This window comes from Streptomyces sp. NPDC024555, assembly GCF_055559335.1.
In genome coordinates this window covers 57672-114447 of sequence record NZ_JBVHKV010000016.1, presented here as the reverse complement: position 1 = coordinate 114447, position 56776 = coordinate 57672, and the positions used below count along the sequence as shown (strand labels likewise).

Genomic DNA, 56776 nt, shown 5'->3' with positions numbered 1-56776 from the left:
CGTACTCCAGGAAGGAGCCCTGCATTTCGTCGACGACGTCGATGTCGAGGATCTTCTCCTCGAAGTCGTCCGGCGGCGGGGTCTTCGTGCTGCGGCGGGCCATCGCTGCTGCGACTCCTTCACGGATTCTGATCGGGCAACCTCAGGTTCCCTCGGGTTTCCTCAGGTTCTGACGCGCACCATTGTGGACCGCCCCACTGACAACGTGGACCTCGACCCGTCCCAAAGCACGTTCTCCGTCCGCCCCGAGGCGGTGGTGACCCTCTTTCCCGCGAACTTTCGCGGTACGGGAACTTCGCCAGGTGTCGGTGCGCTTGCTTACAGTGGCAGGTCTCGCAGTAAAACCAGTATCGCGATCGAAGGGACGTACATGCCCATGGGTCACACGGCCACAGCCCAGGCCGGCTCCGGCGGCTTGACAGCGACCGAGCACCGTCTGGCCAACGGCCTGCGCGTGGTGCTCTCCGAGGACCATCTGACCCCGGTCGCCGCGGTGTGCCTCTGGTACGACGTCGGCTCGCGCCACGAGGTCGAGGGACGCACCGGACTGGCTCACCTCTTCGAGCACCTGATGTTCCAGGGCTCCGGACAGGTGAAGGGGAACGGACACTTCGAACTCGTGCAGGGCGCCGGCGGCTCCCTCAACGGAACCACGAGCTTCGAGCGCACCAACTACTTCGAGACGATGCCGGCGCACCAGCTGGAGCTGGCCCTGTGGCTCGAGGCCGACCGAATGGGCTCGCTGCTCGCCGCGCTCGACGAGGAGTCCATGGAGAACCAGCGCGACGTCGTCAAGAACGAGCGCCGCCAGCGCTACGACAACGTTCCGTACGGCACCGCGTTCGAGCGGCTGACCGCCCTCGCCTACCCGGAGGGCCACCCGTACCACCACACCCCGATCGGCTCGATGGCCGACCTGGACGCCGCGACGCTGGAGGACGCCCGGACGTTCTTCCGTACGTACTACGCGCCGAACAACGCGGTGCTCTCGGTAGTCGGCGACATCGACCCCGAGCAGACCCTCGCCTGGATCGAGAAGTACTTCGGATCGATCCCCTCGCACGACGGCAAGCGGCCGCCGCGCGACGGCGCGCTGCCCGAGACCATCGGCGGCGAGCTGCGCGAGGAGGTCCGCGAGGAGGTCCCGGCGAGGGCCCTGATGGCCGCCTACCGGCTGCCCCACGACGGCACCCGGGAGTGCGACGCCGCGGACCTCGCGCTGACCGTGCTCGGCGGCGGCGAGTCGTCCCGGCTGCACAACCGCCTGGTCCGCCGCGACCGGACGGCCGTCGCCGCCGGATTCGGGCTGCTGCGCCTCGCGGGCGCGCCCTCGCTCGGCTGGCTGGACGTCAAGACGTCCGGCGGCGTCGAGGTGGCGCAGATCGAGACCGCGGTCGACGAGGAGCTGGCGCGGTTCGCCGAGGAGGGCCCCACCCCCGAGGAAATGGAACGTGCGCAGGCCCAGTTGGAGCGCGAGTGGCTGGACCGCCTCGGCACCGTCGCGGGCCGCGCGGACGAACTGTGCCGGTACGCGGTGCTGTTCGGCGACCCCCAGCTCGCCCTGACCGCCGTGCACCGGGTCCTCGACGTCACGGCCGACGAGGTCAAGGCGGCCGCCAGGGCCCAGCTGCGGCCCGACAACCGGGCGGTCCTGGTCTACGAGCCGGTCGAACCGGCCGACGAGGCGGACGCCGACACCGACACCGACGCGCACGAGGGGGCGGACCAGTGACCGACGCTGCCGCGACTGGAGTTTCGATGCAGTACCACCCGCAGCCCGCCCCGGGCGCGGCCAAGCCCTGGGCCTTCCCCGCCCCCGAGCGCGGCGCGCTGCCCAACGGGCTCACGGTGCTGCGCTGCCACCGCCCCGGACAGCAGGTCGTCGCCGTCGAGATCTTCCTCGACGCCCCGCTGGACGCCGAGCCCGCGGGCCTGGACGGCGTCGCCACGATCATGGCGCGGGCCCTGTCGGAGGGCACCGACAAGCGCAGCGCCGAGGAGTTCGCGGCCGAGCTGGAGCGGTGCGGCGCCACCCTGGACGCCCACGCGGACCACCCCGGCCTCCGGGTCTCCCTGGAGGTCCCGGCCTCCCGGCTGCCCAAGGCGCTCGGGCTGGTCGCCGAGGCGCTGCGCGCCCCAGCCTTCGCCGACAGCGAGATCGAGCGCCTGGTGGGCAACCGCCTGGACGAGATCCCGCACGAGCAGGCGAACCCCGCCCGGCGGGCCGCCAAGCAGCTCTCCAAGGAGCTCTTCCCGGCCACGGCCCGGATGTCCCGGCCGCGCCAGGGCACCGAGGAGACCGTGTCCCGGATCGACTCCGCGGCCGTGCGCGCCTTCTACGACGCCCATGTCCGCCCGTCCACCGCCACCGCCGTGGTCGTCGGTGACCTGACGGACATCGACCTGGACGCGCTGCTCGCCGACACCCTCGGCGACTGGTCGGGCAACACCGTCGAGCCCCGCCCGGCCCCGCCGATCACCGCCGACGACACCGGCCGCGTGGTGATCGTGGACCGTCCGGGCGCGGTGCAGACGCAGCTGCTGATCGGCCGGATCGGCGCCGACCGCCACGACAGCGTCTGGCCCGCGCAGGTGCTCGGCACCTACTGCCTCGGCGGCACGCTGACCTCCCGGCTCGACCGGGTGCTGCGCGAGGAGAAGGGCTACACCTACGGCGTGCGCGCCTTCGCCCAGGTGCTGCGCTCCTCGGCCCCCGACTCGGCCTCCGGGGCGACGGGTGCCTCGATGCTCGCCATCAGCGGTTCGGTCGACACGGAATCCACCGGTCCGGCGCTGGACGACCTGTGGAAGGTGCTGCGCACGCTGGCCGCCGAGGGGCTGACGGACGCCGAGCGCGAGACGGCCGTGCAGAACCTCGTCGGGGTCGCCCCGCTGAAGTTCGAGACGGCGGCCTCCGTCGCCGGGACCCTCGCCGACCAGGTCGAGCAGCATCTGCCGGACGACTACCAGGCGACGCTGTACGCCCGGCTCGCCGAGACCGGCACGGTGGAGGCGACCGCCGCCGTCGTGAACGCGTTCCCGGGGGACCGTCTCGTCACGGTCCTGGTGGGGGACGCCTCGCAGATCGCCGAGCCCGTCCGGGCCCTGGGCATCGGAGAGGTGTCGGTCGTCACGGGCTGAGGGCCGGCCGGCCCGGTCGCGTCGTCGACGGACGCGTCCGGAGGGAACGGGACCGAGGGATGGACCGCACGGAGAACACTCCGTGCGGTCCATCCCTTTTGTCTGTTTTGGGGTGGAAGGTGGCTGTTCGCCCTGTGGGATGTGCGACAAATCCGGCTGTCCGTTTGGTCCGCCTCCGTGCCGCCGCTTAGCGTCGGCTCCGCTGTCCGCACCCGTATGCCGCATCCGTGACGTACCGGGCAGCCATCGCCGAGTCCCCCTCAGGCGCGAGCCGGGGGAGCCGGGGACCCACGCAGTCCCTGGGGTGAATCGGACGCCCATGCCCCGGACCGGGGTCACGGCATCCGTAGGAGACCTTCCTGCTCCGAACCCGTCAGCTAACCCGGTAGGCGAGAAGGAAGGAAAGGACCAGCCACTCCATGGCGTTCACCCGTGCCACCGGGAAGCATCGTGCCCCGGGCCGTCTGACCCGCGCCGGTGCGAAGGCCGTCGGCATCGCGACCCTGGCCACCACCGGAGTCGTCGGCGCACTGGCCTCCCCGTCCGTCGCCGCCGACGCCGAGACCCCGTCCGCCGCCGACACCGGCCTCACCCAGGTCATCGCCATCGAGCAGGACCTCGCCGACCGCGTCGGCGCCCAGGCCGAGGCGCAGCAGCACCAGGCCGACGCCGCCGCGAAGAAGAAGGCGAAGGCCGAGGCGGCCGCCAGGAAGAAGGCCGAGGCGAAGAAGAAGGCCGAGCTCCGGGCGGAGGCGAAGAGGAAGGCCCGCGCCGCCGCCGAGGCCCGCGCCGCCGACGCCGAGGAGGCCCGCGAGAGCGCCGCCCGCGCCGCCCGTTCCGCCGAGCGCGCCCGCCTCGGCGCGTACCGGCTCCCCGTCGCCGGGACGTACGTCTCCACCGGCTACAAGTCGAGCGGTTCCCTCTGGTCCTCCGGCAGCCACTCCGGCATCGACTTCCACGCCGCCTCCGGCAGCTCCGTCGTCGCCGTCGGCGCCGGCACGGTCGTCGAGGCCGGCTGGGGCGGGGCGTACGGCAACAACATCGTGCTGCGGATGACGGACGGCACGTACACCCAGTACGGCCACCTGTCCTCGATCGGTGTGTCCGTCGGCCAGAGCGTCGCCGCCGGGCAGCGGATCGGACTCTCCGGCTCCACCGGCAACTCGACCGGTCCTCATCTCCACTTCGAGGCGCGCACCACGCCCTCGTACGGCTCCGACACGGACCCGATCGCCTACCTCCGCGCCCACGGCGTCTCCCTCTGAGACCCGCGACGCCCCGAAGGCCCCGGCACGCACCGCCGGGGCCTTCGGCGTGTCCGGGGGAGGCATGGGACACCCGCGCGCGACTCGTCCCGGGGCCAAAAGATATTCATGAATGAACGCCCGGCATCGGAAATGCGTCCGCATTGCAATAGAGTCACGGGACAGGTGTCGATCGGCCGCGATCCGCGGGGACGAGGGCGGGGGTTCGGACATGCGTATTCCAGCGCATTCGGTATGCACGGCCATTCGTGAAGACATTGTGTCGGGTGTCTTCGAACGCGGCAGCCGGCTCACCGAGGAGGTGCTGGCGCGACGGTACGGGGTCTCCCGCGTGCCGGTGCGCGAGGCGCTGCGCACCCTGGAGTCCGAGGGGTTCGTGGTCACCCGCAGACATGCCGGAGCCTGTGTCGCCGAACCCACCGAGCAGGAGGCCGTCGACCTCCTGGAGATGCGGACGCTGCTGGAGCCGCTGGGGGCGGCCCGTGCCGCGCGGCGCCGCACCGAGGCGCATCTGAAGGTGCTCCGGGGCCTGGTCAGGCTCGGTCAGGAGCGGGCCAGGCGCGGCGAGGGCGAGGATCTGCGGTCCCTGGGCGCCTGGTTCCACGAGACGCTCGCCCAGGCCTCCGGCAGTCCGGGCCTCATCGCTCTGCTCACCCAGCTCCGCCACAAGATCGCCTGGATGTACACGGCCGACCCGCCGTCCCGGCCGGGCGACGTCTGGGCCGAGTACGGGGCCATCGTGGACGCCGTGGCGCGCGGCGACGCCGAACGGGCCAGGGCCCTCACCGCCCAGCAGGCCGAGCGGGCCGGGGCCGCGCACCGGCTGCGCCGTTCCGCCCCCGCGGGGAAGGTGAGGAATGCGCAACATCCCGTACACACCCCGAGCGGCCGTTCGTAATGAAGGCGCCGTATACAAAGAGGAGCGGAATTCGAGGGGGCCTTTTCTGCTGCCCTGAATTCGGTTTTCTTTCCAGGGGTGCCGTTATTCGTGCCGAAGGTCGTCGCCGATTCGTCCGGCGGTGACGCGGCGCCCCGGAAAGCGAAAACCGCGCCGCCCCGGTCGGGGGGTGGCGCGGTTTCGGCGCGGAGTGCTCCGGCGGGTGCGGCCGGTCCGGGTCAGACGGTCTCGGGGAGCTCGTCCAGGCCCTCGGCGACCAGCTTGGAGAGGCGGTCCAGAGCGGCGTCGGCGTTCTCCGCGTCGGACGCCAGGACGATCTCCTCGCCGCCCTGCGCGCCGAGGCCGAGCACGGCGAGCATCGAGGCGGCGTTGACCGGGTTGCCGTCGGCCTTGGCGATCGTCACGGGGACGCCGGAGGCCGTGGCGGCACGGACGAAGATGGAAGCGGGGCGGGCGTGCAGGCCCTCGGCCCAACCGACGTTGACGCGGCGCTCAGCCATGGTTCTGCCCTTCACGAATCAATAGTTGTCTAGACCAGTCTCTCATGCAGTGCGCGGTGCTCCGGCCGGACCGCGCCGCGCGCCCTCGCGGGTGCGCCACCGCCGCCCGGCCACCCCAGACTGCCCCGGCCCCGTGCCCCACGCGACCGGTGGCGGCGCCGTAGGCTTTGCCCATGCAGCCCTCTCCGGAGCAGAGTCCGCATCACGCCTACCCCGATCACTGGGAGGCGGACGTGGTGCTCCGCGACGGTGGCACCGCCCGGATCAGGCCCATCACCACGGACGACGCCGAGCGGCTGGTCAGCTTCTACGAGCAGGTCTCCGACGAGTCGAAGTACTACCGGTTCTTCGCGCCCTACCCCCGGCTCTCCGCCAAGGACGTCCACCGCTTCACCCATCACGACTACGTCGACCGGGTGGGCCTCGCGGTCACGGTGGGCGGCGAGTTCATCGCCACCGTCCGCTACGACCGGATCGACGCGACCGGACGCCCCGCCTCCGCCCCCGCCGACGAGGCCGAGGTGGCCTTCCTCGTCCAGGACGCGCACCAGGGCCGCGGAGTCGCCTCCACCCTCCTCGAACACATCGCGGCCGTCGCCCGCGAACGCGGCATCCGGCGCTTCGCCGCCGAGGTGCTGCCCGCCAACACCAAGATGATCAAGGTGTTCCGGGACGCCGGCTACACCCAGCAACGCAGCTTCGAGGACGGCTCCGTCCACCTCACCCTGGACCTCGAACCCACCGCCGAGTCCCTGGCCGTGCAGCGCGCCCGTGAACAGCGCGCCGAGGCCCGCTCCGTGCAGCGGCTCCTCGCCCCCGGCTCCGTCGCCGTCATCGGCGCCGGACGCAACCCGGGCGGCGTCGGACGCACCGTCCTGCGCAACCTCCTGGCCGCCGGGTTCACCGGCCGCGTCCACGCCGTGAACCACGCCTTCGCCCCCGGCCAGGACAGCCTCGACGGCGTGCCCGCCCACCGCTCCCTCGGCGAGATCGGCGAACCGGTCGACCTCGCGGTGGTCGCCGTCCCCGCCGACCGCGTCCCCGAAGCCGTCGCCGACTGCGGCGAGCACGGCGTCCAGGGCCTCGTCGTCCTCTCCGCCGGATACGCCGAGTGGGGCGCCGAGGGCCGCGAGCGCCAGCGCGAACTGGTGCGCCAGGCCCGTTCGTACGGCATGCGGATCATCGGCCCCAACGCCTTCGGCATCATCAACAACTCCGAGGCCGTCCGGCTCAACGCCTCCCTCGCACCCGAGCGGCCCGCGTCCGGCCGCATCGGCCTGTTCACCCAGTCCGGCGCGATCGGCATCGCCCTGCTGTCCGGTCTCTACCGGCGCGGCGCGGGGCTCTCCACCTTCATCTCGGCCGGCAACCGGGCCGACATCTCGGGCAACGACTTCCTGCAGTACTGGTACGAGGACCCGGACACCGACGTCGCCCTGCTGTACCTGGAATCGCTCGGCAACCCCCGCAAGTTCACCCGCCTCGCCCGGCGGACCGCCGCCGTGAAGCCCGTCGTCGTGGTCAAGGGCGCCCGGCACAGCGGCTCCACCCCGCCCGGCCACGCCGTCCCGGTCAGCCGGATCCCGGACGCCACGGTCTCCGCGCTGATGCGGCAGGCCGGCGTGATCCGCGTCGACACGGTCACGGAGATGGTCGACGCCGGGCTGCTCCTGGCCGACCAGCCGCTCCCCGCGGGCGGGCGCGTCGCCATCCTCGGCAACTCGGAGTCGCTCGGGCTCCTCACGTACGACGCCTGCCTGGCGGAGGGGCTGCGTCCCCGGCCGCCCGTCGACCTCACCACGGCGGCGACGCCGCAGGACTTCCGCGACGCGCTGTCGGCGGCCCTGGCCGACGGCGGCTGCGACGCGGTCGTGGTGACGGCGATCCCGTGGGTGGGCGAGGACGGGGAGGCGGAGTCCGGCGACGGGGAGGTGCTGGCGACCGCCCTGCACGCGGCGGCCGCCGCGGGTCCGGCGAAGCCGGTCGCCGTGGTGCACGTGGAGATCGGCGGTCTGGCGGAGGCCCTGGCCGCCGCGACCAGCACGGTCGCCCAGCAGCGCCCCCAGCCCGCCGCCCCGCGCCCGGCGCCCGCGACCGGCACGGACACGACGACCCGCGCCGCGACGCCGGCCGGCGCCGCACCCGCCGCCTCCGCGACGGCGGCCTCCGCACCCGCCGCCCCCGCGTCCGCGACGGCCGCCGACCCCGGGGCCGCCGCCGGAACGCCCCGGGCCGCCGGCCGGATCCCCGCGTACCCCGCCGCCGAGCGGGCGGTGCGGGCGCTCGCGGAGGCCGTGCGGTACGCGCAGTGGCGGCGGCAGGCGGCCCTGCCGGGCAAGGTGCCCGAATTCCTCGACGACACCATCGACGAACCGGCCGCCGCCGCGCTCATCGACACCCTGCTGGGCCAGGACCCCGACCCCCGGGGCAAGCCGCTGGACCACGACGAGGCCCGCGCGCTCCTGGCCTGCTACGGCATCACCGTCCGGCCGACGCTGCCCGCGCCCGGCCCCGAGGAGGCGGTCGCCGCGGCGGCCCGGCTCGGCTACCCGGTGGCGCTGAAGACCACCGCCCCCCATCTGCGCCACCGCGCCGACCTCGGCGGGGTCCGCCTCGACCTCGCGGGCGAGACCGCGCTGCGCAGGGCGTACGGCGAGCTGACCGATCTGCTCGGCACCCCCGCCGAACTGCGTCCGGTCGTCCAGTCCATGGCCCCGCGCGGTGTGGACACGGTCGTCCGCGCCACCATCGACCCGGCCGCCGGCGCCGTCCTCTCGTTCGGTCTGGCGGGCGCCCCGTCCGAACTCCTCGGCGACACCGCGCACCGGCTGGTCCCCGCCACCGACCGCGACGCCGCCGAGCTGATCCGGTCCATCCGGGCCGCCCCCGTCCTCTTCGGCTGGCGCGGTTCCGCCCCGGTGGACACCGCCGCGCTGGAGGAACTGCTGCTGCGGGTCTCCCGACTGGTCGACGAGCACCCCGAGGTCGTCTCCGTCGCGCTGGAGCCGGTCGTCGTCGCCCCGCACGGCCTCACCGTCCTCGGCGCGAGCGTCCGGCTCTCCCCTCCGCCGCCCCGTACCGATCTGGGCCCGCGCAGGCTCTCCAACTACTGACACGTGGCCCCCGGGGCCCCGCCCCCCGGGGCCGTCACGGGCGTCCCCGGCAGCCATCGGTCCGCCGTAGGATGGTGTCCATGGCTAAGACCGGTACGACGACCCAGGGGCTGCGCGCGGCGATCGAGCGCAGCGGCTACTACCCGGCCCTCGTGGCCGAGGCGGTGGAGGCCGCCGTGGGCGGTGAGCCGGTCGCCTCGTACCTGGTGCACCAGGAGACGACGTTCGACTCCAACGAGGTGCGCCGGCACGTCACGGTCCTGGTGCTCACGGACACCCGCTTCATCGTCAGCCACACCGACGAGCAGAACGCGGACACCAGCTCCCCCTCGCCGTACGCCACCACCTCCACGGAGTCGGTCAAGCTCGACCGGATCTCCTCGGTCGTGGTCAGCCGCGTCGTCGCAAACCCCGAGAAGTACGTCGCGGGCACCCTGCCCCGCGAGGTCGTCCTGACCATCGGCTGGGGCGCGGTCTCCCGGATCGATCTGGAGCCCGCCGCCTGCGGCGACCCCAACTGCGAGGCCGACCACGGCTACACCGGCAGCTCCACCGCCGACGATCTGAGCCTGCGGGTCAGCGAGGCCGGCGACGGCCCGGACACCGTGCGCCAGACGCTCGCCTTCGCCCAGGCGCTCTCCGAGGCCACCGCCGCGACGGCGGCCGGCCGCTGATGGCCCAGCCGGCCTGGCAGGACCCCGTCCTGCTGTCCGTCGACAGCGCCCCCGTGCCGGAGTACGGCGGCGGATCGCTCGCCGATCTGCTGCCCACGCTCGTCGCGGGCCAGGAGGTCCCCGGGTTCACCGCCGCGATCCCCGAGCTGACCCCCGCCGACCGGAACTGCGTGTTCCTGATCGACGGCCTCGGCTGGGAGCAGATCGGGGCCCACCCGGACGAGGCCCCCTTCCTGCACTCCCTGCTGCCCAGCTCGCGCGGCGGCACCGGCCGCCCGATCACCGCGGGCTTCCCGGCCACCACCGCGACCTCGCTCGCCTCCGTCGGCACCGGTCTGCCGCCGGGCGAGCACGGTCTGCCCGGATACACGGCGCGCAACCCGGAGACCGGCGAGCTGATGAACCAGCTCCGCTGGAAGCCGTGGACCCCGCCCAAGGCCTGGCAGCCCTACCCGACGGTCTTCCAGCTCGCCGACGCCGCCGGTGTGCGCACGGCCCAGGTCTCCGCCCCCGCCTTCGAGCAGACCCCGCTGACCAAGGTCGCGCTCAGCGGCGGCTCCTTCCTCGGCCGGCTCGCCGGCGAGGAGCGGATGGACGTCGCCGCCCAGCGGCTCGCCGCCGGGGACCGCTCGCTCGTCTACACCTACTACAGCGAGGTCGACGGCGCGGGACACCGCTTCGGAGTGGACTCCGACGCCTGGCGCGGACAGCTGATGTACGTGGACGGGCTGGCCCGGCGCCTGGCCGAGCAGCTGCCGCCGCGCTCCGCGCTCTACATCACCGCCGACCACGGCATGATCGACATCCCGTTCGACGAGCACTCCCGGATCGACTTCGACGAGGACTGGGAGCTGCGCGCGGGCGTCGCGCTCCTCGGCGGCGAGGGCCGTGCCCGTCATGCGTACGCCGTCCCGGGCGCGGAGGCCGATGTGCTGACCGTCTGGCGCGAGGTGCTCGGCGAGCAGTTCTGGGTGGCGAGCCGCGAGGAGGCCGTCGCCGCGGGCTGGTTCGGTCCGCGCGTCGACGAGCGGGTCCTCGGCCGGATCGGCGACGTGGTGGCGGCGGCCCGGGACGACGTGGTGATCACCGCTTCCGTCAACGAGCCGCACGAGTCCGCGATGGTCGGCATGCACGGCTCCATGACCCCCGTCGAGCAGTTCGTCCCCCTGCTCGAAGTACGCTCGTAGACTGCCGTCCGGCCCCTTCCCCCCTCCCGAAAGGTCATAGCCCCCTCATGCCCGAGCTTGTGTTCTTCTCCGGAACGATGGACTGCGGAAAGAGCACGCTGGCCCTCCAGATCGGGCACAACCGCTCGGCCCGCGGGCTCCAGGGCGTGATCTTCACCCGGGACGACCGGGCGGGGCAGGGGAAGCTCTCCTCCCGGCTGGGCCTGGTCACCGAGGCCGTCGAGGCGGCCGAGGGCATGGACCTGTACGCCCACCTCGTCGACCAGCTCTCCCGCGGCGGCAGGGCCGACTACGTGATCGTCGACGAGGCGCAGTTCCTCGCCCCGGAGCAGATCGACCAACTGGCCCGTGTCGTGGACGATCTGGGCCTCGACGTCTTCGCCTTCGGCATCACCACGGACTTCCGCACCCGGCTCTTCCCCGGCTCCCAGCGGCTGATCGAGCTGGCCGACCGGATAGAGGCGCTCCAGGTGGAGGCGCTGTGCTGGTGCGGCGCCCGCGCCACCCACAACGCCCGCACCGTCGGCGGCCGGATGGTCGTCGAGGGTGCCCAGGTCGTGGTCGGCGACGTCAACCGCCCGGCCGAGGACATCGGGTACGAGGTGCTGTGCCGCAGCCACCACCGCCGCCGGATGACCAGCGCGTCGGCCCGCGCGGGCGCGCTGTCACCGGATGTGCTGCCGGTCAATACCCCCTGAATCCACCGGACTTCCCCGGGGATTGGGCCGATCACCCGCGACGGTGCGGGAGTTGCCCTATGTTGCTTGCGTGAAACCGCTGACCTCCCAGGACCCGGCCCGCATCGGCCCGTACCGACTGATCGCCCGGCTGGGCGAGGGAGGCATGGGCCTGGTCTATCTCGGCAGGTCGGACGCCGGACGGACCGTGGCGGTCAAGGTCGTCCAGGCGGAGTACGCGGGGAACCAGGAGTTCCGCAGGCGTTTCGCCCGCGAGGTGACCGCCGCGCGGCGGGTCGGCGGCGAGTGGACCGCCGAGGTGCTGGACGCCGATCCGGAGGCCGAGGTCCCGTGGGTGGCCACGCGGTACGTTCCCGGGCCCGATCTGAGCACCGTCGTCGGCAAGGACTACGGGCCGCTGCCCGAGCACTCGGTCCTGGTCCTGGCCAACCGGCTGGCCCTGGCCCTGCGGGCGGTGCACGAGGCGGGGCTCATCCACCGCGACCTCAAGCCGTCGAACGTCCTCGTCACCGTCGACGGGCCCCGCGTCATCGACTTCGGCATCGCGCGGGCCATGGACAGCCTCGCCGGGGACAGCCTGCACACCCGCACCGGCATGCTGATCGGCTCCCCGGGCTTCATGTCCCCCGAACAGGTCCGCGGCCGGGAACTCACCCCGGCGAGCGATGTCTTCTGCCTCGGCGCGGTCCTCGTCCACGCGGCCACCGGACGGCTGCTCTTCGGCGCCGCCGACACCGGTCTGCCCGCCCATCTGTTCAAGATCGCCGAGGACGAGCCGGATCTCACCGGAGTGCCCGCCTCCCTCCTCGGTCTCGTACGCGCCTGTCTGGCGAAGGACCCGGCCGCGCGGCCCACCCCGCAGGAGATCGCCGACCGGACCGCACAGGAGTCCCCGGAGGAGTGGCTGCCCGGCGCGGTCCTGGCCCAGCTCGGACGGCATGCGGCCGGGCTCCTCGACTTCGCCCCGGAACGGCCCGCGGACACCCCGGCCCCGCAGCCGGTCCCGCTGGTGCAGGACGCCCCGGCCCCGCGGCCCGTCCCGCTCGTGAAGGACGCCGCACCGCAGCGGGTGCCCTCGCCGCCCGCCCACGCCCCGACCGTCCCCGCGCCGTTCGGCACGCCGCAGGGGTTCGGGCCGCCGACGTACCCGGTCCACGGCTTCGGCGTCCCCGCCGCCCCGCCCGGCGACGCGGCACCGCCGGACCCCCGCCGCTGGTGGGGGCTGGTGGTGATCACCCTGGCCCAGCTGCTGGTCCTGTTCGACCTCACGTCCTTCAACCTGGCGGCCCCGGCCGTCCAGGCCGATCTGGGCATGCGCACCGACGGACTCAGCCCGCTCTACCTCGCGTACACGCTCGCCTTCGGCGGTCTGCTGCTGGTGGGCGGGTACCTCGCCGACCGCGTCGGACGCCGGCGCACCTTCGTCATCGGGCTGGCCGGCTGCGCGGTCGCCTCGACACTCGGCTGGCTCACCGGCGCCGAGGAACCGCTGATCCTCGCCCGGCTCCTCCAGGGGGCGTCCGCCGCGCTGCTGATCCCGTCGGCGCTGGCCCTGGTCACGAGCGGATTCACCGATACGAGGGAACGCCACCGCGCCGTCGGGGTCTACGCCGCGACCGCCGCGGGCGGTTCGGCCCTCGGCGTCTTCGCCGGGGGATGGATCATCGAATTCATGAGCTGGCGCGTCTGCCTGCTCGCGGTCGCCCTGCTGGCCGTCGTCACCCTGCTCGCCGCGCTCGCCCTGGTCCACGAACGCCCCGAACCCCCGACGGCCCCGATGGACACCGGCGGAATCCTGCTCGGCACCGCCGCCCTCGCCGCCCTCGGCTACGGACTCGCCCAGGCGGACACCCACGGCTGGACCGACCCGCTGATCGTGGCCGCCCTGACGTCGGGCGGGGCGCTGCTCATCACGTACCTGGTGTGGCAGGCCGGACGGACCGACACCCGCCCCGAGGCCTCCCCGGCCACCGGACTCGACCGGGCCGGCTCCTTCCTCACCCTGGCCCTGGCCGGCTGGGGAACACTGGCGGCCCTCTCGGCAGGCCAGTACTACCTGCTCGGCGTCGTCGGGTTCAGCCCCTCCACGGCCGGCGCCGCCTTCCTGCCGCTGACCGTCGGCGCCGTCATCGGCGCGACGCAGGTGGCCGCCCGGCTGATGCCCCGGGTCGCCCCCCGGGTCTTGATCATCGGCGGTCTGCTCACCACCGCGCTCGGCCTGGTCCTGATGACCCGGCTCGGCGGCGGCGGTGGCTACGCCGACGTCCTGCCCGCGCTCGTCCTCGTCGGGTTCGGCGGCGGACTCGGCCTCATGCCGCTCCTCGCCACCGCGACGGCCGCCGGCGGCCCCGGGCTGTCGGGCGTACGCGCCGGGACGGTCACCGCGGGCCAGGACCTGGGCTCCGGACTCGGCAGCGCGCTGACCGCGACGGTGCTCGCCACCGGGATGGGCCGGGTGACCTCGCCGGACGGGGTGGCGACGGCCGTTCTGCACGCCTACACCACGGGTCTGTGGTGGGCCGTCGGCGCGGTGCTGCTCGCCTGTCTGACCGCCGGGCTGATGATCGGCGCCCCGGCGGCGCGGCCCGGAGCACAGGCCCCGGGCCGCTGATCCCGCGGTTCAGCGGTGTTCCGACCGCACGATCGTGAAGACCGCGCCCTCCGGGTCGGCCACCGTGGCCACCCGGCCCGCGGACCCGTCCCGCGGCTGCTGGAGGACATGGCCGCCCAGCTCCACCACGCGCCGCGCGGCCTCGTCGGTGTCCGCGACCTCGAAGTACGTCATCCAGTGCGGGCCCCGGTCCCGGGGAAGGGCGTTGCCGACCCCGTGCAGCGAGGCCACCGGGCGCCCGCCCAGGTGCAGGGTCTGGTAGTCGAAGTCGGCCGAGACGACCGCCTCGGTCTCGTAGCCGAAGACCGTCTGGTAGAACTTCGCGACCGTCGACGTCTCCCGGGTGACCAGTTCGTTCCACACAGGGGTGCCGGGTGCCCCGGTCTGCGCCGTACCGGCGTGGGAACCGGCCTGCCAGATCCCGAAGACGGCCCCGCACGGATCGGACGCCACCGCCATCCGGCCCGCCTCGCCGGCGTCCAGCGGACCCACCCCCACCGTGCCGCCGCAGGACCGGATCGCCTCGGCCGTGGCATCGGCGTCGTCGGTGGCCAGATAGGTCGTCCAGGCGATCGGCAGGTGCCGGTCGGGCGAGAGCAGTCCCAGCCCCGCCACCTCCTTGCCGTCGCTCAGCGCCCGGACGTACGGGCCGAGCTGCTCGGGCCCGGGGCCGTACTCCCAGCCGAAGAGTTCGGCGTAGAAGGTCTGGGTGGTGTGCAGGCCGTGCACGATCAGACTGACCCAGCAGGGCGTTCCCGGTGTCCGTCGGGCGGCAGCCTCGGTCATCGTCACTCTCTCCTCCGACCATCGTGGTGGCCGTACGGGGGGATCGGGGCCGGCGCGCCGTTGTGCGGTACGGGATGTGTACGCCCCGTGAAGATGCTCGCACCACCGGACGCGTGATGCGCCCCGGCCGCGCCGCCGTCACCGCGATCTCGACGGAGGAGATCCGGATTCGGGCGGTGGAGCCGTTTCGGCGTGGTTACGGGCGGGCCGGTCGCTGCGCGAGGATGGCCGGTATGAAGCCCATCATCTCCGCATCCGCATGTGCGAGCGAGTCGGCGGGGCCACGTCCGCCGGTGCTCCTGGACGTACGTTGGCAGCTGGGCGGGCCGCACGGCCTGCCCGACTACGAGGCCGGTCATCTGCCCGGCGCGGTCTTCGTCGACCTGGACGCCGAACTCGCCGGTCCGGCCGGTGACGGCGGACGCCATCCGCTGCCCGATCCGGAGGCGTTCGGCGCGGTGATGCGACGCGCGGGCGTCCGCCGGGACAGTGCCGTGATCGTGTACGACGGCGGGCTCGGCTGGGCCGCGGCCCGTGCCTGGTGGCTGCTGCGCTGGACGGGGCACCGGAACGTCCGGGTGCTGGACGGCGGGCTCGCCGCCTGGACCGGCGAGCTGTCCAAGGAGACCCCGGAGCCCGTCGAGGGCGACTTCGTGCCCGTACCGGGCTCCATGCCGCTGCTGGACGCGGACGGCGCGGCGGCGCTCGCCCGTTCCGGTCTGCTGCTCGACGCCCGCGCCGCCGAGCGGTACCGGGGCGATGTGGAGCCGATCGACCGGGTGGGCGGCCACATCCCGGGCGCGGTCTCCGCGCCCACCACGGAGAACACCGGCGCCGACGGACGCTTCCTGGACGCGGACGCCCTGGACGCCCGGTTCCGCGCCGTGGGTGCCGAGGGGGACGGTACGGAGATCGGTGTCTACTGCGGCTCCGGGGTCTCCGGCGCCCATGAGGTGCTGGCCCTGGAGATCACCGGCCGCCCGAGCGCGCTCTATGCCGGCTCCTGGTCGCAGTGGTCGGCCGACGAGTCCCGCCCGGTCGCCACGGGTCCCGACCCCCAGTAGGGGAGCGCCGGAACCGTACCGGGCGGCACGGTTCCGCGCGGGCAGCCGACAAAGGCCCGTACGCCGCTGCGTACGGGCCCTCGTCATGCTGCGGTCACCCGGTCCCTCAGTCCTGCTTCTTGCGGCGCGTGCCGAAGACGATCTCGTCCCAGCTCGGCACCGCGGCCCGGCGGCCCGGACGGACCCCGTCGGCCTCGGCCTGCCGGTCGGTCGTCCCGGTGAGCCGGTCGCGGTGACCGGCGACCGCACGCGGCATCAGCACGTCCGCGTACGCGGCGCCCGCGCCGGCGGACGCGGCGGGCGGTTCCTCCGCCTCGGGCTCCTGCACGGGGGCCGGTTCGAGGGCGGGCGGCTCGGGCGGAGCCGGGCGCTCGGGGACGACCATGTCGCCGCGGAAGCTGGGCACCGCCTCCAGCAGGCTGGTCAGCGAGTCCCGCTCGCTCGCGGTGACCCCGCCGATGCGCTCCTCCGGCTCCGGGGGAGGCGGCGGAGCGGGGCGCTCCATCTGGCGGTCCAGGGCGCGGTCCAGCGGCCGGTCGCGGGGCAGCCGGGCGATCCGGGGGACGAACGGGAAGCTGGGCTCGGGCGCGGCGACGTCGTCCGTCTCGCCGATCAGCGAACGGGCCTCGTCGTCCACGGCCTGGACGAGCCGGCGCGGCGGGTCGTAGGTCCAGCTCGCCGAGTGCGGTTCGCCGGCGACCCGGTACACCAGCAGGACCTCCCAGGTGCCGTCGTCACGGCGCCAGGAGTCCCACTGGACGGTTTCCTTGTCGGCGCCGCGCAGCAGGAGTCGTTCCTGCACCGCCTCGCCGAGCTGGGGGCCGGTGTTCTCGCCGGGACGGCGCACGGGAGTCTTCCGGGCGCGCTCGGCCATGAAGGCGCGCTCCGCGAGCACGGGGCCCTCGAAGCGGCGGACACGGTCGACCGGGATCCCGGCGAACTGGGCGACCTCCTCCGCGGAGGCGCCGGCTCGTATCCGGGCCTGGATGTCGCGGGGCCGGAGGTGGCTCTCCACCTCGATCTCGATCTGGCCGAGCCGGGCGCGGTCGTTGCGCACGGCGGCTCGCAGCCGCTCGTCGATCGGAAGCGTGTACTCCGTACTGTCCGCAGCTTTGAGCACCAGTCGTGTGCCGTCGTTGGAGACGGCCACGACACGCAGTTCGGGCATGGGGACCTCCCGGGTGGTGCCTGCCGACGTCACGTGCGTCGCTGCTTCCGCTAGTCGAGTGTGGCCTGCCCGGGTGCAGCCTGCCACAACATTGCCGTGTTGCCCGGCGTGTCGGGCGTGAGCCCGTGATCGCCGGTGTGACACGGTGGCCTCTTCGCGCAACACACAGTGACCGATGGTCACTCCGTGTAGCTGGCCCCCGTGCGATGCCGCCGCGCCGCCGGATCGAGTGCCTCCTTCGGCCCCCTCCCGAAGGTTCCGGACATCCGCATGGGTGTCCGGCCCCAGGGCTCGCCACAGTACTCCATTCGGACCATGTGGGTGGACCGCCGCGCCGTCCAAGTTCTCGTCGGGCACGGGAGTTGGCGTACCCAGTTGGGGACGGGATGCCCGTCGTGCGTGTCCTGCTTCACAGAATCACCGTAAACGGAACTATCCGCTTCGCTCAATTGTCCCTTGTTGGTGCATGGTGGGAGCGATGTCAATCAAGGGCTGGAAATGGTGCAGAAGCCGGAAAGTGACATAGAACCCAAGGAAAGGCGGATCGATCTGAGCCTGCCCCAGGTGGCGGGCAGCGCGGTGGCTGCGGTGGCGGCGGCCGTCGCGGCGTCCCAACTGGGGGTCTACGGGACGATTATGGGCGCCGGGGTGATGAGCGTCGTGGCCACCTGCGGGGGCTCCGTCTTCCAGCACTTCTTCCGGCGCACGGGCGAGCAGATCCGCGAGGTGACCGTCCAGGTCAAGCACCCGGACCGCGAAGTGACGGTGCATACGCGCCAGACGCGCGACGCGGGCGACCCGGACGCGGAGTGGAGGACGGCCGGTACGCGGATCGCCCTGCGCGAGGCCGCCGCGTCCGCCCCGACCACCGCGATCCCGCGCCCGGCGGACGCCACGACGGTGCTGGGCCGCGTCGACCCCGCCGACACCGACGCCGACGCCACGCGGGCGCTGCGCCGGGTGGATGCCACGACCGTGCTGCGTCAGGTCCCCGCCGACGCGGAGCGGACCCGGCAGCTGCGCGCGGTGGACGGCACCCGGCCGCTCGCCGTCGCCCCCGCGGACCAGGACGACGCCTTCTCCTCGGCGACCACGCACGGCACCCGGATCCGTGGCTGGAAGCGTTCGGCCCTCGGCGCCGCCGTGGTGTTCGTCGTCGCCATGATCGGGATCACCACCTTCGAACTGCTCTCCGGCAACGACCTGAGCGGTGGTCAGGGCACCACCGTCGGCTCGGTCGTGCGCGGCGAACGCGGATCGGGCGGATCCACCGACCCGCGGCCGTCCCCCGGAACCGGCACGGACCGCGACGCCACCACCCCGGCCGGGGACGGCTCCCCGGCGCCCACCGCACCGCGGGACGGGGGGAGCACCCGCCCGGACCCGCGCGACAGCGGCGCCGCCACCGACGCGCCGACGCCCACCCCGGCCCCGTCGGACGGCACGGGCAGCGGCACCGGCACCGGCGGTGGCGCGCAGCCGTCCGCCACCCCCACCCCGTCGGCCACCGGCGACGGCGCGTCCCCCGCGCCCTCGGACGCCGGCAGCGCCCCCGCGCAGGAGGGCGCGCCGGCCACCGGCGACACCGGCCGCTGAACCCGCGGCCCCGGCACGCAACGGCCCCGTCCGGAACTCCGGACGGGGCCGTTGCGTGTGCGCTTCGAGGGGAGGTCGCGGGTCAGTCGCCCAGTACCCGGCGCAGATAGTCGTTGGCGAACAGGCGGTCCGGGTCCAGCCGGTCCCGCACCGCGGTGAACTCGTCGAAGCGCGGGTACACCCCGGACAGGTACGCGGCGTCCCGGGTGTTGACCTTGCCCCAGTGCGGACGGCCGGCGTGCGCCGTCATGATCCGCTCGACCGCCGTGAAGTACGCCTGGTACGGGGTGCCCCGGTACAGGTGCACGGCGATGTAGGCGCTGTCCCGGCCCGACGCCGTGGAGAGCGCGATGTCGTCCGCCGGGGCCGTGCGCACCTCCACCGGGAAGCTGATCCGCAGCGGCGAGCGCTCCACCATCGCCTTGAGTTCGCGCAGCGCCTCCACGGCGGCCTCGCGCGGCAGGGCGTACTCCATCTCCACGAACCGGACACGGCGCGGACTGGTGAAGACCTTGTAGGGGATGTCGGTGTACGTGCGCGCGGACAGGGCGCGGCTGGAGACCCTGGCGATCGAGGGGATCGTGGCGGGGACCGCCCGGCCGAGCGAGCAGGCCACCTGGAAGACGCCGTTGGAGAGGAACTCGTCCTCGATCCAGCCGCTGATCCGCCCGGGAGGGGCCGCGGGACCGGCGCTGCGGTTGTTGCGCTTGGTGTTGGTGTTGCCGGTGTGCGGGAACCAGTAGAACTCGAAGTGCTCGTTCTCCGCGACCAGCTCGTCGAAGTCGGACGTGACCCGGTCGAAGGTCATCGGCTCCTCGCGGGCGGTCAGCAGGAAGACCGGCTCCACGGCGAAGGTGATCGCCGTGATGACGCCCAGCGCGCCGAGCCCGATCCGGGCCACGGCGAAGACCTCGGGGTTCTCGGTCTCCGAGCAGGTCAGCACCGTACCGTCGGCGGTGACCAGCTCCAGGGCGCGGATCTGCGCCGATATGGACGCCGAGTCGCGGCCGGTGCCGTGCGTCCCGGTCGAGGTCGCCCCGGCGACCGTCTGCTCCATGATGTCGCCCATGTTGGTGAGCGAGAGGCCCTCGCGGGCCAGCGCCGCGTTCATCCGCTTCAGCGGGGTGCCGGCCTCGACCGTCACCGTCATCGCGTCCCGGTCGATCTCCCGGATGCCGGTGAGCAGATCGGGGCGGATCAGCAGCCCGTCGGTGGCCGCCGTCGCGGTGAAGGAGTGGCCGGTGCCGACCGGCTTCACCTTCAGCCCGTCCTCCGAGGCCCGGCGCAGCGCCTCGGACAGCTCGTCCACGGAGGCGGGGGACACGGTCCGTGCCGGACGGGCGGTGACGTTGCCCGCCCAGTTACGCCACGCGCTCGTCGTCGTCCGTGCGTAGGTGTCGGTCATCTTCCCCGCGCCCTTCCCTAGGAGCCGGTCCACTGAGCCGGCGGTACCCCAGGAACGCCACCGCGGCCGCGAGCGCTCCCGCCACGGCGGGCACCACGTACCCCGCCTCCGCCCCGGAGGCGTCGACCACCCAGCCGGCGGCCGAGGAGCCGAGCGCCACGCCGACGGCGAGCCCGGTGCTGGTCCAGGTCATGCCCTCGGTCAGCCGGGTGCGGGGTACGTGCTGTTCGACGAGAGCCATGGTGGTCACCATCGTCGGTGCGACGAACAGGCCCGCGACAAAGAGCGCCACGGCCAGAAACGGAAGGTTCCCGGCCAGTTGGAGGGGGATCATACTCACGGCCATCGCACACACACCCACCAGCCATCGTGTGGACGGCTTCCCCCGCAGCCGCAGCAGGCCGAAGACCGCTCCGGCGAGGCACGAGCCCAGCGCGTACACGGCGAGGACCAGGCTGGCCGCGGCCTTGTGCCCGCGCTCCTCGGCGAACGCCACCGTCACCACGTCGACGGCCCCGAAGATCGCCCCGGTCGCCACGAAGGTGATCACCAGCACCTGGAGGCCGCGGGAGGAGAGCGCGGAGCCCGTGGTGTGCCGGGCCTGCGGATGCGGCACCGGCTCCGTGGACCGCTGCGCGGTCAGCCAGACCACGCCGACCAGCAGGAATCCGGCCGCGATCAGCGGTCCGGCCTCCGGGAACCAGGCCGTGGAGAGCCCGATCGAGATGATCGGGCCGAAGATGAAGCACACTTCGTCGACGATCGACTCCCACGCGTACGCGGTGTGCAGCCGCTGCGCCGAGCCCCGGTAGATCTCCGCCCAGCGGGCCCGGACCATCGATCCGACGCTGGGCACGCACCCCGCGCCCGCCGCGAAGACGAAGAGCGTCCAGTCCGCCAGCCCCTGCTGCGCGCAGACCAGCAGCCCGGCCACCGCCGCCAGCGCGACGAGCGTCGCGGGCCGCAGCACCCGGCGCTGTCCGTACCGGTCGACGAGCCGGGATATCTGAGGACCGACGACCGCGGCCGACATGGCCAGCGTCGCCGAGAGCGCCCCGGCCAGCCCGTACCGGCCGGTCAGCTGGGACACCATGGTCACCACGCCGATGCCCATCATGGACAGCGGCATCCGGCCGAGGAATCCGGCGGCGGAGAACGCCCGGGAGCCGGGTGCGGCGAAGATCGCGCGATAGGGACTGGACAAGGGATCTCCGGAACGGCGTGGGCACGCGCGATGTCAGGGGTGAATGCGGCCGATACAGCTTACGGTCGCGGGCGACATGTCCGACAGTGGGTTTCCGGGCGGCACGGCCCGCCCCCGCGCGACGGTCCCGGGCGGCCGGTGTCGGTGGAAACGGGGCGCGGGGCGGGTGGCAGGATCGGTGCCATGTCCGATGTGCGTGATCCCGCTCCCTACGACGCCCTGCTGCTGCTCTCCTTCGGAGGCCCCGAAGGACCGGACGACGTGGTTCCGTTCCTTGCGAACGTGACCCGCGGCCGGGGAATCCCCGAGGAGCGGCTCAAGGAGGTCGGCAAGCACTACTTCCTCTTCGGCGGCGTCAGCCCCATCAACGCCCAGAACCGGGCGCTGCTCGACGCCCTGCGCGAGGACTTCGCCGGCCACGGACTCGATCTGCCCGTGTACTGGGGCAACCGCAACTGGGCGCCCTACCTGACCGACACCCTGCGCGAGATGACCCGCGCCGGACACCGCCGCATCGCCGTCCTGGCCACCAGCGCCTACGCCTCCTACTCCGGCTGCCGCCAGTACCGCGAGAACCTCGCCGCGTCACTGGCCGCCCTGGAGGCCGAGGGGCTGCCCGTGCCCCGCGTGGACAAACTGCGGCACTACTTCAACCACCCCGGCTTCGTCGAGCCGATGGTGGACGGCGTCCTCGCCTCCCTCGCCGAGCTCCCCGAGGACGTACGGGCCGGCGCGCACCTCGCCTTCACCACGCACTCCATCCCCACCTCGGCCGCCGACACCTCCGGCCCGGCCGAGGGACACGGGGACGGCGGCGCCTACGTGGCCGAGCACCTGGACGTGGCCCGGCTGATCGTCGACGCCGTGGCCGACCGGACCGGCGTCACCCTCCCCTGGAAGCTCGTCTACCAGTCGCGCAGCGGCGCCCCGCACATCCCGTGGCTGGAGCCCGACATCTGCGACCACCTGGAGGCCCTGCACGCCGACGGGGTCCCGGCCGTGGTGATGGCTCCCATCGGCTTCGTCTCCGACCACATGGAGGTCCTCTACGACCTCGACACCGAGGCCGCCGCGAAGGCCGCCGAGCTGGGCCTGCCCGTCCGGCGCTCCGCGACCGTCGGCTCGGACCCCCGCTTCGCCGCCGCCGTCCGCGAGCTGGTGCTGGAGCGCGCCGCCACCGAGAGCGGCCGCGGCCCCGAGCGGTGCGCCCTCGGCACCCTCGGGGCGAGCCATGACCTCTGCCCGGTCGGCTGCTGTCCCGCCCGAGCGCCCAAGCCGGCCGCCGCGGGCGCCGACAGCCCCTTCGCGTGACGCCTCCGCCACCGTCCGCAGCCCCTCCTCACCCCTCCGGGAGCGCCGTGACCGACCCCCTGCTGTCCGAACTGCTCGACCTCGCCCTGGACGTCGCCCACCGGGCCGGCGCCCTGCTGCGCGACGGCCGCCCGGCCGACCTCGGCGTGGCCGCGACCAAGTCCAGCCCGGTCGACGTCGTCACCGAGATGGACATCGCCGCCGAGCAGCTGATCACCGGCTTCCTCACCGAGCGCCGCCCCCGGGACGGCTTCCTCGGCGAGGAGGGTGCCAGCTCCGAGGGGACCAGCGGGATCCGCTGGGTGATCGACCCGCTCGACGGCACCGTGAACTATCTCTACGGCCTGCCCACCTGGGCCGTCTCCGTCGCCGCCGAACGCGACGGAGAACGGGTCGTGGGCGTGGTGGAGGCCCCGATGCGCGGCGAGACCTACCACGCCGTCCTCGGCGGCGGCGCGTACGCGAAGGGCGGGCCCTACGGGGACGGTGCCCGGCTGCGCTGCCGTCCCGCCCCGCCGCTGGCCCAGGCGCTCGTGTCGACCGGGTTCAACTACGTCGCCGACGTGCGCGCGCACCAGGCGGAGGTGGCCCGGGTCCTGATCCCGCGGCTGCGCGACGTCCGGCGCGGCGGCTCGGCCGCCATCGACCTGTGCGACGTGGCCGCGGGCCGCCTGGACGGCTACTACGAGGGCGGACTGCACCCCTGGGACCTGGCCGCCGGGGACCTGATCGCCCGGGAGGCGGGCGCGCTCACCGGCGGACGGCCCGGGGAGCCCGCCGACGGCGGACTGACCGTGGCCGCGTCACCGGGCGTGTTCGAACCCCTCCAGGCGCTGCTGGAGGACCTGGGCGCCTGGCACGACTGACCCGGGGGAGGGCCCGGCCGCCCGACGCGCCCCACGGCGTGCGTACGGGCCGTGGAGGGCCGCGGAACCGAGAAGGCCCCGCCGGTGCCTGTGGAGCACCGAGGGGCCTTCTCGTGACGGCTCAGACGCTGGTCGCGCCGATGTGTACGCCGTGCTCCGCCGCGAGGCGGTGGAGATCGTCCAGTTCGCTCTGTTCGACGTCGGCGAGGAAGTCGTCGCCCGTCTCGCGGGCTTTGGTGAGGTCGGACTCGGTGGTCTTGATGCGTTGCAGCAGACCTGCGGTGAAAGCGTCCATGAAGCGCCCCCTCATCGTGGGTCGGTGGCACGGGGGTGTGCCCGGGTTTCCCTCCGCCGAGGCGGTAGGGCGGGTGATCACGCAACTCTCCGGGGCCGGAGGGACCTGTGGCACGCCACATACAAGACGTGATCGCGGGTGTGCATTCGTCCTCCCCGGCCCAACCCTCAGAGAAACCTCAACTGGCCCGGGAATCCGTTGAATTCCCGGAAGCCGCAGGTGGGGCAGCGCCGTCTTACCGCCGGTTTATGCGTGTTCCGGGCAGGATGGAGCCGCACGCCACCTGTCCGGGCCCGCCCGTACGGGCCCGTGAACCCCGTGAAGCACTGAGGAAGGAAACGCCGTGCGCGTACTCGTCGTGGAGGACGAGCAGCTGCTCGCCGATGCGGTGGCCACCGGACTGCGCCGGGAGGCCATGGCCGTCGATGTCGTGTACGACGGTGCCGCCGCCCTGGAGCGCATCGAGGTCAACGACTACGACGTCGTCGTCCTGGACCGCGACCTCCCGCTGGTGCACGGCGACGACGTGTGCCGACGGATCGTCGAGCTGGGCATGCCCACCAGGGTGCTGATGCTCACCGCGTCCGGGGACGTCAGCGACCGGGTGGAGGGTCTGGAGCTCGGCGCCGACGACTATCTGCCCAAGCCCTTCGCGTTCACCGAGCTGACCGCACGGGTCCGGGCCCTGGGCCGTCGTACGACGGTGGCCCTGCCGCCCGTCCTGGAGCGCGCGGGCATCAAGCTCGACCCCAACCGCCGCGAGGTCTTCCGGGGCGGCCAGGAGGTGCAGCTCGCGCCCAAGGAGTTCGCTGTCCTGGAGGTCCTTATGCGCAGCGAGGGCGCCGTGGTCTCGGCCGAGCAGCTGCTGGAGAAGGCCTGGGACGAGAACACCGACCCGTTCACCAACGTGGTCCGGGTGACCGTCATGACCCTGCGGCGCAAGCTCGGCGAGCCGCCGGTGATCGTCACGGTGCCCGGCTCCGGCTACCGGATCTGAGGCCCGTGCCCACCGTCCCGCCGCCCGCGTCGGCGCCCCCCAAACCCACCTGGGAGCCCAAGCAGCAGGAGCCCCCGTACCCCTGGCTCCGGCCGACCATCCGGATACGGCTCACGCTGCTGTACGGCGGCATGTTCCTGATCGCGGGCATCCTCCTGCTGTCGATCATCTACATGCTGGCCGCCCAGGCCCTGCACGTGGGCAGCGAGCTGCCCTTCAAGATCGCCAACGGCCAGGTGACCAGCGAGATCTGCAACCTGCCGGAGAAGGCGTCCGCGGACGACTTCAACGCCGCGATGAACGCCTGCGTCAACCACCAGCGCCAGCAGGCGCTGGACACGCTCCTGAACAGATCGCTGCTGGCCCTGGTGGGCCTCAGCGTCATCGCCTTCGCCTTCGGCTACGCCATGGCGGGGCGGGTGCTCTCGCCGCTGGGCCGGATCACCCGCATCGCCCGCACCGTGGCCGGTACGGACCTGGCCCGGCGGATCGAGCTGGACGGGCCCGACGACGAGCTGAAGGAGCTGGCGGACACCTTCGACGACATGCTGGACCGGCTGGAGCGCGCGTTCACCGCGCAGCAGCGGTTCGTCGGCAACGCCTCGCACGAGCTGCGCACGCCGCTGGCGATCAACCGCACGCTGCTGGAGGTCCACCTCTCCGATCCGGAGGCGCCCCCCGAGCTCCAGCAGCTCGGCAAGACGCTGCTGGCCACCAACGAGCGCAGCGAGCAGCTCGTCGAGGGCCTGCTGCTGCTGGCCCGCAGCGACAACCAGATCGTCGAGCGCAAACCCGTCGATCTGGCCGAGGTGGCCTCCCGGGCGCTGGACCAGGCCCGGGGCGAGGCCGAGGCCAAGGGCGTGGAGATGCGGGCCGTGCTCGCTCCGGCGGTCGTCCAGGGCAACGGCGTCCTGCTGGAGCGGATCGCGCTGAACCTCGTCCAGAACGCGGTGCGCTACAACGTCCCCGGGGACGGCTGGGTCGAGGTCACCACCGAGCTGCTGCCCGGCCAGGCCCTGATGGTCGTCACGAACACCGGACCCGTGGTCCCGGCGTACGAGATCGACAACCTCTTCGAGCCCTTCAGACGGCTGCGTACGGAGCGCACGGGCAGCGACAAGGGGGTCGGTCTCGGCCTGTCGATCGCGCGGTCCGTCGCGCGCGCCCACGGAGGCCGTATCATCGCGGAGCCTCGCGAAGGCGGTGGTCTTGTGATGCGCGTCTCACTTCCCGTCTGAGAGGCCGGGCGAGGCGTCCGGCACACGCAGCAGTTTCGTTCGCTTTAAGCGGAATTTTCTGGACCGGCTCCCGAGCCGTTCCTGTGTGATCGATCACAGGAGCGATTTTCCGCCTGTCCACGCTCCGTGACGATGGATCCCGTGGAAATCCGGTGATAGCCGGGGTTTTCGGGGGCCCGCATCACGGGAAGTACACGGGGTGGCGCCCGTGAGCGGCACCAGCGGGACCGTGTACGGTCCCCATCGCCACCCAAACCGATCACTCTCGAGCGGTCCTTTTGGGTGTCGATTGAGTAACAGACCTTGATGTGAGGCAAAATCTCCGCCTCGGGTCGGGCACAAGTCCGGCCTCTCACGCGTTACGTGCGCTGAGACACCGCATACACCCAGAGGGGGAGAGCGACATGGCAACGGATTACGACACCCCACGCAAGACCGACGACGACGTCGACCAGGACAGCCTCGAAGAGCTCAAGGCCCGCCGGAGCGACAAGACGGCCTCCGCCGTCGACGTCGACGAATTCGACGCGGCCGAGGGCCTGGAGCTGCCCGGCGCCGACCTGTCCAACGAGGAGCTGGCCGTCCGGGTCCTGCCCAAGCAGGCGGACGAGTTCACCTGCATGAGCTGCTTCCTCGTGCACCACCGCAGTCAGCTGGCCCGCGAGAAGAACGGCCAGCCGATCTGCCGCGACTGCGACTGAGGTCCGGTCGCCGTGACACGGGACTCACCGTTCCGGAAGCGGCGTCGCCGGCGCAGGACCGGAGAGCCGGAGGCGCGACAGGGCGGTACAGGCCCGGCAGAAGGCACAGCAGCCTCTGCCGAGCGGTCCGCCCTGCCACCCAGGCCCGACGAGCAGGACGACGACGGGCGGGGCCTGCCGGCCTCGCTCGAAGCGGTCGAGGCGGCCATCGCCGCGATCGAGGCCGATGCGGCCGACAGGGCCGAGCAGGCCGAGCGGACGGAGCCCGTGACCGGGGCAGGCCGTCTGACATCAGTGAAACGGGGCGTACGCAGGAGCGGGGAGAGTGCGAAGGCGGTGGTCGGCCATATCGCCGATCTGATCATCGACATCGCTCCCCGCGTTCCCGTGCGTGACCTCGACACCCTGCGCGCGCAGTTCCCGGGCCTGGGGCCCGACGAGATCGCCGACCGGCTCATCGCCGGCGCGACCAGGGGCACCGCCACCGTCGGTGCCGGAATCGGCGCGGTGGCCATGATGCCCGTACCTCCCGCCATGCTCACCGAGCTGGCGGCCGAGATCACCGGTGTGGCCGCGATCGAGATGAAGCTCGTCGCCGAGCTGCACGAGGTCTACGGACAGCGCCCGCCCGGCGGCCTCGGACGGCGTTCCACCGCCTACCTCACGTCCTGGACGGAGGAGCGCGGCATCGACATCGCCCAGCCCATGTCCGTGGACGCGGCGCTCGGCGGCCACATGAAGCGCGAACTGCGCCACCAGATCATGAAGCGCACCGTGCGCGACCTGCCGAACCTCATCCCGTTCCTGATCGGCGCGGCCGTCGGCGCGATGATGAACCGGCGCGACACCAGGAAGCTCGCCGAGCGCGTCCGCAAGGACCTGCGCCGCCGGCAGATCCCCTGGGACCGCCTCACCGGGCTGCCGCCGCTGGAACGGCCCGAGACCCCGTACGAGGGCCTTCCCGGGGATACCGGGGGCCCCGGCACCGGAAAGGCCTGAGAAGGGCGTCAGGCCGCCGGAGCGGCCGCCCCGAGGGCCGCCGCCAGCTGCCGCGGCTGCCGCGTGGACAGATAGACGTACGGCGTGGGGTCCGCCGGATCCGTGACCGTCACCCGCACCGCCGTCGGGATGTAGCTGCGCAGCAGCATGAAGGCCCGGGTGTCCGCCTTGTACGAACGCCAGGCGCGCGCCTCCTCGCCGTCCAGCACCTCGGCCTCGCCGAGCGCCGAGAGGGGGATCCGCGCGTCCCCCGCGACCAGGGCACCGGCCACCACCCGGATCCGGGCGGAGCCGTACGCGCTCACCGCGACCGCCGACAGCGCCGTGCCGCCCGCGAGACCGGCCAGCAGCGGAAGGGTGCCCAGCGGCAGCAGCATCAGCGCGCACGCGATACCGACCAGAACGGCGATGAACCACCACGAACGGGGTGCGGTGAGCCGTTCGTCGAACGGCGGGGTGGAGGGCTGCATGGATCCAAGCTTGGCACGGCGCGACCTGCGGGGAGCCGCGCGGGTAAGGTCTGCGCCTGTGAGTGGAACATCTGCGGCTCTGACGCCCCCCGCCGACGCGGTGAAACCGGTCCGGCACCCCGAAGCCCCGGCCCCCGGCGAACTGCTCGGCGCGCACTACGAACACTGTTTCGGCTGCGGCGACGGACAGCCGCACGGGCTGCACCTCCAGGCACGGGCCGGAGAGGGCGTCTGCGTCACCGCGGAGTTCACCGTCCAGGCCGCCCACCAGGGCGCTCCCGGCCTCGCCCACGGCGGGGTGCTGGCCACCGCGCTGGACGAGACGCTCGGCTCGCTGAACTGGCTGCTGCGGGTGATCGCGGTGACCGGCCGGCTGGAGACCGACTTCGTCCGCCCCGTGCCCGTCGACACCGTGCTCTTCCTCGACGCGGAGATCACCGCCGTGCACGGCCGCAAGATCTACTCCCGGGCGACCGGCCGGATCGGCGGCCCCGACGGGCCCGTGGCGGTCCGCGCCGAGGCCCTGTTCATCGAGGTCAAGGTCGACCACTTCATCGAGAACGGCCGGCCGGCCGAGATCCAGGCGGCGATGGCCGACCCCGACCAGGTCAAGCGCGCCCGCGCCTTCGAGGTGAACCCCTGATGCGCCACCCCGTCGACGTGCTGATCCGCCGGGTCGACCCGGAGGTTCCCCTTCCGTCGTACGGACACCCCGGGGACGCCGGGGCCGACCTCGTGACGACCGAGGCCGCCGAGCTGGCACCCGGCGAGCGGACCGTACTCCCCACCGGGGTTTCGATCGCCCTTCCGGACGGGTACGCCGCGTTCGTGCACCCCCGGTCCGGCCTCGCCGCACGCTGCGGAGTCGCCCTGGTGAATGCCCCGGGGACGGTGGATGCCGGGTACCGTGGGGAGATCAAGGTGATCGTCATCAATCTCGATCCTCGCGAGACCGTGCGGTTCGAGCGGTTCGACCGGATTGCCCAACTGGTCGTGCAGCAGGTCGAGAAGGTGCGCTTCCACGAAGTGTCGGAGCTCCCCGGTTCGGCGCGGGCCGAAGGGGGCTTCGGGTCCACCGGCGGTCATGCCGCCGTTGGTGTTGATGGCGTCCGGGGCGGGGTTCCCCAGGGCGGGAACGGCTACGCTTCGGTCGAATCCGACCGGGAAGGACAGTGACGTGTTCGGACGTCGCAAGAACAGTGGTTCCGCCGAGGACACGGCGGACGAGACGCGCGAGGCCGAGCAGGTCGTCGACGAGCAGGGTGACACCGAGGGCGCCTCGCGCCGGACGAACCTTCCGCCGGCGCCGCGCCCGGACGGCCCGTGGGACATCGGCGAGGTGTCCAAGCCCGGCGAGGGACGGGTCGACCTGGGCGGGATCTTCGTCCCCGGGGTCGAGGGCATGGAGCTGCGTGTGGAGGTCGCCGGCGACGCGATCGTCGCGGCCACCGTCGTGATGCGCGACAGCGCGATCCAGCTGCAGGCCTTCGCCGCCCCCAAGAAGGAGGGCATCTGGGGCGAGGTCCGCGAGGAGATCGCCGCCGGCATCACCCAGCAGGGCGGCATCATCGACGAGGTCGAGGGCCCGCTGGGCTGGGAGCTGCGCGCGCAGGTCCCCGTACAGCTCCCCGACGGGACGAACGGCGTGCAGCTGGTGCGCTTCGTGGGCGTCGACGGTCCCCGCTGGTTCCTGCGCGGAGTGATCTCCGGCCAGGGCGCCGTGCAGCCGGAGGCCGCGGGCCTGCTGGAGACGATCTTCCGGGACACCGTGGTCGTCCGCGGCGAGGGCCCGATGGCCCCGCGCGACCCGATCGTCCTCAAGCTCCCCAACGACGCCCAGATGGTCCCCGAGGGCGTGCAGCAGGAGGAGCAGGAGGGATCGCGGTTCTCCGGCGGCATGGCCGGTCTCCAGCGCGGTCCCGAGATCACCGAGGTGCGCTGACCCGCACCCTCCCGGCACACCGGCCGGTGGCCCGTACCCCCTCGTGGGGCGCGGGCCACCGGCCTTTTCGCATGCCCGGGGGAGAGGGACGGGGGAGCGGCGCGCGGGGGCGTGCGTATGGGGCGCGTATCGGGCACGTACGGACGCCGTCAAGGGTGCGTCCGTCTCCGTAAGGAAGGCATCAACGCAGGTCACGGCGGGGCCGGCGAGGGGTTTGCTCGGAGGGTCCCAACCCTCCGCACCTCATCCGGGAGCATCCGATGGCCGATCTGGCCTTCGTCGTCACCACGATCGCGGTCTTCGCGCTGGTGGCACTCGTCGCCAAGGGGGTGGCGAAGCTGTGAGCGCAGAGAACGTGGTCGGTCTCGTCGTCGCCGTGGCCCTGCTGGGCTATCTCGTCCTCGCCCTTCTGTATCCGGAGAGGTTCTAGTCCGATATGAGCCCCGTCCTCGCAGCCGTGCTCCAACTGCTCGCGCTGCTCGTGGCCCTGGCCCTGGCGTACCGCCCGCTGGGTGACCACATGGCCCGCGTCTACACCTCCACCCGCCATCTGCGGGTGGAGCGCTGGATCTACCGGGCCATAGGCGCCGATCCGGACACCCGGATGCGCTGGCCCGCCTACCTCCGCGGCGTTCTCGCCTTCTCCGCCGTGAGCGTCCTGTTCCTGTACCTGATGCAGCGGCTCCAGGGCGCGCTGCCCGGTTCGCTCGGCTTCTCCTCGATCGATCCGGACCAGGCGTTCAACACGGCCGCCTCCTTCGTCGCGAACACCAACTGGCAGTCCTACTACGGCGAACAGGCCATGGGCCACGTCGTGCAGACCGGCGGCCTCGCGGTGCAGAACTTCGTCTCGGCCGCCGTCGGCATCGCCGTGGCCGTGGCGCTCGTGCGGGGCTTCGCCGCCACGCGCGGCGGCGAACTGGGCAACTTCTGGGCCGATCTGGTGCGCGGCACGGTCCGCGTGCTGCTGCCGATCGCCGTGCTCGGCGCGCTCGTGCTGGTCGCCTGCGGGGCGATCCAGAACTTCTCCGGGATCCACGAGGTCGGGCAGTTCACGGGCGGCTCGCAGCAGTGGAACGGCGGCGCGGTCGCCTCCCAGGAGGTCATCAAGGAGCTGGGCACCAACGGCGGCGGCTACTTCAACGCCAACTCGGCCCACCCCTTCGAGAACCCCAACGGGCTCTCCAACCTCTTCGAGATCTTCCTGATCCTCGTCATCCCCTTCGCCCTGACCCGGACCTTCGGCCGCATGGTCGGCTCCCTCAAGCAGGGTTACGCGATCCTCGCCACGATGGGCGTCATCTGGCTCGGCTTCACCGCGCTGATGATGTGGACCGAGTTCTCCCACCACGGGCCCGCCTTCGAGATCGCCGGCGGGGCCATGGAGGGCAAGGAGAACCGGTTCGGCGTCGGGGGGTCGTCCCTCTTCGCCGTGGCCACGACGCTGACCTCGACGGGTGCGGTGAACTCCTTCCACTCCTCGTTCACCGGACTCGGCGGCGGCATCACCATGCTCGGGATGCAGCTCGGCGAGATCGCCCCCGGAGGCACCGGCTCCGGTCTCTACGGGATGCTGATCATGGCGGTCATCGCCGTGTTCATCGCCGGACTGATGGTCGGCCGCACCCCCGAGTACCTGGGCAAGAAGATCGGCACCCGGCAGATCAAGCTCGCCGCCTGCTACCTCCTCGTCACCCCGGCCCTGGTCCTCGGCTTCGCCGCCGCAGCGATGGCCCTGCCCACCCCGCCGCACTCCATGACCAACACCGGCGCGCACGGCTTCTCCGAGATCCTGTACGCCTACACCTCCGGCGCCAACAACAACGGCTCCGCCTTCGCCGGCCTCAACGCCGACACCCAGTGGTTCAACACCACGATCGGCCTCGCGATGCTCCTGGGCCGCTTCCTGCCCATGGTGTTCGTCCTGGCCCTGGCCGGTTCGCTGGCCGAGCAGCGGCCCGTACCGGCGACCGCCGGCACGCTCGGCACCCACCGCCCGCTGTTCAGCGGGGTGCTCGGCGCCACCGTCGTGATCGTCGCCGGGCTGACCTACTTCCCCGCCCTCGCCCTGGGGCCGCTGGCCGAGGGGCTGGCGTCATGACCCTCCGTACGAAGCAGGAACACACCATGTCCGCAACCACTCCGGTCCGCGCACCGCACCGCGACACGGCGGCCGGGCCCGGTCCCGAAGGGCGCGTCGGCGCCGGGGCGTTCGACCCCCGGATGCTGGTCGCGGCCCTGCCCGACGCGATACGCAAGCTGGACCCCCGGGTGATGGTGACGTCACCGGTGATGTTCGTGGTGCTGGTCGGCTCGGTGCTCACCACCGTGCTGGCCGTACTGGACCCGACCGACTGGTTCGGCTGGGCGATCACCGCCTGGCTCTGGCTGACCACGGTCTTCGCCAATCTGGCCGAGGCGGTCGCCGAGGGCCGCGGCAAGGCCCAGGCGGACACCCTGCGCCGGGCCAGGACCGACACGGTCGCCCGCCGGGTCACCGCCGGCGGCGAGGAGGCGGTCGCCGGGACCGATCTGCGCGTCGGCGACCTGGTCGTCTGCGAGACCGGTGACGTCATCCCCGGCGACGGGGACGTCGTCGAAGGGGTGGCCAGCGTCGACGAGTCTGCCATCACCGGCGAGTCGGCCCCGGTCATCCGCGAGTCGGGCGGCGACCGCAGCGCCGTCACCGGCGGGACGAAGGTGCTCTCCGACCGGATCGTCGTCCGGATCACCACCAAACCGGGCGAGACGTTCATCGACCGCATGATCGCCCTGGTCGAGGGCGCCGCCCGGCAGAAGACGCCCAACGAGATCGCCCTGAACATCCTGCTGGCCTCCCTCACCGTCGTCTTCCTGCTGGCCGTCGTCACCCTCCAGCCCTTCGCGGTCTACGCCGGCAGCGAGCAGTCCATGATCGTGCTGGCCGCGCTGCTGGTCTGCCTGATCCCGACCACCATCGGGGCGCTGCTCTCGGCGATCGGCATCGCCGGCATGGACCGTCTGGTGCAGCGCAATGTGCTCGCCATGTCCGGGCGCGCCGTCGAGGCCGCGGGCGACGTGTCGACGCTGCTGCTCGACAAGACCGGCACCATCACCCTGGGGAACCGGCAGGCCGCCGAGTTCCTGCCGGTGGCCGGGGTCACGGAGGACGAACTCGCGGACGCCGCGCAGCTCTCCTCGCTCGCCGACGAGACGCCCGAGGGACGGTCCGTGGTCGTGCTCGCCAAGGAGCGGTACGGGCTGCGCGAGCGCACCCGGGGCGAACTGTCCGGCGCCCAGTGGGTGGAGTTCACCGCCCAGACCCGGATGTCGGGCGTGGACCTCGACGGACGCCGTATCCGCAAGGGAGCGGCCGGATCGGTTGTGGCCTGGGTGCGGGAGCGGGGCGGCACCGTCTCCCCGGACGCCGAGGAGCTCGCCGACCGTATCGCCCGCGCCGGCGGCACCCCGCTGCTGGTGGCCGGCGAGGACGGGCGCGGGGCCCGGGTCCTGGGCGTCGTCCACCTCAAGGACGTCGTCAAGGACGGCATGCGGGAACGCTTCGCCGAACTGCGCCGCATGGGCATCCGCACGGTCATGATCACCGGTGACAACCCGCTGACGGCGAAGGCCATCGCGGAGGAGGCCGGCGTCGACGACTTCCTCGCCGAGGCCACCCCCGAGGACAAGATGGCCCTCATCAAACGGGAGCAGTCCGGCGGCGGACTCGTCGCGATGACCGGGGACGGCACCAACGACGCCCCGGCGCTCGCCCAGGCCGACGTCGGCGTGGCCATGAACACCGGAACCTCGGCCGCCAAGGAGGCCGGGAACATGGTGGACCTGGACTCCGACCCCACCAAGCTCATCGAGATCGTGGAGATCGGCAAGCAGCTCCTGATCACCCGGGGCGCGCTGACCACGTTCTCCATCGCCAACGACGTGGCGAAGTACTTCGCGATCATCCCCGCGATGTTCGCCGCGGTCTACCCGGGTCTGGAGACCCTCAACATCATGGATCTGGCCTCGCCGCGCTCCGCGATCCTCTCCGCGGTGATCTTCAACGCGCTGATCATCGTGGCACTGGTCCCGCTCGCCCTCAAGGGCGTCCGCTACCGGCCCAGCGGCGCCGACGCGATGCTCCGCCGCAATCTCGGCATCTACGGACTCGGCGGCCTGGTCGCCCCGTTCATCGGCATCAAGATCATCGACCTGCTCCTCTCCCTCGTCCCCGGGATCGGCTGAACCGCCATGAACACCTCACTCGGCAACTCCGCACGGCAGCTCTGGGCCGCACTGCGCGCCCTGCTCGTCCTCACCCTGGTCTGCGGAGTCCTCTACCCGCTCGTCGTCACGGGCGTCGCCCAGGGCCTCATGCCGGGCCGGGCGAACGGCTCCGAGATCACCGCCGACGGCCGGACCGTCGGTTCGGACCTCATCGGGCAGCGCTACGACCTGCCGCCGAAGAAGGGCGAGGACACCCCAGCCCCCGATCTGCGCTGGTTCCAGCCCCGGCCCTCCAACGGGCTGGGCACCAACAGCGTCAACACCCGGTACTCCCTGATCCTCTCCGGCGCCACCAACCGCTCCGGCGACAACAAGGAGCTGATCGACTGGGTCACCGCCGCCAAGGCCGCCGTCGTCGAGGACAACTCCGTCCCCGGCCACCCGGTCGACCCCTCCGACGTCCCGGCCGACGCCGTCACCTCCTCCGGTTCCGGCCTCGACCCCGACATCTCCCCGGCCTACGCCCGCCTCCAGGTCCAGCGCGTCGCCCTCCGCAACCACCTCGACCCGGCGCGCGTGCACCAGCTCGTCGAGCAGCACACCGACGGCCGGATCCTCGGCTTCGTCGGCGAGCCCCGCGTCAACGTGCTGCGGCTCAACATCGCGCTGCGGCAGCTCGTGGACGGCGCGCGGACGCCCTGACCGGCCCGGATGCCCCGGGGCGGGACCCCACGGACCCGCCCCGGGCATTGCCCGTCCCCGCACCGCGTGCCCATACTGGCGGCCGACGGACCGAGGACCCACGGGGAGCGACATGACCGAGACAAGCGCCGCGCCGGACAACGGAGCGGGAGGCGGCACCGCCGTCGCCGAGGGCCCCATGGTCCGGATCGAGGACCTGCACCGGTCGTACGGCTCCGGCGCGGGCGCCGTGCACGCGCTGCGCGGCGTCTCCTTCGACATCCCGCGCGGCGAGCTGGTCGCCCTCAAGGGGCGCTCGGGCTCCGGCAAGACGACGCTGCTCAACCTGGTCGGCGGTCTGGACACCCCCGACGGCGGCCGGATCACCGTCGACGGCACCGATCTCTCCACGCTCGGCGAGAACGGCCTGCTGGAGCTGCGCCGCGACCGGATCGGCTTCATCTTCCAGTCCTTCGGCCTGATCCCGATCCTGACCGCCGCCGAGAACGTCGGCGTACCGCTGCGGCTGCGCAAGGCCGACCCGCGCGAGCGCGAGGAGCGCGTCTCGCTCATGCTCTCCCTGGTCGGCCTCGCCGACCACGCCGCCCAGCGCCCCGGCGAGCTGTCCGGCGGCCAGCAGCAGCGCGTCGCCATCGCCCGCGCGCTCGCCAACCGGCCCGCCCTCCTGATCGCCGACGAGCCGACCGGCCAGCTCGACCAGGAGACCGGCCTGGCCGTCATGGAGCTGCTGCGCGCCGTGGTGCGCAGCGAGGGCGTCACCGCCCTCGTCGCCACCCACGACGCCCAGCTGCTCGGCCTCGCGGACCGGGTGCTGGAGCTGAGCGACGGGCACATCATCGAGCACTGAGCCGCAGGTCACGGGGCTTCCCGCCGCCGCGTCCGGGCGTTCTCCGGCGGGAGGCCCCGGTCGCCGTCTACCATCGTCACCGTCGCGACTGGCGAGGGTGGATCACCACCGGGAAGCGACCCCTCCACGGAGGAGCTGCCGACCGCCTGGGCGCTCCGTCGGCCCGTCCGACCAGGAGTGCGACAGTGCGCATGCGTTACGGAATGAACCCCCAGCAGACCGCCGCCGAGGCGGCCCCCGTGCACCCGGGGCGGGCCCCGCTCCGGGTGCTGTGCGGCACCCCGTCCTACATCAACTGGCTGGACGCGCTCAACGCCTGGCAGCTCGTGCGCGAGGCCGCCGAGGTGTTCGGTGTCCCGGCCGCGGCCTCCTTCAAGCACGTCTCGCCCGCCGGGGCCGCGCTGGCCGGTCCTGTCGACGAGGCCGTCGCCCGGCAGCACGGCGTCGACCCGGCCACCGTGGGACCGCTCACCAGCGCCTATCTGCGGGCCCGGGACGGCGACCCCAAGTCCTCGTACGGGGACTTCGCGGCCGTCTCGCACGAGGTCGACGCCGAACTGGCCGAGCTGCTGGCCCGCGTGGTCTGCGACGGCATCGTCGCCCCCGGTTACGCGCCGGGCGTGGCCGCCGCCCTCGGCAGGAAGCGGAACGGGTCCTTCCTGGTACTGGAGGCCGATGCGGACTTCACCCCGCCCGCCGCCGAGTCCCGCGAGGTCTACGGCCTGCGGCTCTCCCAGGAACGCGACCCCGTCCCCGTCTCCGCCGGCCTCCTCGCCGAGGTGGTCACCGGGGAGATGACCGACGCGTCCCGGCGGGACCTGCTCCTCGGACTCGTGGTGCTGCGCCGCACCCAGTCCAACGCGGTCTGCTACCTCAAGGACGGCATGGCCCTGGGCATCGGCGCGGGACAGCAGTCCCGGGTGGACTGCACCCGGCTGGCCGGGGCCAAGACGGACACCTGGTGGCTGCGCCGGCACCCCCTCGTCCGGGATCTCGCCTTCCGCGGGGGAATCCGCCGGCAGGACCGGATCAACTGGCAGATCAGGCTCGTCGAGGGCGACCTCACCGCCGACGAGCGGGATCGCTGCCGCGACGCGCTCGGCGGCGAGCCGCCGGAGATCGGCCCGCAGGAGCGCGCCGCCTGGCTCGCCCGGCTCACCGGGGTCGCCTTCGTCTCGGACGGCTCGCTGCCCTTTCGTGACAACGTCGACCACGCCCGGCGCCACGGTGTGACCTGCATCGCGGAACCGGGCGGATCGATCCGGTCCGACGAGGTCGCGGAGGCCTGCCGCGCCCACGGGATCGCCCTCGCCCGCACCGGTCTGCGCCTCTTCCACCACTGACGACGGCGGTGGCGGCGGTGGCATCAGAGTTGTGTCAAGACGGGTCACCGCCCCACCCCGCGCCCGATATGCCGGATATCCACGGGGTATTTTCGACAGTGGCCGCCGCGCGGCGGCCACCGGTCCCGCTGGTGGTGACCGGGACCGGGAAGACAATGGGGCCATGGGGCGCGGCAAACTTCGGATCTACCTCGGTGCGGCACCGGGCGTCGGCAAGACGTACGCGATGCTCTCCGAGGCGCACCGCCGGGTCGAGCGGGGCACCGACTGCGTCATCGGCTTCGTCGAGCACCACGACCGGCCGCGCACCGAGGTGATGCTGCACGGCCTGGAGGAGGTCCGGCGCCGCGAGATCGAGTACCGCTCCGCCGTCTTCACGGAGATGGACGTCGACGCCGTACTGGAACGCGCCCCCGCCGTCGCCCTCGTCGACGAACTCGCCCACACCAACGTCCCCGGCTCCCGCAACGCCAAGCGCTGGCAGGACGTCGAGGAACTCCTCCAGGCCGGTATCGACGTGGTCTCCACCGTCAACATCCAGCACCTGGAGTCCCTCGGCGACGTCGTCGAGTCCATAACCGGCGTACGCCAGCGCGAGACCGTCCCCGACGAAGTGGTCCGCCGCGCCGACCAGCTCGAACTGGTCGACATGTCGCCCCAGGCCCTGCGCCGCCGGATGGCCCACGGCAACATCTACAAGCCCGACCGGATCGACGCCTCGCTCTCCAACTACTTCCGCCCCGGCAACCTCACCGCCCTGCGCGAGCTGGCCCTCCTCTGGGTCGCCGACCGGGTCGACGAATACCTCCAGCAGTACCGGGGCGAGCACAACATCCGCACCACCTGGCAGGCCCGCGAGCGCATAGTCGTCGGGCTCACCGGAGGCCCCGAGGGCCGCACCCTCATCCGCCGCGCCGCCCGGATGGCCGCCAAGGGCTCGGGCAGCGAGATCCTCGCCGTCTACGTCGCCCGCAGCGACGGACTGACCTCCGCCTCGCCCAAGGAGCTGACCGTCCAGCGCACCCTCGTCGAGGACCTGGGCGGCACCTTCCACCACGTCATCGGCGACGACATACCCTCCGCGCTCCTCGAATTCGCCCGGGGCGTCAACGCCACCCAGATCGTCCTCGGCTCCAGCCGCCGCAAGACCTGGCAGTACATCTACGGACCCGGCGTCGGCGCCACCGTCGCCCGTGAGTCCGGCACCGACCTGGACGTCCACATCGTCACGCACGACGAGGTCGCCAAGGGCCGGGGCCTGCCCATGGCCCGCGGCGCCCGGCTCGGCCGGGCCCGCATCATCTGGGGCTGGTTCGTGGGCGTCGGGGGACCGGCCCTGCTCGCGCTGCTCCTCAAGGGCCTGGAGAACGGCCCGGGGCTCGCCAACGACGTCCTGCTCTTCCTCTTCATGACCGTGGCCGCGGCCCTCCTCGGCGGACTGCGGCCCGCCCTCGCCTCGGCCGCCGTGGGCTCGCTGCTGCTGAACTACTGGTTCACCCCGCCCACCCACACCCTGACCGTGCAGGACCCCGAGAACTTCGTCGCCATCGTGATCTTCTTCGCGGTGGCGGTCGCGGTGGCCTCCGTGGTGGACCTGGCGGCCCGCCGTACCCATCAGGCCGCCCGGCTGCGCGCCGAGTCCGAGATCCTCTCCTTCCTGGCCGGCAGCGTGCTGCGCGGCGAGACCACCCTGGCCGCGCTGCTGGACCGGGTCCGCGAGACCTTCGGCATGGAGTCCGTCGCGCTGCTGGAGCGCACCAGCGACGTCGAACCGTGGACCTGCGCGGGGAGCGTCGGCCCGGCGCCCGTGACCCGGCCCGAGGAAGCCGACGCGGACATGCCCGTCGGCGACCACATGGCCCTCGCGCTCTCCGGCCGGGTGCTGCCCGCCGAGGACCGCCGGGTGCTGGGCGCCTTCGCCGCCCAGGCCGCCGTCGTCCTGGACCGCCAGCGGCTCGTCGACGAGGCGGAGGAGGCCCGCCGGCTCGCCGAGGGCAACCGGATCAGGACCGCCCTGCTGGCCGCCGTCAGCCACGATCTGCGCACCCCGCTCGCCGCCATCAAGGCCGCCGTCAGCTCCCTGCGCTCCGACGACGTCGCCTGGTCCGACGACGACGAGGCGGAACTCCTCGAAGGCATCGAGGCCGGTGCCGACCGCCTCGACCACCTCGTCGGCAACCTCCTCGACATGTCCCGCCTGCAGACCGGCACCGTCACCCCGCTGATCCGCGAGATCGACCTCGACGAGGTGGTGCCCATGGCCCTGGGCGGCGTCCCCGAGGACAGCGTCGACCTGGACATCCCCGAAACGCTGCCGATGGTGGCCGTCGACCCCGGACTGCTGGAGCGGGCCGTGGCCAACGTCGTCGAGAACGCCGTCAAGTACAGCCCCGAGGGCGACCGCGTCACCGTGGCCGCCAGCGCACTCGCCGACCGCGTCGAACTCCGCGTCGCCGACCGCGGCCGCGGCGTCCCCGACGAGGCCAAGGAACGCATCTTCGAACCCTTCCAGCGCTACGGGGACGCCCCGCGCGGCGCCGGCGTGGGCCTCGGCCTCGCCGTCGCACGCGGCTTCACCGAGTCCATGGGCGGCACACTCGACGCGGAGGACACGCCCGGCGGCGGCCTCACCATGGTCCTGACCCTCAAGGCGGCCCCCGGGCACGCCCCGGTCGGACCCGACCTGCCCGCGCGGGTCACCTCATGAACCGCGGAACGCCCCGCGCCCCGCGTACACACGGCAGAAAGGCAGGACCCCGATGACCCGGGTGCTCGTGGTCGACGACGAGCCGCAGATCGTGCGCGCCCTCGTGATCAACCTCAAGGCGCGCAAGTACGAGGTGGACGCGGCGCCGGACGGGGCCACCGCGCTCCAGCTGGCCGCCGCCCGCCACCCCGACGTCGTCGTGCTGGACCTGGGCCTGCCCGACATGGACGGCGTCGAGGTGATCCGGGGACTGCGCGGCTGGACCCGGGTGCCGATCCTGGTCCTCTCGGCCCGGCACACCTCCGACGAGAAGGTCGAGGCCCTGGACGCGGGCGCCGACGACTACGTCACCAAGCCGTTCGGCATGGACGAGCTGCTGGCCCGGCTGCGCGCCTCGGTGCGGCGCGCCGAGCCCGTCGGCCAGGACGGCGGCGACGAGGTGGTGCTCGTGGAGACCGAGGACTTCACCGTCGACCTCGCCGCCAAGAAGGTCCACCGCGCGGGCCGCGACGTACGGCTCACCCCGACCGAATGGCATCTGCTGGAGGTCCTGGTCCGCAACAGCGGCCGCCTGGTCAGCCAGAAGCAGCTGCTCCAGGAGGTCTGGGGGCCCTCGTACGGCACCGAGACCAACTACCTGCGGGTCTACATGGCCCAGCTGAGGCGCAAGCTGGAGGCCGACCCCTCGCACCCCCGCCACTTCGTCACCGAACCGGGCATGGGCTACCGCTTCGAGAAGGCGTGAGCCCCTGCCGCACCCCCCGGACGGGCCGTGAGCGGGGCCACGGGGATAACCCGTTCGAGTGAGACGGTGGCCACCCGCCGGGACCCCGGGGGACCGGTACCCTTCGGGTATGAGTGCTGTTCCTCGATTCGAGAAGTCCCCGAAGGCCCAGCGGCCGTCCGGGCGCTTCCGGCGGATGCTCGACCGCCTCTCCAGCTCCCAGGAGGACCTGGAGTGCGAGGAGCTGGAGGAGGACGCGCAGGCGTCGGGATGCACCCGCATCTCCGAGTGCACCGACCGCCAGATCGTGAAGGTCACTGGTACCTTGCGGACGGTCACCCTGCGACCGCGCGCCGGAGTCCCCGCCCTGGAGGCGGAGCTCTTCGACGGCACCGCGCCGCTCGACGTGGTCTGGCTCGGCCGCCGCTCCATCATGGGCATAGAGCCGGGCCGCAAGCTCATCGCCTCCGGCCGCATCGCCATGAGCCACGGGCGCCGGGTGCTGTTCAACCCCAAATACGAACTCCGACCGCTCGGCAAGGAGTAGCCGGTGACGTCTCTCGACAAGCCGACGTCCGACACGGACCGCACCACCGACCAGCAGGAGGCCGATGCGAAGGCCGTCACCGAGGCCGCGCTCTTCGAGGCCTTCGGCGGCGTGCGCGGCATGGTGGAGACGGTCCTGCCCGGACTCCTCTTCGTCACGATCTTCACCATCGACAAGAACCTCACGAACTCGGCCATCGCGGCCGTCGCCGTGTCGCTGGTGCTCGTGGCCGTCCGGCTGATCCGCAAGGACACCGTCAAGCACGCCTTCAGCGGTGTCTTCGGCGTCGCCTTCGGCGTGGTCTTCGCCAAGATGACCGGCAACGCCAAGGACTTCTACCTCCCGGGCATGCTCTACACCCTGGGTCTGGCCCTCGCCTACCTGGTCACCGCCCTCGCGGGCGTCCCGCTGATCGGCCTCATCCTGGGCCCGGTGTTCAAGGAGAACCTCTCCTGGCGCACCCGTAACCCCGGCCGCAAGACGGCGTACACCAAGGCCAGCTACGCGTGGGGGCTGATCCTCCTCGCCAAGTGCGCGATCCTCTTCCCGCTGTACTGGTGGGCCGACACCACCCAGTTCGGCTGGGTCCTGGTCGCCCTGAAGATCCCGCCGTTCCTGCTCGCCGTCTACCTCACCTGGGTCTTCCTGGCGAAGGCCCCGCCGCCCATCGACGTCTTCGCCGAGATGGAGGCCGAGGAGCAGGCCGAGAAGGCCCGCAAGGCGGCCGCCGCGGAGGCGGCCCGCGGCCAGGAGCTCTGACACACGCCAGGACGCTCCGACCCACCGGAGCGCACGGCACACGGACGAGGGGCCCGGCACCGCCACTGGCGGTACCGGGCCCCTCGCGCACGTTCCCGCGCCGGTCAGTCCTCGGCGTGGTCGCCCCGGCGGACCGACAGCAGGTCCTCCAGCTGCTCCTCGCGCGCCTGGGCGGCCACGAACAGCAGCTCGTCACCGGCCTCCAGCGTCTCCTCCGTGCTGGGCGTCAGCACCCGCTGCCCGCGGATGATCGTGACCAGCGAGGTGTCCTCGGGCCAGGCGACCTCCCCGACCTGCGTCCCCGCCAGCGCCGACTCCGGCGGCAGGGTCAGCTCGACCAGGTTCGCGTCGCCGTGGCTGAAGCGCAGCAGCCGGACCAGATCGCCGACGCTCACCGCCTCCTCGACCAGGGCCGACATCAGACGCGGCGTGGACACCGCCACGTCCACGCCCCAGGCCTCGTTGAACAGCCACTCGTTCTTCGGGTTGTTCACCCGGGCGACCACCCGCGGAACGCCGTACTCCGTCTTGGCGAGCAGCGAGACGACCAGGTTCACCTTGTCGTCGCCGGTCGCCGCGATCACCACGTTGCAGCGCTGCAGCGCGGCCTCGTCCAGCGAGGTGATCTCACAGGCGTCCGCCAGCAGCCACTCGGCCATCGGCACCCGCTCCACCGAGATGGCGGTCGGCGCCTTGTCCACGAGCAGCACCTCGTGACCGTTCTCCAGCAGCTCGCCCGCGATGGAACGACCCACCGCGCCGGCCCCGGCAATCGCGACACGCATCAGTGACCGCCCTCCTCGGGGCCCTCGGCGAAGGCCGCCTCGACCTTCGCGATCTCGTCCGTCCGCATCATCACGTGGACGAGGTCGCCCTCCTGCAGCACCGTCTGCGAGGACGGCAGAATCGCCTCGCCCAGACGGGTGAGGAAGGCCACGCGCACACCCGTCTCCTCCTGGAGCGTGCTGATCTTGTGGCCGATCCACGACGGCGTCGTGTGCACCTCCGCGAGCTGCACCCCACCGCTCGGATCGCGCCACAGCGGCTCCGCGCCCGAGGGCAGCAGCCGGCGCAGCATCTGGTCCGCCGTCCACCGCACGGTGGCGACCGTGGGGATACCGAGGCGCTGGTAGACCTCGGCGCGCCGGGGATCGTAGATCCGGGCCGCGACGTTCTCGATCCCGAACATCTCGCGCGCCACCCGGGCGGCGATGATGTTCGAGTTGTCGCCGCTGCTCACGGCCGCGAACGCGCCGGCCTCCTCGATCCCCGCCTCGCGCAGCGTGTCCTGGTCGAAGCCCACGCCCGTGACCCGCCGGCCGCCGAAACCCGAGCCCAGGCGCCGGAACGCCGTGGGGTCCTGGTCGATCACGGCGACCGTGTGCCCCTGCTGCTCCAGGGTCTGCGCGAGAGCGGCTCCCACGCGCCCGCAGCCCATGATGACGATGTGCACCTTGCGCCTACCTCGCAGTCCTGGTCGTCCGGCTGACCTGCGAAAACACCCTGCTCACACTCTTTCCTCGGCTGGCCGGGCAAACAATGGGGCAACGGTTTCGTGCCGTTGCCCAGGATGAGCTTATGCGGCGCGGGGTGCGTTGCCTCATTCGAGTCTGGCCATCGCGCCGTCCCTGTGGCAAAGGCGACGCGGTCCGACACGGCCCGCAGGGCATTTGCGCGCATTCGCGCGACGACGGCGCAAGGATTGCGTTAAGGATTCCGCGGCCTTTCCGTCCGACCGCAGGAGATTGCGGGGCCACGGGGGTGGTGCGTCGGAGAGTCCCATACGAAACCCTTACGATCCTCAGCGTGTCCAAACTGACCGACCTGCCCAAACGGATCCTGATCGGCCGGGCCCTGCGCAGCGACAAGCTGGGGGAGACGCTCCTCCCCAAACGCATCGCCCTCCCCGTCTTCGCATCCGACCCGCTGTCCTCGGTGGCGTACGCACCCGGCGAAGTCCTGCTGGTGCTGTCCATCGCGGGTGTGTCGGCGTACCACTTCAGCCCGTGGATCGCGGTCGCCGTCGTGGTGCTCATGTTCACCGTCGTCGCCTCGTACCGGCAGAACGTGCACGCGTACCCGAGCGGTGGCGGCGACTACGAGGTCGCCACCACCAACCTCGGTCCCAAGGCCGGACTGACCGTGGCCAGCGCGCTGCTGGTCGACTACGTCCTGACGGTCGCCGTGTCGATCTCCTCCGGGGTGGAGAACCTCGGCTCCGCGATCCCCTTCGTCGTCGAGCACAAGACGCTGTGCGCCATCGCCGCGATCGTGCTGCTCACCCTGATGAACCTGCGCGGCGTCAAGGAGTCCGGCAAGCTCTTCGCCATCCCCACGTACCTCTTCGTGGCCGGCGTCTTCATCATGATCGTGTGGGGCGCCTTCCGGGGACTGGTCCTCGGCGACACGATGCACGCGCCGACCTCCGGATACACCATCAGGCCCGAACGCGAGGGCCTGGCGGGATTCGCCCTCGTCTTCCTGCTGCTGCGCGCGTTCTCCTCCGGCTGTGCCGCGCTCACCGGCGTCGAGGCCATCAGCAACGGTGTCCCCGCCTTCCGCAAACCGAAGAGCAAGAACGCCGCCACGACCCTCGCGATGATGGGCCTGCTGGCCGTCACCATGTTCTGCGGCATCATCGGACTGGCCATGGCCACCGATGTGAAAATGGCCGAGAACCCGGCGAAGGACCTGATCAGCAACGGCACGCCGGTGGGTTCCGGATTCGTCCAGGACCCGGTGATCTCCCAGGTCGCGGCAGCCGTCTTCGGCGACGGGACGTTCTTCTTCGTGATCCTCGCCGCGGCCACCGCGCTCGTCCTCTTCCTGGCCGCGAACACCGCGTACAACGGCTTCCCGCTCCTCGGCTCGATCCTGGCCCAGGACCGCTATCTCCCGCGGCAGCTGCACACCCGCGGCGACCGGCTCGCCTTCTCCAACGGCATCGTGCTCCTGGCCGGCGCGGCGATCCTCCTGGTGTGGATCTACGGAGCCGACTCGACCCGGCTCATCCAGCTCTACATCGTCGGCGTCTTCGTCTCCTTCACCCTCAGCCAGACCGGCATGGTCCGGCACTGGAACCGCCATCTGCGCACCGAGAAGGACCCCGCCAAGCGCCGCCACATGATCCGCTCGCGGGCCATCAACACCTTCGGCGCCTTCTTCACCGGCCTGGTGCTCGTCGTCGTCCTCGCGACCAAGTTCACCCACGGCGCCTGGGTCGCCCTGCTCGGCATGGTGATCTTCTTCGGCACGATGACCGCCATCCGCCGCCACTACGACCGCGTGGCCGAGGAGATCGCCGCCGACGAGACCCCCGCGGACGAGACGATGCGCCCCTCCCGGGTCCACTCCATCGTCCTCGTCTCCAAGCTCCACCGCCCCACCCTGCGCGCCCTCGCCTACGCCAAGCTCATCCGCTCGGACCATCTGGAGGCGCTCTCCATCAGCGTCGACCCGGCCGAGACCAAGGCCCTCAGGGAGGACTGGGAGCGACGCGGCATCAACGTCCCCCTCAAGATCCTCGACTCCCCGTACCGCGAGGTGACCCGCCCGGTCATCGAGTACGTCAAGAGCCTGCGCCGCGAGAGCCCGCGCGACGTCGTGAGCGTCTACATCCCGGAGTACGTGGTCGGCCACTGGTACGAGCACCTGCTCCACAACCAGAGCGCCCTGCGCCTCAAGGGCCGGCTCCTCTTCACCCCCGGCGTGATGGTCACCTCCGTCCCGTACCAGCTGGAGTCCTCCGAGGCCGCCAAGAGGCGGGCCCGCAGGCGCGCCGACTGGACCGCCCCCGGCTCCGTCCGCCGGGGCCCGGTGGAACGCAAGCCGAAGGAACCGGCACCGAAGGGCTGAGGCCACGCGTTCGCCGGTGGTCGGCGGCCGGACGACACCCACGTAGACTCGTAGGTTGTTGTCCGGCCGCCCGCTGTCCCCCCTTGAGCTCTGGAGCCCTCCCCTCATGCAGAACGAACCCACGTCGCCGCAGACCGGGGAGACGCAGCCGGAGTCGCGGCCGGAGTCGCTGGTCGGCCGGGAGTACGAGGTCGAGGTCGGCCCGGTCGCCCACGGCGGCCACTGCATCGCCCGTACGGACGAGGGCCGGGTCCTGTTCGTCCGCCACACCCTGCCCGGCGAGAAGATCGTCGCGAAGGTCACCGACGGCGCCACGGACTCCCGCTTCCTGCGCGCCGACGCGGTACGGATCATCGAGGCGTCCAAGGACCGCGTCCCGGCGCCCTGCCCGTTCTCCGGCCCCGGCAAGTGCGGCGGCTGCGACTGGCAGCACGCCAAGCCGGGCGCGCAGCGCCGCCTCAAGGGCGAGGTCATCGCCGAACAGCTCAAGCGCCTCGCGGGCCTCACCCCCGAGGAGGCGGGCTGGGACGGCACCGTCATGCCCGCCGAGGGCGACAAGCTCCCGGCCGGCGAGGTGCCCGCCTGGCGCACCCGCGTCCAGTACGCCATCGACGAGGACGGCCGTGTCGGCCTGCGCAAGCACCGCTCCCACGACGTCGAGATCATCGACCACTGCATGATCGCCGCCCCCGGCGTCACCGAACTCGGCGTCGAGCACCAGGACTGGCCCCGCATGGCCTCGGTCGAGGCCATCGCCGCCACCGGCTCCCACGACCGCCAGGTCATCCTCACCCCCCGCCCCGGCGGCCGCCTCCCCCTCGTCGAACTCGACAAGCCCGTCTCCGTCCTCCGCGTCGACGAACGCGACGGCGGCGTCCACCGCGTCCACGGCCGCGCCTTCGTCCGCGAACGCGCCGACGACCGCACCTACCGCGTCGGCTCCGGCGGCTTCTGGCAGGTCCACCCCCAGGCCGCCGACACCCTCGTCCGCGCCGTCATGCAGGGCCTCCTGCCCCGCAAGAACGACACCGCCCTCGACCTCTACTGCGGCGTCGGCCTCTTCGCCGGCGCCATCGGCCAGCGCATCGGCGAGAAGGGCGCGGTCCTCGGCATCGAGTCCGGCAAGCGCGCCGCCGAGGACGCCCGCCACAACCTCAAGGACCTCGACCGCGTCCGCATCGAACACGGCAAGGTCGAACAGGTCCTGCCCCGCACCGGCATCACCGAATGCGACCTCATCGTCCTCGACCCCCCGCGCGCCGGCGCGGGCAAGGCAACGGTGAAGCAGCTCGCGGGGCTCGGAGCGCGCCGCATCGCGTACGTGGCGTGCGACCCGGCGGCGCTGGCGCGGGACATCGCCTACTTCGCTGAGGGCGGGTATCGGGTGCGGACGTTGAGGGCGTTCGATCTGTTTCCGATGACGCACCATGTGGAGTGCGTCGCGATTCTTGAACCGGCCGCGAAGGGTCTCTGAGCTGCGGGTTCAAGGGCCGGTGTGGGTCTCGCGGCGATGCGTGATGCGGAATTCATGACGCTCGAATATCGGAGGCCTCGACCTCGGACGTCTCTTCTCCGGCCCCAGGTCACAGACCGGGGCAAGGACTCTTGTCCGGGGCCGGCTGCACCTCGCCAGTGGCGGCGCGTGCCGCTGCCTCGTCGCACGCACCTCGTACCCAGATACCAGTCCGGTATCATTCCTGTATGGCTATGACACTCCGACTCCCCGAAGACCTTGACGCGAAGCTCACCGAGCGGGCCCGTCGAGAGGGTCGCAGCAAGCAGGAACTTGCCATCGAGGCCATCCGTGACGCCCAGCACCGGGCCGAGCTGAAGGTCGATGACGTCCTGGCCGAGCTGATGGACAGCGATGCGGAGATCCTGGACTACCTGAAGTGACCCAAGCGCGCTACATCCATATCGACGAGATCCTGGCCATCGCTCGCACGGTTAACGGTACCGAGCACAGCGTGCGTGACATGGGACTCTTGGTGTCAGCGATCGAACGGCCCCGGACGAACGTGTTCGGGGCCGAGCTGTATCCCACGCTCCATGAGAAGGCGGCGGCGCTGTTGCACTCCGTCGCTCGCAATCACGCGCTGATCGACGGCAACAAGCGCACCGCCTGGCTTGCCATGCGTGTCTTCCTGCGGTTCAACGGTGTCAGCGCCAGTACCGCCCCACCGCCCGTCTCCGTGGCTGGCCCGTTCGTCGAGGACGTCGCGCAGGACAACATCGATGTGCCGGATATTGCCAAGCGCCTGTCGGTCTGGTTCCCCGTTTCCTGACGTTCGACGTCGTGGGTACGGGACGGAACGAGGTTCTGGGAGCGGTGCTGGCTTCCGGCAGTCAGCTGGGGGGCCGACCCATTCGTTCAGGCATGCTCGCCGTAGCTCGGGTCGGTGGTCGCCGGCGGGTTCACGAATTGACCCACGCGCGCGGGCTGTCGGCCGCAGAACCGCTCGGAGAAGCGGGAGGGCATACCTTCGTCCTTCGATTGCCGAGCAACCGTGGAGAACCGTGCGGCGCACGTCGGCGCCGAACGGCCCGTTATAGGGGGCAGGGCCGTGCGGCTCCGCGGCCGAGGCCACGGAACCGCACGGTGGTTACCGTCAGAAGCCGACGCTCTGATCGTTCGTGTCCTCTTCCAGGTCCACGCTGTACAGCGGGCGGTCCTCGATTCCCAGGGCACGCATCAGCTCGTTGGTCGGAATCCTGTACCTACGTCCGATGCGGAGGACGGGGCAGGGGAACTCGTGCTCGCGGATCAACCGGTACGCGGTCGTCGAGCCGATTCCGAGCGCTCGGGCCGCCGTGCGCAGGTCCACTGCGACGGGCAGGTCGAACATCTCCGTGAAACTGAGGCGGCCCTCTTCCGGGTCCTTCACCCTCGCCTCCCCGCAGGGCGCACCGGCCGGGTGTTCGCGCGGCGCCCGGGCCTTCGCCTCTTTCCGGGGCTGTGACCCGCCGAGCGGCCCTGCGGCTCGTCGTCGGTGTCGATGAGGATTCCCTGGCGGCGCAGATGCTCCGGGCGCACCCGGAAACGCAGCGGTGCGTACAGCCCGTCCGGGCCGTCCGGACGGTCGACCCGTACGTCCAGGCCTTCCGTCGCCGGAACGTCCGCCTCCTCGCCGGACGCGGTGAGAGCGCGTTCCTCGGTGATGCGTTCGATCTGGGTGGAGGGAAGTTCCCGCAGCCCCTCCCGGCCGAGATGCCACGCCCTGGCGCGCGCCACATGCAGCAGGGAGGAGTCGGTGAGACGGCTCGCGCCGTCCCGATCCGCCAACTTCTCCAGGAGAGCCAGGACCATCTCGGCCTCCACGTCCGACCGGTCGGCCCGCAGGCGCGTGCAGACCCGGTGAACCGTCCCGGTCAACCGGGGCAGAGCCAGCCAGATAGCCAGGAGTTTCCCCGTGCTGTCCGGAGACAGGTCGCTCTGCGCCGTGCGGATGACCTCCTTCCAGACCGCGGTGGCGAACTGCGGGTCGGAGCCGGGGCCGTACAGGGCCTCGTGCGTCTCGGTGGCGGTCAGCCGGACCGGATCAGCCTCGTCGGCGTCCGTGGGGACGAGCACGAAGACCGCGTCACTGATCCGGGGATCGTCGAAGTGCCGCCTCACTGAGGCGAACGCACTGCTGTGTGGTGGATACATCAGGAAATGTCCTTTCTTCGGACTGCGGGAAGCCGAGTCTGGAGGTGCTGGAGATATCGAGATGCTGGACGAGATGGGCTCTGTGACGAGAGGGGGTACCGACTGATATGCGCATCAAGTGGACATGAGTCCCATCAGCCTCGCTTTGATGCGTGAGTATGCGGTAGTGGTCTTCTCGACCAGGTAACGCCGTCCTTGACCACGAGCGTGTAGCAAACGCGGCAGCCAGGCCGCGAGTTCGCTGGTGACGAAGTTCGGGAGGCTGGTGGGTGCCCGTGCAGAACGGGCACCCACGAACTGTTGCGCTCAGGCGGTCTCGGAGGACGAGGTATCCGGCGCCTCGGTGGGCGGGGTCGTCGGGGTGGTGTCCTCGGTCCGGACGGCCGGGCGCCGGCGGCGGCTCGGCGGCCAGTCGGGGGACTGGCGCAGACGGGCTGCCCGGCGGTTGCGCTGACGGCTGTTCATCGGGTTCGCAGTTCCTCTCTGATGAGTCGATGGATGGCTAAGCCGCCGTTTTGTGCTTCTGTGAGCGGCTGGTGCCATCGTGCCCGGGGGTGAAGCGGGGCCGCAGAGCGAAAACTGAGGGATAACTGAGTCCAAGGGGGGCGTGAAGAAGCAATCGCGTGTGAAGTGGCACAGCACGGCGCACTGATGAAGGAGCGTCGGCGAGGGGCCGGATCACTGACTGCGGCGCGGTGAGGGGGAGGGCGATGGAGGGGTACGTGCTGGGCCCGGTGCGAGCCGAAGGGGGCGGCGGCAGGAGGGTGGTCGAAGGGTCGAAGGTAGCGGCCCTGTTCGCGCTCCTGGTGACCTCGCCAGACTGTCGATGTAAGAGGCAGGACATCGCCCAAGTCCTCTGGGAGGGCGTCGAGGACGTCGGCGATCTGGTAGACCGCGTCGTCGCCGACCTGCGGAAGCGGCTGGGCCGGGAGTCCGTGCCCCATGGCGGCAAGTCGGGCTACTGCACGCTCCGCGTGCCGGTGGGGGACGTCGACCTGCTCCGATTCCGCGCAAAAGTGAAGCAGGCTGAGGGGCTGACCTGCAAAGCGCAGTTCGAGCTGCTCGGTGCGGCCTTGGAGGAGTGGAACGGCGAGGACGAACCGTTGCACGGACTGTCCGAGGCCGGCTTCCACTTGCGTCGGGAGGAGCTACGGGCCGAGTTGATGGCCGCCGTGTATGCGCGGCTGGACGCCGCCTACAAGTCCAGGGAGGCCAAATGGCTGCGCGAAGAGACGGAGAAATGGTTCGAGCGCGCTCCGGAATTGCCCCAGATCTTCCGGTTCTACTTGCTCGCCCATGCAGACCTGCCGGATTCCCAGCGTGAGCGGCTCATCAAGAAGTGGGAGAAGCGCAACGGAAAAGCGGATGTCGGTGTACAGAGCGCCATCGACCAGGTCCGGGGAGAGAACGGCCGGCCTGGCGGGGTGCTCCTTCCCCCTGTTCCGGACCAGTTGCCCGGCGGCCGGCGTGAGCCGATCGGGCAGGACGAGCTGATCGGCGACCTCTTGGAGGCCGTGTGCGAGGAACAGGATGCCGGCAATCTGGCGCTGGTCCTGATCAGCGGCATGGCGGGTGTCGGGAAGACCACGGTGGCCGAGAATCTCGCCGGTCGGCTGCGGGAGCGGTTTCCCGACGGGGTGCTGCGTGGCGAACTGAACGGATTCGCCGACGGAGACGTGCGGCCCGCCGAACCGGACGAGATCCTGGACGGTTTTCTGGCCACGCTGCCGCCCTACACCACAGTGACCGGAACGGAGAGCAAGAGCAACGCGTTGCGGTCGGCGCTGGCCCACCGGTCGGTGCTCATCGTCCTCGACGACGCGCTCAGCGCCCAGCAGGTGCTGCCGCTGCTTCCTGGAGACGGGACCTGCGCTGTGATCGTCACCAGTCGCAACGACCTCTTGCGGCTGCAGTCCGAGAGAAGGGTGCTGTTCCGCAAGATGGAGCCGCTGCACGAGGCGGACGCCTTGGAGGTGCTCCAGGAGAAGGTGTCAACGGAGGACCGGGTCAAGCACGCCATGGCCTTCAGTGAACTTGTCGATCTCTGTGGCCGACTGCCGCTGGCCCTTGTGGTGGTGGCCCGGCTCCTGGAAGGTGGTGCGCGTCCGCTGCGCACCCTCCCTGCCCTGGTGCAGGAGATGAAGGATGAGCGGAAGCGGGCGATGCTGGACACCCTGGACCGGCCCGAGCACGAACTGTCGGTCCGCGCAGCACTCAACTGCTCCGTGCGCGTGCTGAACGAGGAAGCTCGACTGCTGCTGTGGCAGTTCGCCGTCCACCCCGGGCCCAGCGTTTCCTGGGAGGCGGTGATGGACCTGGGACGGGCAGTGGGCGAGGGGACGCGTACCGACCGGGCCCTGGTGGACCTCGTGGCGGCGAACCTCGTGGAACATCACGGTGATCGCTACGGGCTGCACGACCTCGTGCGGGCCTTCGCCCTTCGGTACGTGCGTCCAGTGCCGGACGGAGAGGCCGTGGAGATCGAGCGGACGACCGTACAGCAGGTGCTGGAACACCAACTGCACAACGTCCGAGCCTGCGACCGGGTGCTCGATCGTGAACGCACTCTGCCAACTGGTGAGCCCGGAGCGGTCAGGGTCACCGACCTCGCGGACCTCGCGGAGGCAATGGCGTTCCTGGACGAGGAGTACCCCGCCGTCCAGCGAGGCATTCGCTTAGCGATCAATCAGCGTATCGACCGGTACGTGTGGTTGCTTCCGATGGCCCTGGTTATTTACCAGTGGCGCCGTCGCCTGCTCGATGATGCTCGGCAGAACCTCCGGTACGCCGCCGAGGCGGCGGAAGCCGTCGCCGGCCCGGTCGATCGCGCCATGGTCCACCGGTCGCTGGCAGGGACTCACTGGAGGCTCGGCGAGTACGACTTGGCTGTGGGCAACCTGCGCAGGGCCGTCCGGCTCAGCGAGGAGGACCGCAGCGCGGAAGGGCGGCTGAGTCTGGCCCGCACGCTGCACCGGCTCGGACTCACCCTGCGCAAGCAGGGTGACCGGACGGGTGCGGAGGAAGCGCTGGGCCGCGCACTGGAGTTGTGCCGGGAGGCGTCCGACCGGGTCGGGGAGGCGGCTGTTCTGAACGTTCTCGGCGCGATCGACCTCGACCGGGGCGTGCACGAGCAGGCGCTCCGCCGGTGCGCCGACGCCCTGGGCGTGGTGGAGCGCACGACGGAGCGCAGCGGTCTGGCCGATGTGCTGTTCACCCTGGCCAAGGTGCACCTGGCCCGTTCCGAACGGGACGAGGCCATCACCTTGTTCCGGCAGGCCTCCGGCATCTACCGCGAACAGGAGAACTGGCCCAACGAGGACAAGGTACGGATGCTCTTCGCTGATGTCCTGGTGGCCGCAGGCGACACCGACGCGGCGGTGCGGGAGTTGGAGAGAGTCATCGTGCTGCGTGAGCGGATGGATCGTGAGGGGGTGCGGGAGGTCCGAGAGCGGCTGGAAGGGCTGAGGTGACCCGCTCGGTCGGCGGCCGTTGGCTCACTGTCAAAGCCGGGGCGGATACGTGCGGTAGTACTCGGTCGGGTCCGGGCGCAGGGGCTTCGACGGCCGTCGCGAGCCTAGCTGGGGCAGGTAGCAGCGGAGCTGGTCGAATACGTCACGGACATCCGCGGGGCGTTCCGCCGCCTTCCACCGGACCATCCACAGCGCCAGGGAGGCGAACTCCGGGGGTAGTTTGGCGAGCCGGTCGGCCGGCAGCACCGGGGTGCCCTCTTCCGCCCGCTCTTCCTGTCCGCCGTAGGGAAGGCGCATCACGGTCATCTCCAGCAAAATGCAGCCGAGTGCGAAGATATCCGCCTGCCGCGTCAGACCTGGCCGGCACGCGTCGGACTGCTCGGGGGAGGCCCAGCCGCGCGTGCCGCGTGCGCATTCCGTCTTCTGATCCGCCACGACCGCGTGGCCCATGTCAATGAGCCGGAGACGGCCGTCCGGCTGCACGATGACGTTCTCGGGTTTGAGGTCGCAGTGCACCAGATTCCGGTCGTGGACTTCTGCCAGAATTTCGCACAGTTGGCCGATGACGGCCGCAACGGTCCCAGGATCCTTAACGGGCAGTGCCGCAGACAGCACCTTCTGCAGTTGATGCCCTTCGACAAATTCCATGACCAGGCACCGGCGTCGCCGGTGTGTCCCCGTGGCGATGACTTCGGGAATCGCCTGGATTCCCGTCAGCATCATCATGCGTTTTCCCTCTTCGAGGAGTTCATCCCCGGCCCAGTGGAAATCGCTCTCGGGTCCGAGGTCCCGGGCCTTCTGAAGCTTCAACGCCACCTTCTGCCCGCTGTTGCGGTCACGCCCGAGAAAAAGATCGCCCTGGCCGCCGTCGCCGACCATGTCCAGCACTTCGTAGCGCCTTTCCACCTCGCCGACCTCCTCGATCTCCCTCACGGCCATTCACCCTTCCTCCGTACGGAAATGGAGCATGAAATGTCACAGCCATGGCTGCCCCCCGACGGGGTGACCCGCACGTCCGACGTCATCACGGTATCCGCCGGAATGTTCAAGGGAGGAGAGTTCCGATGCCCCGCCGCTGACGCTCTCAAGACCCGCGGCTACCACACCACCGACCCCGTACCGCGGCGCCGTGAGCGGTTGGAGCACTTCGCTCTGGGCCCCTTCATGGCTGCCTGCGACATCCGTTCGGGGCCTGCCGGCCACCCGCCCCGGACACGTACCGGCTCTATGCACGACGGTCTGCGGACCTGGTCGGACCACGGCGTGACGTTGTACGAGGCGGCCTTCCCCCTCGATCCGGAACGCCCCCTGCACGAGGTGCCCGAGCCGTGGACTTACCGCTACCGGCCGTCCGGTCCCGACCCGCGCGACGCGCAGGAGTATCGCCTCACCGTGTGGGGCCGCTGCCTGGCCTCCCCCGATGGTGCCTACCGCGAGCTTCGTCTCCCCGTGCACCGCCTGCGGGACCTGCCGCCCGACGGGTTCACTGCGGCCGTCGCCCTGGTGCTGGCCGAGGGCGCCCCCGGACCACCGCCGGAGCATGTACGGATCGTGGAGTTCGCGCTCTTCGACGGCCGTACGCGGGAACTCTTCGCGGGAAGCCGGGAAGAGGCGCGTGCCCGGTACCGCGAACACGGCCCCACTGCCCTGGCCGGCGTACTGGACGGACGGGAGTACCGCCCGGGGGCCGCCTGTGGTGGATGCCCCTACCTGTCGGTGTGCCCGGCCCTGCGTACAGCGCCCGGACTGCTGGGCATCGAGGCGCACGACCGGCCCCGCCGCACCTGGTCGGTCACCAACGGGCGGGCCTACCGAGCCTGCCCCGCGCGTGACCATATGCGTCGCCTGCACCTGCCCCCGGCGGACTCCGTCGAACGCGAGGTGACGGCCGAGCGAGGCCGGGCGCTGCACGCCTTCCTCGCCGAACGGCACGCCCACGGATCGCCTCGGCCCTGCACGGTCGAGATCCCGAAGGACTGGGTACCGGAGGGATTCGACCTGCCCGCACACGAACGCGCCCTCGGCGTTCAGCTGTTGCGGCGCCACGCCGCGGTCTGTCCGCTGCGGTACGTCGGGGACGGTACGGATGTGCGGACCGAGCCCCGGGTGGTGCGGCACGACACAGCCGCCGACGTGGTTGTTCTGGCCGCGCCCGACCTGCTCTACCGGGACGCCGGGTCATGGGTGTGGCGCGAGACCAAGACCTCCGTCACCGATCGGCGGTCCGACCGCCCCCTGCTGGAGCGCTATCCGCAGTTGGCCCTGGCCGTCGTGCTGATCGCCCGCGGTGACCTGGGCGGTGATCCGTTCCGCGCGCGGGTCGAGCTGGAGGTGCTGCGCCCCGGCGGAGCCGACCTGGAGATCATCGATCCCTTCGCCCCGGCCAATCGGGTCACCGCCGAGAAGGTACTGCGGGCGATGGTGGCCGAATGGCACGGGGACGACCAGTACGCGGCCCGGCCCGGACGTTCCTGCGAGCGGTGCGAAGTGGCGCGCTGGTGCACGGCGTCGTCCGTCGGCGAGGCCGCGGCATGAGGGTGGGGCCGACCGGTTGGGCCGATCGACCGGACGCCGGCGAGGCGCCCGAGGGCGTGGGCAGCGCCCTCTTCGGTGAACTCGCCCGCATGGTGGCGGCTCTCTCCGAGCTCCAAGGGCTCCGTTCCTTCACCCTGCCCTATCCCGGCCTCGCCCAGCGGGCGCTGGATCACACGGTGATGCGCTGCCTCGATGTGGGGGAGGCGCCGCCGAGCGGTCTTCCGGAGCTGTGGGAGTGGTGTCGGACCAGACCGTCCGACGACCCGCTCTTCGCGGTCCCCACCTCCCTGGTCTCGCCGGGCACCGTGCTGGTGCACCGGGTCGGCCGGATGGCGACCCGGTCGTGTCTCGAGGTGGCCTCGCACGGACCGGACGGAGGCGTGGCGGGCCACGCCCGCGCGCTCCTCGGGGACCTGCACGCGAGGAGTGGAACAGAGGAACGCTACCGGCCGTGCAGGGCGTTCCTGACGCGTCACCCGGTCGTCCACCAGCAGGACCGCTTCGCGCCGGGTTGGAGCAGGGCGGTCTGGAGCCGGGTCAAGAACCTCTACGGTCCGTTGCCCGAGTTCCTGCTCGTCGACGGAGACTTCCTGTACTGCCCCTCGTGCAGGCTCCCCGCGCTGCCCAGGGGCAGTGCCGTGCCCGTACCCGAACCGTCCGGCACCGGCGCGGAAGTCTGGTGCGAGGGGGAGGACTGCCCGCGCGACGCCCGTCCGCGGCTCATCCGTGACCCGGACCAGGCGTGGATCCTGCAGCGCTCGCTGCGGTGGTACCTCGTACTGCCGCACCGCACCGACGAAGCCGTCCGGGAGGCACTGGAGCGCGCCGAAGTCGCCTACGAGACCCTGGCCGGTCTTCTGCCCGCCTACCGGCTCAGGGACACCGGCCCCCGCATCGTGGACATCCAGGTGTACGACCGCCTTCAGCCGGCGCTCCTTGCAGCCCATCTCACCGACAGCGCGCCCCTTGCGGACCGCACCCTCGTCGTGGTCCCCGACGCGCTTGCCGGACGGGACGGCTACAGGCAGGCCTTCGCCGACGCCCTTCCCGCGCTCCTGCGGGACCGACTGGTGCTCACCACCCCCATAGATCTTGTGTCCGGCCTGGGATGGGCTCGGCGAGAGGAGAAGGACAATGCGTAGTCTCACCCCGCCGTTGACCGACGTGTTCAACGCGCTCAAAGCATTCCTGGCGTCCTCCGTGTCCCAGCGAGCGCTGGAAACCCTCTGCCAGGTCGAACTCGGCCTTTACCTCCAGGAGAAGATGATGCCGGGCAGCCCTGCGGGCAGCGCCTGGGTGCTGT

General features: G+C 71.8%; 52 protein-coding genes and 2 riboswitches (2 of these 54 only partly in view). Of the genes, 38 read left to right on the top strand and 14 right to left on the bottom strand.

The window, feature by feature from the left end:
- Positions 1 to 103, bottom strand: partial view of a DNA gyrase/topoisomerase IV subunit A gene (locus ACZ4FH_RS26645; protein WP_467307932.1) — the 5' end (the start) only. Its footprint begins 2348 nt before the window's first position; the window shows 103 of its 2451 coding nt (coding positions 1–103); the start codon lies at positions 101 to 103; its stop codon lies beyond the left edge, outside the window.
- Between the two features lie 267 nt (positions 104 to 370).
- On the opposite strand from ACZ4FH_RS26645, the gene ACZ4FH_RS26640 reads away from it, so the two are divergent.
- The 4 genes from ACZ4FH_RS26640 to ACZ4FH_RS26625 all read left to right on the top strand — a co-directional run bounded on the left by ACZ4FH_RS26640 (position 371) and on the right by ACZ4FH_RS26625 (position 5304).
- Positions 371 to 1732: a M16 family metallopeptidase gene (locus tag ACZ4FH_RS26640; RefSeq protein ID WP_467307931.1), complete on the top strand. Its 1362-nt coding sequence runs from the start codon at positions 371 to 373 to the stop codon at positions 1730 to 1732.
- A gap of 26 nt (positions 1733 to 1758) precedes the next feature.
- Positions 1759 to 3141, top strand: coding sequence for a M16 family metallopeptidase (locus ACZ4FH_RS26635; RefSeq protein ID WP_467307930.1), 1383 nt, complete (start codon positions 1759 to 1761; stop codon positions 3139 to 3141).
- 237 nt (positions 3142 to 3378) lie between these two features.
- Positions 3379 to 3547, top strand: a riboswitch (cyclic di-AMP (ydaO/yuaA leader).
- 13 nt (positions 3548 to 3560) lie between these two features.
- Positions 3561 to 4406 (top strand): M23 family metallopeptidase, encoded by an 846-nt coding sequence (locus ACZ4FH_RS26630; RefSeq protein WP_467307929.1) that lies wholly within the window; start codon positions 3561 to 3563, stop codon positions 4404 to 4406.
- Positions 4407 to 4617: 211 nt separating this feature from the next.
- Positions 4618 to 5304, top strand: coding sequence for a GntR family transcriptional regulator (locus ACZ4FH_RS26625; RefSeq protein ID WP_467307928.1), 687 nt, complete (start codon positions 4618 to 4620; stop codon positions 5302 to 5304).
- Between the two features lie 218 nt (positions 5305 to 5522).
- Here ACZ4FH_RS26625 and ACZ4FH_RS26620 read toward each other — a convergent pair whose 3' ends face one another.
- Entirely contained in the window at positions 5523 to 5804 is a 282-nt protein-coding gene (locus ACZ4FH_RS26620; RefSeq protein WP_467307926.1) for an HPr family phosphocarrier protein, read from the bottom strand.
- Positions 5805 to 5977: 173 nt separating this feature from the next.
- Between ACZ4FH_RS26620 and ACZ4FH_RS26615 the strand changes: the two genes are divergently transcribed.
- The 5 genes from ACZ4FH_RS26615 to ACZ4FH_RS26595 all read left to right on the top strand — a co-directional run bounded on the left by ACZ4FH_RS26615 (position 5978) and on the right by ACZ4FH_RS26595 (position 14087).
- Positions 5978 to 8917, top strand: a complete 2940-nt coding sequence (locus ACZ4FH_RS26615) for a bifunctional acetate--CoA ligase family protein/GNAT family N-acetyltransferase (protein WP_467307924.1) — start codon at positions 5978 to 5980, stop codon at positions 8915 to 8917.
- Between the two features lie 80 nt (positions 8918 to 8997).
- Entirely contained in the window at positions 8998 to 9591 is a 594-nt protein-coding gene (locus ACZ4FH_RS26610; RefSeq protein ID WP_383646379.1) for a DUF5998 family protein, read from the top strand.
- Positions 9591 to 10778: an alkaline phosphatase family protein gene (locus ACZ4FH_RS26605; RefSeq protein WP_467307922.1), complete on the top strand. Its 1188-nt coding sequence runs from the start codon at positions 9591 to 9593 to the stop codon at positions 10776 to 10778. The genes ACZ4FH_RS26610 and ACZ4FH_RS26605 overlap by 1 nt, the downstream gene beginning before the upstream one ends.
- Before the next feature lie 47 nt (positions 10779 to 10825).
- Positions 10826 to 11476: a thymidine kinase gene (locus ACZ4FH_RS26600; protein ID WP_383646372.1), complete on the top strand. Its 651-nt coding sequence runs from the start codon at positions 10826 to 10828 to the stop codon at positions 11474 to 11476.
- Positions 11477 to 11546: 70 nt separating this feature from the next.
- A complete protein-coding gene (locus ACZ4FH_RS26595; RefSeq protein ID WP_467307921.1) occupies positions 11547 to 14087 on the top strand; it encodes an MDR family MFS transporter in 2541 nt (846 codons plus the stop codon).
- A gap of 9 nt (positions 14088 to 14096) precedes the next feature.
- On the opposite strand, the gene ACZ4FH_RS26590 is transcribed toward ACZ4FH_RS26595, so the two are convergent.
- On the bottom strand, positions 14097 to 14873 hold the full coding sequence (locus tag ACZ4FH_RS26590) for a VOC family protein (RefSeq protein ID WP_467307919.1): 777 nt from the start codon (positions 14871 to 14873) through the stop codon (positions 14097 to 14099).
- Positions 14874 to 15106: 233 nt separating this feature from the next.
- On the opposite strand from ACZ4FH_RS26590, the gene ACZ4FH_RS26585 reads away from it, so the two are divergent.
- Positions 15107 to 15937, top strand: a complete 831-nt coding sequence (locus ACZ4FH_RS26585; protein WP_467307918.1) for a sulfurtransferase — start codon at positions 15107 to 15109, stop codon at positions 15935 to 15937.
- A 106-nt stretch (positions 15938 to 16043) separates the two neighbouring features.
- On the opposite strand, the gene sepH is transcribed toward ACZ4FH_RS26585, so the two are convergent.
- Positions 16044 to 17105, bottom strand: a complete 1062-nt coding sequence (gene sepH / locus ACZ4FH_RS26580) for a septation protein SepH (RefSeq protein WP_450681977.1) — start codon at positions 17103 to 17105, stop codon at positions 16044 to 16046.
- Between the two features lie 498 nt (positions 17106 to 17603).
- Here sepH and ACZ4FH_RS26575 point away from each other — a divergent pair, with 498 nt between their 5' ends.
- Positions 17604 to 18701: a hypothetical protein gene (locus ACZ4FH_RS26575; RefSeq protein WP_467307915.1), complete on the top strand. Its 1098-nt coding sequence runs from the start codon at positions 17604 to 17606 to the stop codon at positions 18699 to 18701.
- 82 nt (positions 18702 to 18783) lie between these two features.
- On the opposite strand, the gene ACZ4FH_RS26570 is transcribed toward ACZ4FH_RS26575, so the two are convergent.
- Together ACZ4FH_RS26570 and ACZ4FH_RS26565 are read right to left on the bottom strand one after the other, a co-directional pair.
- Positions 18784 to 20106 (bottom strand): D-arabinono-1,4-lactone oxidase, encoded by a 1323-nt coding sequence (locus ACZ4FH_RS26570; protein WP_467307914.1) that lies wholly within the window; start codon positions 20104 to 20106, stop codon positions 18784 to 18786.
- The gene (locus ACZ4FH_RS26565; RefSeq protein ID WP_467307912.1) at positions 20063 to 21310 is read right to left on the bottom strand and encodes an MFS transporter; all 1248 of its coding nucleotides are present in this window, start codon (positions 21308 to 21310) and stop codon (positions 20063 to 20065) included. Before ACZ4FH_RS26565 ends, ACZ4FH_RS26570 begins: the two co-directional genes overlap by 44 nt.
- 183 nt (positions 21311 to 21493) lie before the next feature.
- On the opposite strand from ACZ4FH_RS26565, the gene ACZ4FH_RS26560 reads away from it, so the two are divergent.
- Positions 21494 to 22621: a ferrochelatase gene (locus ACZ4FH_RS26560; RefSeq protein ID WP_467307910.1), complete on the top strand. Its 1128-nt coding sequence runs from the start codon at positions 21494 to 21496 to the stop codon at positions 22619 to 22621.
- A gap of 47 nt (positions 22622 to 22668) precedes the next feature.
- A complete protein-coding gene (locus tag ACZ4FH_RS26555) occupies positions 22669 to 23487 on the top strand; it encodes an inositol monophosphatase family protein (RefSeq protein WP_467307908.1) in 819 nt (272 codons plus the stop codon).
- A gap of 121 nt (positions 23488 to 23608) precedes the next feature.
- On the opposite strand, the gene ACZ4FH_RS26550 is transcribed toward ACZ4FH_RS26555, so the two are convergent.
- Positions 23609 to 23782, bottom strand: coding sequence for a hypothetical protein (locus ACZ4FH_RS26550; protein WP_383646340.1), 174 nt, complete (start codon positions 23780 to 23782; stop codon positions 23609 to 23611).
- A 343-nt stretch (positions 23783 to 24125) separates the two neighbouring features.
- On the opposite strand from ACZ4FH_RS26550, the gene ACZ4FH_RS26545 reads away from it, so the two are divergent.
- From ACZ4FH_RS26545 to ACZ4FH_RS26530, 4 genes are all read left to right on the top strand, one after another.
- Entirely contained in the window at positions 24126 to 24779 is a 654-nt protein-coding gene (locus ACZ4FH_RS26545) for a response regulator transcription factor (RefSeq protein ID WP_383646337.1), read from the top strand.
- Positions 24780 to 24784: 5 nt separating this feature from the next.
- On the top strand, positions 24785 to 26017 hold the full coding sequence (locus ACZ4FH_RS26540) for a sensor histidine kinase (RefSeq protein ID WP_467307906.1): 1233 nt from the start codon (positions 24785 to 24787) through the stop codon (positions 26015 to 26017).
- Between the two features lie 404 nt (positions 26018 to 26421).
- A complete protein-coding gene (locus ACZ4FH_RS26535) occupies positions 26422 to 26718 on the top strand; it encodes a DUF4193 domain-containing protein (RefSeq protein WP_003965732.1) in 297 nt (98 codons plus the stop codon).
- A gap of 12 nt (positions 26719 to 26730) precedes the next feature.
- A complete protein-coding gene (locus ACZ4FH_RS26530) occupies positions 26731 to 27717 on the top strand; it encodes a hypothetical protein (RefSeq protein WP_467307905.1) in 987 nt (328 codons plus the stop codon).
- A gap of 8 nt (positions 27718 to 27725) precedes the next feature.
- On the opposite strand, the gene ACZ4FH_RS26525 is transcribed toward ACZ4FH_RS26530, so the two are convergent.
- A complete protein-coding gene (locus tag ACZ4FH_RS26525) occupies positions 27726 to 28187 on the bottom strand; it encodes a DUF3093 domain-containing protein (protein ID WP_383646328.1) in 462 nt (153 codons plus the stop codon).
- A 58-nt stretch (positions 28188 to 28245) separates the two neighbouring features.
- Here ACZ4FH_RS26525 and ACZ4FH_RS26520 point away from each other — a divergent pair, with 58 nt between their 5' ends.
- The 13 genes from ACZ4FH_RS26520 (at position 28246) to ACZ4FH_RS26460 (ending at position 41964) form a co-directional block, all read left to right on the top strand.
- Complete coding sequence (locus tag ACZ4FH_RS26520; RefSeq protein WP_467307903.1) at positions 28246 to 28830, top strand: PaaI family thioesterase; 585 nt, start codon at positions 28246 to 28248, stop codon at positions 28828 to 28830.
- Complete coding sequence (dut, locus tag ACZ4FH_RS26515) at positions 28830 to 29363, top strand: dUTP diphosphatase (RefSeq protein WP_467307901.1); 534 nt, start codon at positions 28830 to 28832, stop codon at positions 29361 to 29363. Before ACZ4FH_RS26520 ends, dut begins: the two co-directional genes overlap by 1 nt.
- Before the next feature lies 1 nt (position 29364).
- On the top strand, positions 29365 to 30129 hold the full coding sequence (locus ACZ4FH_RS26510; protein WP_383646319.1) for a DUF3710 domain-containing protein: 765 nt from the start codon (positions 29365 to 29367) through the stop codon (positions 30127 to 30129).
- Positions 30130 to 30469: 340 nt separating this feature from the next.
- Positions 30470 to 30559: a K(+)-transporting ATPase subunit F gene (gene kdpF / locus ACZ4FH_RS26505; protein ID WP_383646317.1), complete on the top strand. Its 90-nt coding sequence runs from the start codon at positions 30470 to 30472 to the stop codon at positions 30557 to 30559.
- A gap of 6 nt (positions 30560 to 30565) precedes the next feature.
- Positions 30566 to 32230: a potassium-transporting ATPase subunit KdpA gene (gene kdpA / locus ACZ4FH_RS26500; RefSeq protein WP_467307897.1), complete on the top strand. Its 1665-nt coding sequence runs from the start codon at positions 30566 to 30568 to the stop codon at positions 32228 to 32230.
- 26 nt (positions 32231 to 32256) lie between these two features.
- A complete protein-coding gene (gene kdpB / locus ACZ4FH_RS26495) occupies positions 32257 to 34353 on the top strand; it encodes a potassium-transporting ATPase subunit KdpB (RefSeq protein WP_467307895.1) in 2097 nt (698 codons plus the stop codon).
- A gap of 6 nt (positions 34354 to 34359) precedes the next feature.
- Entirely contained in the window at positions 34360 to 35037 is a 678-nt protein-coding gene (locus tag ACZ4FH_RS26490) for a potassium-transporting ATPase subunit C (RefSeq protein WP_467307893.1), read from the top strand.
- 112 nt (positions 35038 to 35149) lie between these two features.
- The gene (locus tag ACZ4FH_RS26485; RefSeq protein WP_383646304.1) at positions 35150 to 35884 is read left to right on the top strand and encodes an ABC transporter ATP-binding protein; all 735 of its coding nucleotides are present in this window, start codon (positions 35150 to 35152) and stop codon (positions 35882 to 35884) included.
- Between the two features lie 74 nt (positions 35885 to 35958).
- A riboswitch (ZMP/ZTP riboswitch) is annotated at positions 35959 to 36043 on the top strand.
- Between the two features lie 32 nt (positions 36044 to 36075).
- The gene (locus tag ACZ4FH_RS26480; RefSeq protein WP_467307890.1) at positions 36076 to 37227 is read left to right on the top strand and encodes a phosphoribosylaminoimidazolecarboxamide formyltransferase; all 1152 of its coding nucleotides are present in this window, start codon (positions 36076 to 36078) and stop codon (positions 37225 to 37227) included.
- Between the two features lie 163 nt (positions 37228 to 37390).
- Entirely contained in the window at positions 37391 to 39934 is a 2544-nt protein-coding gene (locus tag ACZ4FH_RS26475; protein ID WP_467307888.1) for an ATP-binding protein, read from the top strand.
- 52 nt (positions 39935 to 39986) lie between these two features.
- A complete protein-coding gene (locus tag ACZ4FH_RS26470; RefSeq protein ID WP_383646294.1) occupies positions 39987 to 40679 on the top strand; it encodes a response regulator in 693 nt (230 codons plus the stop codon).
- A gap of 109 nt (positions 40680 to 40788) precedes the next feature.
- Complete coding sequence (locus ACZ4FH_RS26465; protein ID WP_467307887.1) at positions 40789 to 41205, top strand: OB-fold nucleic acid binding domain-containing protein; 417 nt, start codon at positions 40789 to 40791, stop codon at positions 41203 to 41205.
- A 3-nt stretch (positions 41206 to 41208) separates the two neighbouring features.
- Positions 41209 to 41964: a DUF3159 domain-containing protein gene (locus tag ACZ4FH_RS26460; protein ID WP_383646287.1), complete on the top strand. Its 756-nt coding sequence runs from the start codon at positions 41209 to 41211 to the stop codon at positions 41962 to 41964.
- A 104-nt stretch (positions 41965 to 42068) separates the two neighbouring features.
- On the opposite strand, the gene ACZ4FH_RS26455 is transcribed toward ACZ4FH_RS26460, so the two are convergent.
- On the bottom strand, positions 42069 to 42749 hold the full coding sequence (locus ACZ4FH_RS26455; RefSeq protein ID WP_467307886.1) for a potassium channel family protein: 681 nt from the start codon (positions 42747 to 42749) through the stop codon (positions 42069 to 42071).
- Positions 42749 to 43417: a potassium channel family protein gene (locus ACZ4FH_RS26450; RefSeq protein WP_026242838.1), complete on the bottom strand. Its 669-nt coding sequence runs from the start codon at positions 43415 to 43417 to the stop codon at positions 42749 to 42751. The genes ACZ4FH_RS26455 and ACZ4FH_RS26450 overlap by 1 nt, the downstream gene beginning before the upstream one ends.
- A 353-nt stretch (positions 43418 to 43770) precedes the next feature.
- Here ACZ4FH_RS26450 and ACZ4FH_RS26445 point away from each other — a divergent pair, with 353 nt between their 5' ends.
- The 4 genes from ACZ4FH_RS26445 (at position 43771) to ACZ4FH_RS26430 (ending at position 48104) form a co-directional block, all read left to right on the top strand.
- Positions 43771 to 45819, top strand: a complete 2049-nt coding sequence (locus ACZ4FH_RS26445) for an APC family permease (protein WP_467307884.1) — start codon at positions 43771 to 43773, stop codon at positions 45817 to 45819.
- Between the two features lie 106 nt (positions 45820 to 45925).
- A complete protein-coding gene (locus ACZ4FH_RS26440; protein WP_467307883.1) occupies positions 45926 to 47293 on the top strand; it encodes a class I SAM-dependent RNA methyltransferase in 1368 nt (455 codons plus the stop codon).
- Positions 47294 to 47520: 227 nt separating this feature from the next.
- Positions 47521 to 47715, top strand: a complete 195-nt coding sequence (locus ACZ4FH_RS26435; RefSeq protein WP_030566796.1) for a ribbon-helix-helix protein, CopG family — start codon at positions 47521 to 47523, stop codon at positions 47713 to 47715.
- Positions 47712 to 48104, top strand: a complete 393-nt coding sequence (locus ACZ4FH_RS26430) for a type II toxin-antitoxin system death-on-curing family toxin (RefSeq protein WP_467307882.1) — start codon at positions 47712 to 47714, stop codon at positions 48102 to 48104. Before ACZ4FH_RS26435 ends, ACZ4FH_RS26430 begins: the two co-directional genes overlap by 4 nt.
- Before the next feature lie 324 nt (positions 48105 to 48428).
- Here ACZ4FH_RS26430 and ACZ4FH_RS26425 read toward each other — a convergent pair whose 3' ends face one another.
- The 3 genes from ACZ4FH_RS26425 to ACZ4FH_RS26415 form a co-directional block, all read right to left on the bottom strand.
- Positions 48429 to 48665 (bottom strand): helix-turn-helix domain-containing protein, encoded by a 237-nt coding sequence (locus tag ACZ4FH_RS26425; protein WP_467308041.1) that lies wholly within the window; start codon positions 48663 to 48665, stop codon positions 48429 to 48431.
- A 35-nt stretch (positions 48666 to 48700) separates the two neighbouring features.
- Positions 48701 to 49468, bottom strand: coding sequence for a hypothetical protein (locus tag ACZ4FH_RS26420; RefSeq protein ID WP_467307881.1), 768 nt, complete (start codon positions 49466 to 49468; stop codon positions 48701 to 48703).
- A gap of 306 nt (positions 49469 to 49774) precedes the next feature.
- Positions 49775 to 49933 carry a hypothetical protein gene (locus tag ACZ4FH_RS26415; RefSeq protein ID WP_467307880.1) on the bottom strand — a complete coding sequence of 53 codons (159 nt, stop codon included), beginning with the start codon at positions 49931 to 49933 and terminating at the stop codon, positions 49775 to 49777.
- 245 nt (positions 49934 to 50178) lie between these two features.
- Here ACZ4FH_RS26415 and ACZ4FH_RS26410 point away from each other — a divergent pair, with 245 nt between their 5' ends.
- Entirely contained in the window at positions 50179 to 52938 is a 2760-nt protein-coding gene (locus ACZ4FH_RS26410; protein ID WP_467307878.1) for an AfsR/SARP family transcriptional regulator, read from the top strand.
- A 30-nt stretch (positions 52939 to 52968) separates the two neighbouring features.
- On the opposite strand, the gene ACZ4FH_RS26405 is transcribed toward ACZ4FH_RS26410, so the two are convergent.
- Positions 52969 to 53871 (bottom strand): serine/threonine protein kinase, encoded by a 903-nt coding sequence (locus ACZ4FH_RS26405; protein WP_467307876.1) that lies wholly within the window; start codon positions 53869 to 53871, stop codon positions 52969 to 52971.
- A 330-nt stretch (positions 53872 to 54201) separates the two neighbouring features.
- Between ACZ4FH_RS26405 and ACZ4FH_RS26400 the strand changes: the two genes are divergently transcribed.
- The 3 genes in view from ACZ4FH_RS26400 to ACZ4FH_RS26390 are tightly spaced (at most 56 nt apart) and all read left to right on the top strand, a layout consistent with a single transcriptional unit that may run on beyond the window.
- Positions 54202 to 55473, top strand: a complete 1272-nt coding sequence (locus tag ACZ4FH_RS26400) for a PD-(D/E)XK nuclease family protein (RefSeq protein ID WP_467307875.1) — start codon at positions 54202 to 54204, stop codon at positions 55471 to 55473.
- A gap of 56 nt (positions 55474 to 55529) precedes the next feature.
- Complete coding sequence (locus ACZ4FH_RS26395; RefSeq protein ID WP_467307873.1) at positions 55530 to 56615, top strand: pPIWI_RE_Y domain-containing protein; 1086 nt, start codon at positions 55530 to 55532, stop codon at positions 56613 to 56615.
- Positions 56608 to 56776, top strand: partial view of a pPIWI_RE_Z domain-containing protein gene (locus ACZ4FH_RS26390; protein WP_467307872.1) — the 5' portion only. Its footprint extends 3341 nt past the window's final position; only the first 169 of its 3510 coding nucleotides appear in the window; the start codon lies at positions 56608 to 56610; the stop codon falls past the right edge of the window. The genes ACZ4FH_RS26395 and ACZ4FH_RS26390 overlap by 8 nt, the downstream gene beginning before the upstream one ends.

Bases quoted from the DNA above. Each gene is read 5' to 3' on its own strand.
- ACZ4FH_RS26435 (WP_030566796.1), top strand. From the start codon at position 47,521: ATGGCTATGACACTCCGACTCCCCGAAGACCTTGACGCGAAGCTCACC.
- ACZ4FH_RS26550 (WP_383646340.1), bottom strand. From the start codon at position 23,782: ATGGACGCTTTCACCGCAGGTCTGCTGCAACGCATCAAGACCACCGAG.
- ACZ4FH_RS26425 (WP_467308041.1), bottom strand. From the start codon at position 48,665: ATGTTCGACCTGCCCGTCGCAGTGGACCTGCGCACGGCGGCCCGAGCG.
- ACZ4FH_RS26590 (WP_467307919.1), bottom strand. From the start codon at position 14,873: ATGACCGAGGCTGCCGCCCGACGGACACCGGGAACGCCCTGCTGGGTC.
- ACZ4FH_RS26415 (WP_467307880.1), bottom strand. From the start codon at position 49,933: ATGAACAGCCGTCAGCGCAACCGCCGGGCAGCCCGTCTGCGCCAGTCC.
- kdpB (WP_467307895.1), top strand. From the start codon at position 32,257: ATGTCCGCAACCACTCCGGTCCGCGCACCGCACCGCGACACGGCGGCC.
- ACZ4FH_RS26525 (WP_383646328.1), bottom strand. From the start codon at position 28,187: ATGCAGCCCTCCACCCCGCCGTTCGACGAACGGCTCACCGCACCCCGT.
- ACZ4FH_RS26575 (WP_467307915.1), top strand. From the start codon at position 17,604: ATGGTGCAGAAGCCGGAAAGTGACATAGAACCCAAGGAAAGGCGGATC.
- ACZ4FH_RS26620 (WP_467307926.1), bottom strand. From the start codon at position 5,804: ATGGCTGAGCGCCGCGTCAACGTCGGTTGGGCCGAGGGCCTGCACGCC.
- kdpA (WP_467307897.1), top strand. From the start codon at position 30,566: ATGAGCCCCGTCCTCGCAGCCGTGCTCCAACTGCTCGCGCTGCTCGTG.
- ACZ4FH_RS26410 (WP_467307878.1), top strand. From the start codon at position 50,179: ATGGAGGGGTACGTGCTGGGCCCGGTGCGAGCCGAAGGGGGCGGCGGC.
- ACZ4FH_RS26570 (WP_467307914.1), bottom strand. From the start codon at position 20,106: ATGACCGACACCTACGCACGGACGACGACGAGCGCGTGGCGTAACTGG.
- ACZ4FH_RS26480 (WP_467307890.1), top strand. From the start codon at position 36,076: ATGCGTTACGGAATGAACCCCCAGCAGACCGCCGCCGAGGCGGCCCCC.
- ACZ4FH_RS26455 (WP_467307886.1), bottom strand. From the start codon at position 42,749: ATGCGTGTCGCGATTGCCGGGGCCGGCGCGGTGGGTCGTTCCATCGCG.
- ACZ4FH_RS26470 (WP_383646294.1), top strand. From the start codon at position 39,987: ATGACCCGGGTGCTCGTGGTCGACGACGAGCCGCAGATCGTGCGCGCC.
- ACZ4FH_RS26605 (WP_467307922.1), top strand. From the start codon at position 9,591: ATGGCCCAGCCGGCCTGGCAGGACCCCGTCCTGCTGTCCGTCGACAGC.
- ACZ4FH_RS26440 (WP_467307883.1), top strand. From the start codon at position 45,926: ATGCAGAACGAACCCACGTCGCCGCAGACCGGGGAGACGCAGCCGGAG.
- ACZ4FH_RS26625 (WP_467307928.1), top strand. From the start codon at position 4,618: ATGCGTATTCCAGCGCATTCGGTATGCACGGCCATTCGTGAAGACATT.
- ACZ4FH_RS26465 (WP_467307887.1), top strand. From the start codon at position 40,789: ATGAGTGCTGTTCCTCGATTCGAGAAGTCCCCGAAGGCCCAGCGGCCG.
- sepH (WP_450681977.1), bottom strand. From the start codon at position 17,105: ATGCCCGAACTGCGTGTCGTGGCCGTCTCCAACGACGGCACACGACTG.
- ACZ4FH_RS26485 (WP_383646304.1), top strand. From the start codon at position 35,150: ATGACCGAGACAAGCGCCGCGCCGGACAACGGAGCGGGAGGCGGCACC.
- dut (WP_467307901.1), top strand. From the start codon at position 28,830: ATGCGCCACCCCGTCGACGTGCTGATCCGCCGGGTCGACCCGGAGGTT.
- ACZ4FH_RS26475 (WP_467307888.1), top strand. From the start codon at position 37,391: ATGGGGCGCGGCAAACTTCGGATCTACCTCGGTGCGGCACCGGGCGTC.
- ACZ4FH_RS26630 (WP_467307929.1), top strand. From the start codon at position 3,561: ATGGCGTTCACCCGTGCCACCGGGAAGCATCGTGCCCCGGGCCGTCTG.
- ACZ4FH_RS26610 (WP_383646379.1), top strand. From the start codon at position 8,998: ATGGCTAAGACCGGTACGACGACCCAGGGGCTGCGCGCGGCGATCGAG.
- ACZ4FH_RS26535 (WP_003965732.1), top strand. From the start codon at position 26,422: ATGGCAACGGATTACGACACCCCACGCAAGACCGACGACGACGTCGAC.
- ACZ4FH_RS26420 (WP_467307881.1), bottom strand. From the start codon at position 49,468: ATGTATCCACCACACAGCAGTGCGTTCGCCTCAGTGAGGCGGCACTTC.
- ACZ4FH_RS26585 (WP_467307918.1), top strand. From the start codon at position 15,107: ATGAAGCCCATCATCTCCGCATCCGCATGTGCGAGCGAGTCGGCGGGG.
- ACZ4FH_RS26640 (WP_467307931.1), top strand. From the start codon at position 371: ATGCCCATGGGTCACACGGCCACAGCCCAGGCCGGCTCCGGCGGCTTG.
- ACZ4FH_RS26490 (WP_467307893.1), top strand. From the start codon at position 34,360: ATGAACACCTCACTCGGCAACTCCGCACGGCAGCTCTGGGCCGCACTG.
- ACZ4FH_RS26600 (WP_383646372.1), top strand. From the start codon at position 10,826: ATGCCCGAGCTTGTGTTCTTCTCCGGAACGATGGACTGCGGAAAGAGC.
- ACZ4FH_RS26560 (WP_467307910.1), top strand. From the start codon at position 21,494: ATGTCCGATGTGCGTGATCCCGCTCCCTACGACGCCCTGCTGCTGCTC.
- ACZ4FH_RS26635 (WP_467307930.1), top strand. From the start codon at position 1,759: ATGCAGTACCACCCGCAGCCCGCCCCGGGCGCGGCCAAGCCCTGGGCC.
- ACZ4FH_RS26615 (WP_467307924.1), top strand. From the start codon at position 5,978: ATGCAGCCCTCTCCGGAGCAGAGTCCGCATCACGCCTACCCCGATCAC.